Genomic DNA, 44,080 nt, shown 5'->3' on the forward strand with positions numbered 1-44,080 from the left:
GAAGCGGAGGGACGCAGACAGCAGGGTCGCCTTTCTTTTGCCTACGTTTCTTTGGCGAAGCAAAGAAAAGTAGGTCGGCCGCCGGGCCGAGACCCGGCCCCGGAAAGCAAACCCAAAACGGCGTTCACCTAGCAGGAGCAGGTCAATGACCGACAACGCCCTTCCCCCGGAAGACGACCGCACCCGAGTCGTCTCACGCACGCCCACAACCGAAGCTGACACAGGCGGAGCCACCGTCATCACCGCCGGCGGCTTCACCACAGCCTCAGGCACCCCCGTCACCAGCCCAGCAACCGCAACCCACGACGCAGGCCTCCTCCCCGTAGGCAGCCGCCTAGCCGAATTCGAAGTCACCCGAGTCGTAGGCCAAGGCGGCTTCGGCGTCGTCTACGAAGCCTGGGACCACACGCTGGAGCGCGTAGTAGCCATCAAGGAATACCTGCCGACATCGCTCTCCACAAGACAGCAAGACGGCACCGTAGTCCCCTTGTCAGAAAGACACAGAGAAACCTTCGACCTCGGCATGCGCAGCTTCATCAACGAAGCCCGCCTCCTCGCCCAGTTCGACCATCCCTCGCTCCTCAAGGTCTACCGCTTCTGGCAAGAAAAGGGCACCACCTACATGGTCATGCCCTTCTACAAGGGCGACACCCTGCGAGAGGCACTCGTAGCCATCCCCGCAGGCGTCGACGAAGCCTGGCTCACCCGCATCATGGACGGCGTCACCCAAGCCCTTGCGGTGATGCACAACGCCCACTGCTACCACCGCGACATCGCCCCCGACAACATCATCCTGCTCGAAGGCTCCGGCCGCCCCGTGGTGCTCGACTTCGGCGCCGCGCGCCGCGTGATCACCGACAAGACGCAGGCGATCACCGTCATCCTCAAGCCCGGCTACGCGCCCATCGAGCAGTACGCCGAGATGCCCGACATGTCGCAGGGCGCATGGACCGACGTCTACGCGCTCGCCGCCGTGATGCACGTCGCCGTGTGCGGGCGCGCACCGCCGCCCTCGGTGGCGCGGCTGCTGTCCGACAGCTACGTGCCGCTGGCGGGCAACGACATCCTGCGCCAGCGCTACAGCGACCGGCTGCTCGCGGCGATCGATGCGGGCCTGGGTGTGCGGCCCGAGGCGCGGCCGCAGTCGATGGCGGAGCTGCGCGCGGCATTGGGCCTGGAAGTCGGCCACAGCATCGCGCCCACGCCGCGCACCGTGCCGCCGTCGGGTGCGCGAAGCAGCAGTCAATCAGGTGCCGATGCACCGACCGTGATCGGCACGGCCCACATGCCCAAGCCCATCGCCGCCAAGGCACCTGCCGCGAACAACAACAGCAAGGGCAGCGGCAGCAGCAACAAGGCCGTCCTCGGTGCCGTCGCCGCCGCCGTGCTGGTCGCCGCAGCGGGCGGCGGATGGTGGTTCCTTGGCCGCTCGGGCGGCGAAGGCGATGCCGGCAAGACGGCGCAAACCGCCACGCCCGCGCCACCCCCCGACACCCCCACCCAGGTCGCCGAGGCCCCACCGCCACCTCCACCACCGCCGCCTCCGAAACCACGCACCCCCGCCGAATCGCTGCAGTCGCTCGCGGCAGGCGCCGCCCCGGGCTTCGAAGTCACGGCCACGCCGAAGAAGGCCGAGGTCGCCATCGGCAAGGACAAGCTGGCCTTCGAGGTGCGCAGCAAGCGCGACGGTTTCGTCTACGTGTTCCTGCTGTCCAGCGGCGGCGAGATGTTCCTGCTGTTCCCGAACCTGCTCGACAAGTACAACAAGATCACCGCCAACGCCGCGCTGGCGCTGCCGCGCGCCTCCTGGCCGATGGACGCCGGCGGGCCGGCCGGCACCAACCAGTTCGCGGTGCTCGTGAGCGAGCACGAGCGCGACTTCGGCGCCTCGGGCGTGCAGAACGAAGGCGTGTTCCCGCAGTTCCCGCTGCCGGTGCTCGCGGCACTCGAAGCCACGCGCGGCACGGGGCCGTCACCGCTGTTGGGCAAACCGGTCTGCGCGCCGGGCGCCCCGCCGTGCAACGACGTCTATGGCGTCGCGAATTTCAAAATCGTCGAGAAGTAATCGTCTGTAGAGCGTCGGCCGCTTTCGGCCCCCATTCCACGACCACGACCAGGAGACTTTCATGCACACGTCACCGTCGCCGCACTTCGCGCTTCCCCTTTGCCGAACGGCCGCCGTGGTCGCGCTGGTGCTGCTGGCCGCCTGCGCCAACACGCCGCCGTCCGCCACGGGCACGGCCGCCACCACGCTCACCACGACCGACACGGCACCCGCCGCGTCGCGGCCCACCGGCGGCAGCGTGGCCGGGCAGGCGCGCACCTTCTCGACCCAGCTCGCCACCTACACCTCGGTCGGCTTCGATGCCGTGCCGGGCTGGGCGCGCGACGACTTCTCGGAAAGCTGGCCGGCGTTTCTCGGCAGCTGCAAGGTGCTCAACGGCCGCGGCGCCGAGTGGAAGGACGTGTGCGACCGCGCACTGAAGGTCGACGGCAAGAGCACGCAGGCCATTCGCGGCTTCTTCGAGAGCGAGTTCTCGGCGTACCAGATCCGCGACGACGACCGCAAGCCCGACGGCGTGGTCACCGGCTACTTCGAGCCCGAGATCGCCGGCAGCCGCACCTACGTCGCGCCGTTCATCTACCCGGTCTACGGCCAGCCCGAGGACATGCTGTTCGTCGATGCGCGCAAGCTCCCGGCCGGCAGCGGCACGGTGGCCGCGAAGGTCGAAGGCCGCAACGTGATCGTGCAGACCGGCCTGAGCACGCGCGACATGGGCGCGCCGGGCCTGTACGCGCTCGACCTGTCCGCCATCACCCGCGACACGCTCGACCGCAAGGTGCGCCTGCGCATCGACGGCAAGCGCCTGCTGCCGTACTACACGCGCGAAGAGATCGAGACCAAGGGCGCGCCCAACGCCAAGGTGCTGGCCTTCGTGAGCAGCGCCACCGCGCTGTACGAGATGCAGATCCAGGGTTCGGGCCGCATCAAGCTGCCCAGCGGCGAGATCGTGCGCGTGGCCTACGCCGAGCAGAACGGCCAGCCCTTCCGCCCGACCATCGCGCAGGCCGCCAACGGCAAGCCGCGCAGCGCCGTGAAGGTGCGCGGCGGCTCGCTCGAACTGACGCTGGACGACGGCGACGACGAAGACACGGGCGCCGTCGACAACAGCGTGATCCGCACGCGCGGTTTCACGCTGGCGCGGCCCACGGCCAGCGGTGCGGTGGTGGTGCCGGGCCGTCGCACGGCCGGCGCGGTGACCGGCTCCGGCATCAAGGACCCGAGCTACGTGTTCTTCAAGGAATCGACCTCGCCCGCGGGCGGCCCGGTGGGCGCCTTCGGCGTGCCGCTGTCGGCCGGCCGCTCGATCGCGGTCGATCCGCGCAGCACGCCGCTGGGCTACCCGGTGTTCGTGTCGACACGCACGCCCGGCAGCGGCGCACCCATGCAGCGCCTGACCATCGCGCAGGACACCGGCGGCGCCATCCGCGGCGCGGTGCGGGCCGACTACTTTTTCGGCAACGGCCAGCAGGCCGCCACCAATGCACGCCGCATGAAGGAGCGCGGGCAGCTGTGGATTCTTCTGCCGCGCGGCCTGGCCGTGGCGCAGGCGGCGGTGTCGGGGGCGATCCGCACGCGCGGTGGGCCGGCCGGCGCCAATCTGCCGCAGTGCCTCGTGCCGACCGAAGGCGTCTGCGTCGACGACTGACCTCTTTTCTTTCGACCCCTTGGCCCTTCATGCAGGAAACCCTCTCGTCCGCGGAAAGCTCTGAACTCGTCCGCCTCTGGCGGCGCCGGCAGACGCTGTCCTCGGACGACATGGGCACCATGTACCGCATCGTGGGCGAGGCGCTCGTGGCCTGCAACCCGCCCGAGCTGCAAGTGCTGGGCGAGGGGCGGCAGGAGTTGGTGGCGCAGTTCATCTACGTGAAGGTGCTGCGGCTCGATGCCGACCCCGACGAGTCGGAGGAGCGCGCCGGCCACAGCGCGCCGTCTACCGCCTTCGCGCTGTGCGCGTACTTCCGCCGCTACCTCATCGACTGCACGCGCGCCAGTTCGTTTCGCCGCAAGGTCTCCATCGGCGACCAGATCACCGAGGCCCAGCTCGAAGACGAGCTCGGGCCGGGCGAAGACCTCGACGGTTGCCTGGCCGAGCACGGCCTCAGCGCGCAGGCCGTGCAGCTGGCGGCGCGCACCTTCATCGCCGGGCTGCCCGAGCCCGAGCGCATCCTGCTGTGCGAGGGCTTCGGGCAGGAGGCCGAGGGCGGGCTGTCGGGCGTGGCCTCGCGCCATGCCATCGCCTCCTACCACTACCGGGCCGGCCGGCTGGGCCTCGTGCACAAGCGCGAAGGGCTGGGCGCCGGCTATGCGCAAACCCGCATCGGCAGCTGGATCGGCCAGACCCTGGGCATCGCCATCGAGGCCGACAACATGGCGGCGATCCTGCAGGTTTTCAAAATCCTCGGGGCTGAAGCGTCTTATGTCTGAAGACATAGCCATTCAGGAACAGACGCCATGACCACCGACCTCTGGCCCCCGCTCAGCGTGATCCGCCATGCGTTCGAAACCGGCGCGCCGCCCAACGATGCGCCGCCGGACGCCGCACCCGTCGCGATGCCGCACGGCAGCGGCGCGGGCGCGCCCGGGGTGTCGGACCTGCTGCTCCCTTTGACCGAATTGGCCCGGCGCCGCGAGGCTGTCGCCCGGCGCGCCTTCACCGCGCGCTGGGCGCCGGGCCGCCTCGTGAGCGTGGTGCACGACGGGCGCCTGCTCGGCGTGCTGCTCGACCGCTGCATCCACGGCGACCTCTGGCAGGGCTGGATGGCCGCCGGCGAGCCCGACTGGGCCTCCGACTTCGACGTGCTGCTGGAGCCCGACGACGAGCCCTTCGAGCCGATGTTCGGCGTGGTCCAGGCGTGGAACATGCTCACGCTCGAACCCAGCCCGCAGCTGGCCGCGCGCGTGCTCGGCGAGGTGTCGGCCACGCGGCTGGCCGCGATCCGCGCGGTGCACGACGAATGGGCCGCGCACGCGGCGTCCGCCATTGCACCGGAGCCGGGGCGCATTGCGCTGCGCGCCGTGGGCGGTGCGTTCTCGGTGCTGTCGGGCACGCCGCTCGGCCCGCAAGACCCGCGCACCGATTACCAGGCGCTGTACCGCGATGCCGGCCTGCAACTGGGCCGTGCGCTGGCGCAACCACAGGACGAGGCTCCGGCGGCCGCGCCGCCGCCATCGCCCGCCCGGCCGCTACCGCGGCCCGAGGACGGCTGGTGGGGCAGCATCCGCCGCTGGTTCGGTGCCGAGGGCTGGGTGCGCCCGGCCTTCGCGGCGGTGGCGCTGTTCGCGGTGATCCAGAACGTGGGGCTGATCGGCGGGCGCGGCACCGCCGAAGACGACGAGGTGCGTTTCCGCTCGGTGCCCACGGCGCCGGTCGCGGCGCAGGCCAACCTGGTCGTGCGCTGGAACGACGGCGTGCGCATCGACGAGGCCGATCGCCTGCTGCGCACGATGTCGGCCGAAGTGGTCGGCGGGCCGGGGCCCAATGGCGTCTGGCGCCTGCGCGTGGCCGATCCGGTCGGCGGTTTGTCGGTGCTCGCGACGTCGCCGTTGGTTGCGTCGGCTGGACCGGCTTCGGAACAGCCATGACACGTGCCGCGCGGCCCCCGTCTGTCTCCCTCCCCTTCCGGGGGAGGGCAGGGGTGGGGGCAAGCGGCGTATCCATCGGGCGCTCTGCCTGCCCCCATCCCAACCTTCCCCCGGAAGGGGAAGGAGCAATGCAGGGGTACTTTCTGCGAGCGTTGCTGATGGCGTTGCTGCTCATCTGCACCAGCACCGCCTTCGCCACCCCACGCGCCCTGCTCGTCGGCGTCTCCGAACTCGTCAACCAGCCGCAAACCCTGTGGCTGCAAGCGCCGCGCAACGACGTCACGCTGATGCGCGACGCACTCCTCAAGCAGGGCTTCGCCGCCACCGACATCGCCGTGCTGGCCGACGGCGTGCCCGGTGCTGCGCTGCCCGAGGCTCAGGCCATCCACGCCGCGCTCGGCCGCCTGCTCGCGCAATCGAAGAGCGGCGACTTCGTGCTGCTGTACTTCTCGGGCCACGGCACGCGCTGGCGCGACACCACCAAGCGCTACCAGGAGCCCGACGGCCTGGCTGAGAACTTTCTTGCGCGCGACGTGCGCGGCGCCATCGGGGCCGACAGCGCCCTCGCAGGCGGCGTGCGCGATGTCGACTTCGACGCCTGGGTGCAGGCCTTCCTCGCGCGCGACGTGTTCGTGTGGTCGGTGTTCGACACCTGCGCCGCCACCTCGATGACGCGCGGCGCCGCAGCCGCCGCCGTGCCCGCCACCGCCGAAGGCCCGCCCGACGACGAGGTGCGCTGGCGTGGCCTGCGCGCCGCGCAGCTGCGCGCAGGCCCGCCACCGGCCGCCGCATCGCCCGCGACGCCGCCCGCCGTCGCCCGCGTGGCGCGCGCCCGCTACGTCGCTTTCTACGCCTCCGAAAGCCACCAGATCACGCCCGAGCTGCGCCTGCCGCGCCAGAGCCGCGCGGCGCGCCCGCAGGGCCTCCTGACCTGGGCCGTGGCCGGTGCGCTGGAGCGCAAGCCCGCCACCTGGCGCGCGCTGTTCGACGGCGTGCTCGCGCTCTATCCGCCGGTGATCGACGAACTCGCCCAGCGCTTCCCCACACGCGAGCTGCCCTCGCCGGTGGCCGAAGGCAACCTCGATGGCCGACTGTTCGCCAACAGCGTGGCCGCGGCCTCGACCCAGCCGGTCTGGCGCGCGCAGCGCAGCGGCGACATGCTCACCGTGCCCGCCGGCCAGATCGACGGCCTGCAGCCGCGCCAGACGCTGCGCGTGCTGGCCACGCGCGAGGACGGCACCGTGCGCAGCGCGCAGGCCACGCTGGTGCAGGCCGAGTTCGACAGTGCGCGCCTGCCGGTGCCAGAGGCGCTGCGGGCCCTGTCGGGTGCGGCGACCTGGAGCGTCTCGCCGCTGGCGCCGCCGCCCGCGATCGCGCTGCGCGTGCGCAGCGACAGCGGCCAGCCGCCACCGCGCCTGAACCTCGACTACCCGGCCTCGGTGCTCGCGGCCGACGCAGACAGCACCGCCGACGTGCGCTGGACCGATCTGGGCGCCGGCGGCCAGCGCCTCGAGCTGCTCGCGCCGTCGCTCGGTGGCAATGCCGTTGGCCGCGCCGAGCTGCTGCCCGACAGCACCGCCGTGCAGCGGCGCCTCGAGGCGCTGGCCCGGCTCAAGTGGTGGAACCAGCTGCAGGCATTGGGTGCGGGCGCTGACGACACGCCGCTCGACGGCTTCGACGCCGTGCTCGAAATCTGGAACGGCGACCGCTTGGTGCGCAGCGAACCCGCGCGCCGCGCCGCCGGCCCGGCGCTGGCGCTGCGCCCCGGCGAGCGCGCGGCGCTGCAGGTGCGCAACACCAGCGGCCACTCGGTCGACCTCGTGGTGGCCGGGCTCGATGCGCAGGGCGGCCTGCGCGCCGTGTACCCCGACGACCCCGGCGACAGCAACCGCTTCGAGCGCGGCACGCGCGAGGCGCCCGCCGCCAAGCGCTTCGATCTGCCCTGGTTCGCCGGCGCCGGTGCGCGCCTGTATGTGTTTGCCATGCCCGCCACGCCGCAGAGCGCACCGCGCCTGTTCGGCTCGGGCGTGGCCGAATCGCCGATGGCCGAGCTGCGGCTGCGCGGCCAGCCGAATCCTCAGAAGCGGCCGTTGTTCGCCGCCATGGTGTCCTGGTCGGCCGGGGACGCGCCCGTGCGCTGATGACCGGAATTTTTTCTCAAGGAGATTGCAATGAGTCTGTCCGCTGAAGGCATCCTGGACCCCGACGAGCTGCTGCGCATGCTCGACCTGCTCGCGGGCGAGACCGCCAACGACTTCATGATGTCGATCGACAGCCGCGGCACCAAGGTCAAGGGCGAGTCGGAGCGCGGCATCGAGTTCATCGACATCGGCGGCTACTGCCACCAGATGGAAGTGGCCGCGCCGCCCGGTTCCACCAAGGGCAAGGTGCGCATCTTCCCGCTGGTGGTGGTGCGCGAGTGCGACGCCGCCACCGCCTCGATCTCGAGCCTGCTCGCGAGCCAGGAAGACAAGCTCGAGGTGTCGATCTTCGTCTACCGCGCCAGCGGCGACCACATGGTGTCCGACCCCTTCCTCGAGATCGTGCTGACCGATGCGCGCGTGATCAGCCAGGCCATCCTCACCGGCGGGCGTCCGCGCCAGCCGCGCGAGGTCACGGTGTTCGCCGGTCGCAAGGTCGAGATCAAGTCGGCCGCGCAGCAGCACTCCGGCCTGCGCGGCGCGGTGCGCACCGCCACCATCACCGCCACCCAGTGACGACCTTCACGGAGCCCTCACCATGACCACCGCTTCCGCCGCGCTGCTCCAGTCCGCCGACCCGTCCGGCGCCCTCCAGGCCCTGAGCGACGAGGTGCGCGCCAAGCCCGCCGACGCCAAATTGCGCGTCTTCATGGCGCAGCTGCTGTGCGTGCTCGGGCAGTGGGAGCGCGCGCTCAACCAGCTCACCGTCGCGGCCGAGCTCGACGCGCTCGCCGTGCCCATGAAGCAGGTGTACGGCGAGGCCGTGCGCTGCGAAGGCCTGCGCGCCGAGGTGTTTGCCGGCACGCGCACGCCGATGATCTTCGGCCAGCCCGACGAATGGCTGGCACTGCTCATCGAATCGCTGCTGCGACAAGGCCGCGGCGAGAGCGGGCTGGCCGAAGACCTGCGCCAGCGCGCCTTCGACGGCGCACCCGCCATCGCCGGCACGATCGACGGCGCGCCCTTCGAATGGCTGGCCGATGCCGACATGCGCCTGGGCCCCGTGCTCGAGGCCTTCGTCAACGGCAAGTACTACTGGATTCCCTACGCGCGCCTGGCGCACATCAAGATCGAGCCGCCCGAAGACCTGCGCGACTGCGTCTGGATGCCCGCGCACCTGCAGTTCGAGAACGGCGGCGAGACGCTGGCGCTCATTCCCACGCGCTACGAAGGCACCGAGGCGCAGGACGACGGCGCGCTGCGCCTGGCGCGCAAGACCGACTGGCGCGAGCTGCGCCCCGAGGTCTGGGCCGGCTACGGCCAGCGCGTGCTCGGCAGCGATGCCGGCGAGTACGCGCTGATGGACGTGCGCGAGATCCTCTTCACGCCCGCCGCCGCCGAAGGTGGTGAAGAAAGCAGCGGCGGTGGCTGATGCCAACGCGCCGGCCGCGCAGGAGCGGCTGCAGCCCTCGCTGCTCGACCGGCTCGTCGACCACGCGCCCGATGAAAAGCGCGAGGGCGACGACAAGCGCACGCTGACCAAGCAGGCGCTGCGCCAGGCCGTGCTGCGCGACCTGAGCTGGCTGTTCAATGCCACCGGTTTCGGTCTGCAGATGGACGACCGCCAGTACCCCAATGCCGCGCGCTCCGTCATCAATTACGGATTGCCTATGCTGTCTGGCCAGTTCACCTCGTCGGTGCAGCGTGTCAGCATGGAACAGGCTTTGAAGAACGCAATCCTGCAGTTCGAGCCACGCATCCTGTCCCGCACTCTCGAAGTGGAACTCGTCATGGAAGGCTCGGCATTGGACTCCCACAACAGCATCGGCCTGCAGATCCGCGGCATGCTCTGGGCGCAACCCGTGCCGCTGGAGTTCCTGATGCGCAGCCGTGTCGACCTGGAAGAAGGCCGCATCGAGATCGAGGACGTTTCACAAAGCCCGAGATAAGTCCCCCGCATGGACCCCCGGCTGCTCACTCTCTACGAACAGGAACTGCGCTACTTCCGCGAAAGCGCCTCCGAGTTCGCGCGCGCCTTTCCGAAGATCGCGCACCGCCTGGGCATCGAGGGGCAGGAGGTCGCCGACCCGTATGTCGAGCGGCTGATCGAGGCCACGGCCTTCCTGTCGGCGCGCGTCAACCTCAAGCTCGATGCCGAGTACCCGCGCTTCACCGGGCACCTGCTCGACATCGTCTACCCGAACTTCCTGGCGCCCACGCCAGCGATGGCCGTGGTGAGCTTTGCGCCCGACCCCGACGACGCCAACCTGGCCATCGGCCCCACGCTGCCGCGCGGCAGCGGCCTGCGCGCGCGCCAGGCCGTGGGCCAGAACACGCACTGCGAGTTCCGCACCGCGAGCGCGCTGCGCCTGTGGCCCATCGAAGTGCAGCGCGCGCAGTACTTCACCTACGCGCCCGACCTGCCGCTGGGCACGCACCCGCAGGCGCGCAGCATCCGCGGCGGCCTGCGCATCGGCCTGCGCGCCACGGCGGGGCTGAACTTCAGCCAGCTCGCGCTCGACGACCTGATGCTGCACTTCGGCGGCAGCGAAGACGTGGCCTGGCAGCTGCACGAATGCGCGCTCGGCCAGCCCGTGGGCGTGATGGTGCGTCCGCTCGCGCCCTCGGGCGCGCTGCAGGGCGAGGCGCGCAGCCTGCCGCCGTCGGCGATCCAGGCCGTGGGCTTCGAGGACGACGAGGCGCTGCTGCCCGTCACCGCCACCGGCTTCTCGGGCTTCCGGCTGCTGCAGGAGTACTTCGCCTTTGCGCCGCGCTTCCAGTTCGCGCGCATCGCGGGCCTGCAGCCGCTGCTCGCCGCCATGCCCGTCACCGACATCGAGATCGTGCTGCTGTTCTCGCGCGGCGATGCGGCGCTCGAAAAGCTGGTCGGCACCGACAACGTGCAGCTGCACTGCGTGCCGGCCGTCAACCTGTTCAGCCGGCGCCTGGACCGCGTGCCGCTGACCGAAGGCGTGAGCCAGTTCCACCTGCTGCCCGACCGCACGCGACCGCAGGACTTCGAGGTGCACACCGTCACCGAGGTCATCGGCCACGGCGCGCCGGGCACCGACAGCGCGGCGGTCGAGCAGGCGTTCCGCCCGTTCTACTCGGCCTTCCACGGCGCGCGCCACAACCACCCGGCCTACTTCACGACCACGCGCGAGCCGCGCATGCTGTCGGTGCGCCAGCGCACCGAAGGGCATCGCAGCAGCCACATCGGCTCCGAGGTTTACCTGCAGATCGTCGATCCGCAGCAGGCGCCGTACCCGGCCGCGCTGCGCCAGCTCGCGGTGACGGCGCTGTGCACCAACCGCGACCTGCCGCTGCTGCTGCCGATGGGGCGCGACAACGATTTCGACTGCGTCGAGTCCTTCCCCGTGCAGCGCGCGCGCATGGTGCGCGGACCCTCGCGCCCGGTGTCGCCGGTCGTGAGCCAGGGGCTGGGCTGGCGCGTCATCGACCACCTGGCACTCAACTACCTCTCGCTGTCCGACAGCACGCCCGAGCAGGGCGCGGCGGCACTGCGCGAGACGCTCATGCTCTATGCCGTGCATGCCGACGAGATGCGCCAGGGCCAGGTGCGCGGGCTCTTGTCGGTCAAGAGCCAGCCGGTGGCGCGCCGCCTGCCGATGAAAGGGCCGATCGCCTTCGGGCGCGGGCTCGAGGTGACGCTCGAGGTCGACAAGGACGCCTTCCACGGCCACAGCGTGTTCCTGTTCGGCGCCGTGCTCGCGCGCTACCTGTCGCGGCATGTCGAGGTGAACCATTTCGTCGAGACCGTGCTGCGCCTGTCGGGCAAGGGCGAGCTGATGCGCTGGAGGCCGCTGTGCGGGACGCGCCAGATCCTGTAGCGCGCGTCCATCCGGCGGCCCCCGATGTCGGTGCGCGCGCGCGTGTCGATGCCGCGGTGCAGGCCTGGTCGAGCGATCCCTGGGCGTACGACTACTTCGCGGTGATGCGCCGGCTCGAATCGATTGCGAAGACCACGCCGCGCTGGGGCCGCGCGCTGCTGCCCAGTGCCGAGCCGGTGCGCGTGGGGCAGGAGCCGTCGCTGTCGTTCGCGCCCGCCAGCTTCAGCCGCTTCGAGCGCGCGACCGAGGCCTCGCCGCCGCGCCTGCGCCAGCACTTCTTCGGCTACATCGGCCCCAACGGTCCGCTGCCGGTGCACCTGAGCGACTTCATCCGCGAGCGCAGCCTGAACCATGGCGACCCGACCTGGCTGGCTTTTCTCGACAGCTTTTCGCACCGCTTCTCGCTGCATTTCTACCGCGCGTGGGCACAGGCCCGGCCCGCCGTGGCGCTCGACCGGCCGGGCGAAGACCGCTTCCGCCTGCAGGTCGGTGCGCTCGTCGGCATCGGCACGCCGGGGCGCATCGGGCGCGACGAGATCCATGACGACGCGCGGCTGCACTTCTCGGGCTGGCTCGCGCGCCGCGTGCACAACGTGGAGGGCGTGGCGTCGGTGCTGTGCAGCTACTTCGGCGTGCCGGTGACGCTGGAGCGCTGGGTCGGCCACTGGATGCGCGTGCCCACGGACGAGGTCACGCGGCTGGGGCAGGGCGAGAGTTCGCGTTCGATGGGCATGGGCGCGATGCTCGGCACGCGCGCCTGGGACCGCCAGCACCGCGTGCGCCTGCACCTGGGGCCGCTCACGCTCGACCAGTACCGCATGTTCCTGCCCATCGGACCGGCACGCCCCGTGCTGCAGCGCTGGATGCAGCAGCTGCTGGGCGACGAACTCGAATGGGACGCCGAGCTGGTGCTCGAGAAGGCCCAGGTGCCACCCACCCGGCTCGGCCAGCGCGAGGGCAACGCGCCGCGCCTGGGCTGGGCCTCGTGGCTCGGCACGACACCCCGCGCGCGCGACGCGGCCGACGTGCGCATTGCGCGCCGTTCGGCCCCGGCGTTTCAAACCACCTCCTCGCCAATCGTCTAGATGAGATACGGAGTCCTCCATGAGTGAAATCAGCCGCACCGCCCTCTTCGGCAAACTCAACTCGCTGGCCTACAAGGCCATCGAGGGCGCCACCGTCTTCTGCAAGATGCGCGGCAATCCGTACGTGGAGCTGGAGCACTGGTTCGCCCAGCTGCTGCAGGCGCAGGACTCCGACCTGCACCGCGTGATCCAGCACTACGGGCTCGACGTGTCGGTGATCGCCAAGGACATGACGGCCGCGCTCGACCGCCTGCCACGCGGCGCCACCGCCATCAGCGATTTTTCGCCGCACATCGAGAACGCCATCGAGCGCGCCTGGACCTACGCCACGCTGCAGTTCGGCGAGGCGCAGGTGCGCACCGGCTACATCCTGGTCGGCATGCTGAAAACGCAGAGCTTGCGCAACCCGCTGTTCGGCTTGTCGAAGCAGTTCGAGAAGATCAAGGTCGAAGACCTGGCCGACAACTTCCCCAAGATTTGCGACGCCTCGCCTGAAGCGCAGATGCGTGCCCAGGACGGCACCGGCATGGGCAGCGGCGCACCCGGCGAAGACTCGGGCGCCATGGCGCCGGCCGCCATGGGCAAGGGCGATGCCCTCAAGAAATTTGCTGTCGACCTCACGGAGAAAGCCAAGAAGGGAGAGATGGATCCGGTGACCGGGCGGGACGAGGAAATCCGCCAGATCGTCGACATCCTCATGCGCCGCCGCCAGAACAACCCGCTGCTGACGGGTGAGGCGGGTGTGGGCAAGACCGCGGTGGTGGAAGGCTTCGCGCAGCGCCTGGCGCGCGGCGATGTGCCGCCGCAGCTCAAGGACGTGAAGCTGCTCACGCTCGACATCGGCCTCTTGCAGGCGGGTGCGAGCATGAAGGGCGAGTTCGAGCAGCGCCTGCGCCAGGTGATCGACGAGGTGCAGAGTTCGCCCACGCCGATCATCCTGTTCATCGACGAGATCCACACGCTCGTGGGTGCGGGCGGCGCGGCCGGCACCGGCGACGCGGCCAACCTGCTCAAGCCGGCGCTGGCGCGCGGCAACCTGCGCACCATCGGCGCCACCACCTGGGCCGAGTACAAGAAGTACATCGAGAAAGACCCGGCGCTCACGCGGCGCTTCCAGGTCGTGCAGGTGCCCGAGCCCGACGAGACCAAGGCCATCCTGATGCTGCGCGGCGTGGCCAGCGTGCTCGAGAAGCACCACCGCGTGCAGCTGCTCGACGAGGCGATCGAGGCGGCCGTGAAGCTCTCGCACCGCTACATTCCCGCGCGCCAGCTGCCTGACAAGGCCGTGAGCCTGCTCGACACCGCTTGCGCGCGCGTGGCTGTGAGCCAGCACGCCACGCCGCCTGAAGTCGAAGACTGCATGCGCCGCATCGAAGGGCTCACGGTCGAGCAGGAGATCATCGGCCGCGAGGCCACCATCGGCATCGACGTGACCAAGCGCTCGGCGCAGGTGGAAGCACTGTTGGTCGAATCGAAGCTGCAGCTCGAAGGGCTGAATGCGCGCTGGCAGGAAGAGAAGGGGCTGGTCGATCGGCTGCTCGAACTGCGCGCGAAGCTGCGGGCGGGGAACAAGCCGGTGGATGCGGCGCCGGCCGATGGCGATGCGAACGCCGCCGTGCCCCCACCCCAGCCCTCCCCCAGCGGGGGAGGGAGCGAAGACAGGGCCGCGTTGCTGGCCGAGCTGCACGAACTGCAGGCAAAGATCCACGCGGTGCAGGGCGAGTCGCCGCTGATCCTGCCGTCGGTCGACGAGCAGGCCGTGGCCTCGGTGGTCGCCGACTGGACCGGCATTCCCGTCGGCCGCATGGTCAAGAACGAAGTCGAAGCGGTGCTCAAGCTCGCCGACACGCTGAATCAGCGCGTCATCGGCCAGAAGCACGGCCTGGAGATGATCGCGCGCCGCATCCAGACCTCGCGCGCACGGTTGGACAACCCGCAGAAACCCATCGGCGTCTTCATGCTCTGCGGCACCTCGGGCGTCGGCAAGACCGAGACCGCATTGGCGCTGGCCGAGGCCCTGTACGGCGGTGAGCAGAACATCATCACCATCAACATGAGCGAGTTCCAGGAGGCGCACACCGTCTCCACGCTCAAGGGCGCGCCCCCCGGCTACGTGGGCTACGGCGAGGGCGGCATCCTGACCGAGGCCGTGCGCCGCCGGCCCTACAGCGTGGTGCTGCTCGACGAAGTGGAAAAAGCCCACCCCGACGTGCACGAGATCTTCTTCCAGGTCTTCGACAAGGGCTGGATGGAAGACGGCGAGGGCCGCATGATCGATTTCAAGAACACGATCATCCTGCTGACCACCAACGCGGGCAGCGAGTTGGTGATGAGCATGTGCCGCGACCCCGAGCTGCTGCCCGATTCGAACGCGCTGGCCGATGCGCTCAAGGCGCCGCTCATGAAGGTGTTCCCGCCCGCGCTGCTGGGCCGCATCGTCACCATTCCCTACTACCCGCTGTCGCCCGAGATGATGAAGAAGATCGTGCGGCTGCAGCTGGGCCGCATCAAGAAGCGCGTGGAAACGAACCACGGCGTGCCCTTCGAATACACCGAGGCGGTGATCGAGCAGGTGGTCGCGCGCTGCCAGGACCCGGAGTCGGGCGGGCGCGTGATCGACGCGATCCTCACCAACACCGTGCTGCCCACGATTTCCGTCGAGTACCTGCAACGCCTGGCCTCCGGCGGCGAGATCCGCCGCGTGGCGCTGGACGTGAAGGACGCGGACTTCACCTACGCGTTCGACTGAGACGACCGGACGCCCCAACCTCCAGAGACACAAGATGGCCGACCTCGAGTTCCGCATCGACAGCGATTCCCCCGCCAACGACGACCTGAAGTTCTGGCGCATCGTGGGACACGAGGGACTGGCGCGGCCGTCGAGCTACGAGCTCACGGTGCTGTCGGCGCGCGAGGACATCTCGGCCAGCGACATCCTCGGGCGGGCCTTCGACGTGGTGATCGAGTTCTTCGATGCCGACGAGGGCAAGCACGAACGCCATGCCAAGGGCCATGCCGTGCGCTTCACGCGCATGGCGCAGATCGGGCGCTACTTCGAGTACCGCATCAGCCTGCGCTCGTGGTTCTGGCTGCTCACCAAGCGCATCAACTCGCGCATCCTGCAGGACAAGCCGGTGCTCGAGGTGCTCGACGCGGTGTTCGAGGACAGCCCCATCACGAGCATCAAGAAGACCAACGTCGACGGCGTGATCGCCACGCACGACCCGCGCCGCTATTGCGTGCAGTTCCAGGAAAGCGACTTCAGCTTTCTCTCGCGCATCCTGGAAGACGAAGGCATCTACTACTGGTTCGACGCGCACGACACGCCCGGCACCATGTGCCTGTCCGACGCGAGCGACATGGCGCACGCCGCGCTGCCGGTGTCCGGCGTGATGCGCTTCATGCCCAAGGGCGCGGGCGAGGCGCGCTTCAACGAGTTCGAGCAGTGGGTCAGCGCGCGCCAGTTCCAGTCGGGCACCTACGCCTCGCGCGACACCGACTACAAGGCGATCAACCGCGTGCTCAAGCCGACCGCGACGGTGGCCGACGACCACGAGCTGTCCAGCCTCGAGGTCTTCGAGTACCCCGGCGGGTACTTCAAGCCGAAGGAATCCGACGTGGTCGTTCCGCGCCGCGCCGACGAGATGATGGCGCGCCGCCAGCTGCATTGGGCGATCACGCATTGGCCCGACGTCACGGCCGGGCGCAGCTTCACGCTCGAGGGCGACCCCGACGGCACGCGCAACGGCGACTACCTGATCGGCGGCTGCATCTTCGCCGTGACCCACCCGGGCTACGAAGGCCTGGGCCAGGAGGCCGCCTCGCAGCCCGTCGAAGAAGTGCTGCGCGAGGCCATCGCGGCCGACGCGGTGAATGTCGACTGCCTGGCACCGTGGGTCGAGATGATCCGCAGCACGCCGGCGCTGCGCAGCGCCACGCGCGGCACCGGCACCTTCCTGATCACGGCGCTGCCGGCCAAGACCTCGTTCCGCCCGCCGCGGCTCACGCCGCGCGTGACCATGCCGGGCCCGCAGAGTGCCATCGTGGTCGGCGGCAAGGGCAAGGAGCACGACGTGGACGAGATGGGCCGCGTGATGGTGCACTTCCACTGGGACCGCTACGACCAGCGCGACGACAAGTCGACCTGCCGCATCCGCGTCTCGCAGCCCTGGGCCGGCAAGGGCTGGGGCGGCTACTTCGCGCCGCGCATCCACCAGGAGGTGATCGTCGACTTCATGAACGGCGACCCCGACCGGCCGATCATCGTCGGGCGGGTCTACAACGACGACCAGCCGATCCCGTACAAGTCGGCCACGCAAAGCGGCTTCAAGACGCGTTCCACGCCGGGCGGCGGCAACGCGAACTACAACGAGATCATGTTCGAGGACAAGAAGGGCGAGGAGCTGGTCAACATCCACGCCGAGCGCAACATGTCCCGCTCCGTGGAGGTGGACGACTCGACCACCGTGGGCCACGACCAGAGCATCACGGTGGACAACGACCGCACCGTCCACACCATCGGCAACGAGAAGCGCGAGGTCGACAAGGACCAGCGCAACATCATTCACCAGCACCAGCACACCAACGTGACCTGGTGCCAGTACAACCACATCGGCCAGCACCAGCAGAACATCGTCGGCGACAAGGGCCAGTTCAACCAGATCGCCGGCAAGGTCGACATGATCATCGGCCAGACGCTGAACACCAACGTCACGGGCGCCATGACGCAGTACTCGGCTTCGCTGGCGCTCACCTCGGGTCCGGTGACCATGGCGGTGGGCACGCTGGGCATCGGGGCCTCGGGCAACATCAGCGTGGCCTCGGCCGCCGACCGCAAGGACACCAGCGGCGGCAGCCACATGATCGCGGCCACCTCGGGCATCAAGATCGTGAGCGCGGGCGACGTCGACCTGATGTCGTACGCGAACATCAACCAGACCTCGACCGGCTCCAACACGACCGTGCTCGGATCGAACAGCAGCGGCTACCTGGGCATGTCGAACGAAGCCAACATGGGCCTGGCGACCAGCACTTTTCTGGGCCTGCAGATGGGCAACTTCATGGGCGCCTCGATCGACAACGCCCTGGCCATCAGCATGGAGAACTGCGCGGGCCTGCGCATGGGCAACATCGGCGCGCTCGACCTGAGCCTGTCGGCCTTCGACATCGACTCGACCGGCATCAAGGTCGTGAACCCCGGCGCCGGCGGCGGCGCGGCGGCGGGCGCGATGGTGGCGGTGTCGGCACTGGCCGGGCTGGGCGCCGCGGCCATGGGGGTCTCCGGCGTCGCCGCCACGCTGCAGCAATACGCCGACGCGGCCAAGGCGCTGCGCGACACGGCGGCCGAACTCGACGACATGCCGGTGCTGCAAAGCAAGTTGAACGAGATGGCCACGGCGGCCGATCGTCGCCTGGCGCGGGGGCGGGCCGGTGCGGGCGCGGCCATCGGTGCCGTGGTCGGCGGCGCTGCCTTGGGACCGGGCGGCGTGCTGATCGGCGCAGGCATCGGAGCCGCCGCCGGCGATGCCGCGTTGCCGGCCACCGTCGCAACGCCACCGGGCCCGCCGGCCCCGCACGAGGCGCCCCGGGCGGCGCCCACGCAGCCGACGCCGCCGACCGCGCCGCCTGCACCCGGTCCGTCGGGTGGCGGGTCAGGAAGCGGTGGATCGGGAGGTGGATCGGGAGGTGGATCAGGCGGCGGATCGGGAGGCGGCTGATGCAGGTCTACAAGCCGCTGTCGCTGGGGCTGCTCAGTCGCGCGGTCGAGTACCGCAAGCGCTTCGGCCTGTGCCTGAGCGGCTTCCTGCACGTGCCTTTCGAGCAGGGCGACAGCGGGCGCATCTGGGGCGAGCAGTCGCTGTGGAACTTCGTGGCCGGCGAGATGGCGGTGCCGATGCTCGACGAGGGCATTGCCAAGCTCACGCCGGAATTCCTGGTGCACGGCCATGCGTACCCGGGGCCCGAGGCCACGCAGGGCTGCGCCGTGCGCGTGCGCCTGGGCGGCACCGAGAAAACCATCCTCGCCTTTGCCGACCGCTACTGGGACGGCGACGCGCCCAAGGCCGTGCCGCCCGCCGCGGTCGAGCCGATTCCGCTGACCTGGGACAAGGCCTACGGCGGCCCCGACTACCCGCTCAATGCGGTGGGCGCGGGACGCGTGGAGACCCAGGGGCGGCGATGGCTGCCCAACCTGGAGCTGCCGCGCTCGCGCGTGCTCACGCCACGCTCCGAAGTCATTCCCGCCGGCTTCGGCCCGCTCGACACCGTGCACCCGCAGCGCGTGGCCTACCGCGGCACCTACGACGAGACCTACCTCCAGGCGCATTCGCCCGGCTTTGCGCCGGACCTCGACTGGAAGCATTTCAACCTCGCCCCCAGCGACCAGTGGCTGGCCGCGCCGCTGAAGGGCGACGAGCCTTTTGCGCTGGACAACCTGCATCCCACGCAAAGTCGCATCGAAGGCCGGCTGCCTGCGCTGCGCGTGCGGATGTTCGTGAACTACAACCTCGCCGGCGGCAAGGGCGCGCCGCAGCAGCAGAAACTGCGCGAAGTGCCGATGCGCCTCACGACCGTCTGGTTCTTTCCGCATGCGCAGCGCATGGTGCTGGTCTTCCACGGCATGGCCGAGTGCGCGGAGGACGACGGCTCCGACATCGCCGCCGTGCTCGGCGGCGTGGAGCGCCTGGGCGAAGCGAAGGACGACGCCCACTACGTGGACGTGCTCGCGCGCCGCAGCGACCCGGTGGACGGCGGCATCGAGGCCTTGAACGACACCGACCTGCTGCCCGACGGCATCGACATGACCGATCCGTCGAGCGAGCAGGTCCAGGAGGCCTTCCAGATGGACGGCCTGCAAGGCGACGCGCAGCGCCGCCGTGCAGAGATGGAAATCCAGCTCGCCCGCGAAGCCGCCGCCGCGCAGGGCAAGGACCCCGATGCGCTCGGCCTGAAGCTGCCGCCGCCGGAAAAAGCGCCGCCCCTGGCCGAACTGCCGGCCTACATCAAGGCCAAGCGCGAGGAAGCGCGGGTGCAGCAGTGGGCCGGCGTCGAGCGCATCGTCGACGAGCTGAAGCGCGCCATGGACCTGGAAGACGCGGGCAAGGTCGACCTGAAGAAGCTCGCGCACCGCGGACCGCCGCGCTACAACGCCGACCGGCACATGGCCGAGCTGATGGCCCAGCGCAGCCAGGGCGCCGTGTTCGATGCTGCCGTGGTCGAGCGCAAGCTGGGCCAGCGCGAAGCGGCGGAACGCGCCGCCTACTTGCAAAGCGCCCATCTGCAGCCGCCCGTATATCCGCTGCAAGGCCAGGCCGCCATCGACGGCCGCACGCAGCTCAAGTGGATGCTCGACCACGGGCTGCGCAACCTGCCGGGCATCGATCTCACGGGCGCCGACCTGTCGGCTCTCGACCTGCGCGACGTGAACTTCACCGACGCCTGGCTCGAAAGCGCCAACCTGCAAGGCGCCAACGTGTCGGGCGCCTGCTTTGCGCGGGCGGTGCTGGCGCATGCGAAGCTCGACCAGGCCGTGGCCATCGGCACCGACTTCACGGCGGCCAACCTCGGGCGCGCCACCCTGGCCGATGCCGTGCTGGACGATGCCACGCTGGCCGGCACGATGCTCAGCGGCTGCGACCTGGCGCGCACGCAGCTGCGCGGCGCGCGCATCGCGGGGGCGCATCTGCTCGACACCACCTGGGGCGTGGCGGACTGGAGCCGCGTGCAGGGCGCGCAGTCGCTCTTCTACAAGCTGAAGCTGCAGGGGCTGCAGCTCACCGAGGCCGACCTCTCGGGCAGCAACTTCATCGAGTGCGACCTGGGCGGCATCGACCTGCGCGGCGCACGCCTGGGCGCCGCCACGTTCCTGCAATGCAACCTGGCCGGCGCGCGGCTCGAAGGCGCGCAGCTCGACGGCGTCGTGTTCGCCAAGGCCTGCTCGCTCGCGGGCGCCGACCTGTCGCAGGCCAGCCTGAAGAACGCGAACCTGGCCGAGGTCGATCTGCGCGGCGCCAAGCTGGTCAAGGCGCAGCTCATGGGCGCGCACCTGTCGCTGGCCCAGCTGGACGGCTGCGACGCGCGGCTGGCGAACCTCGAAGGCGCGCTGCTGCGCCGCACCGGGCTGTCCCGCGCGCGGCTGGCGGGCGCCAGCTTCAAGGACGCCGTGCTGCAGCATGCCGACCTGCGCAGCGCCGATCTGCGCCAGGCCAACCTGTTCGGCGCCGACCTGTCGCGCACCAGGCTCGACGGCGATGTGCGCTTCGACGGCGCCCTGCTCGAGCGCGTGCGCACCTGGCCGCGCCTGTCGCCGGACCAGCAGGCGCAGTACGCCGCGGAGCGACCGCTGTGAAAGCCGAGACGCTCTCCTTTGCCCTCAGCATGGGCGAACCGGTCGACGGCCTGAACCTGCGCAAGGGCCAGTTCGCGCGCACCTTCCTGGGCGGCGGCGTGTTCACCCAGGCCGACCTGCAGGACGCGGACTTCCGCGAGTCGGACCTGCGCGAGAGCGTGTTCGACCAGTGCACGCTCGACGGCGCGATGTTCAGCGGCGCCAACTTGCGCCGCGCCGTGTTCAACCGTTGCAAGCTCGACCACGCGGACTTTCGCGGCGCGAACCTGCACAACGCCACCTTCAGCGAATGCGCGCTCGCGCATGCCCAGCTGGGGCAGGCCTGGCTCGGCATGGCGACGGTGTCGCGCTGCAAGCTCGACCACGCCAGCCTGGCCGGCGCCGACCTCGAGGCCGCGACGTTCACCGAGACGTCTCTGCTCGACGTGAACGCCGACGACACCCACTGGAAGCACACGACGGTGCTGCAGTGCGACTTCGCGCAGCTGACCTGGGCCCGCGCCCGCATGACGCGCAGTGCCTTCATCCAGAGTGCGATGCCCGGCCGCTCCTTCGTGGGGCTGGTGCTCGACGGCTGCCAGTTCTCCTCGGCGGACCTGAGCGGCGCGGACTTCTCCGGCACATCGATCCAGCAATGCAACTTCCAGGGTGCGCGGGTCGGCGGCGCCAATTTCTCGCGCGCCAGCGGAAGCCACGTGCTGTTCTGCGAGGCGCAGGGCGCGCAGGCGAACTTCACAGGCGCGAAGCTGCGGCAGTCGTTGTTCACGGCGGGCCAGTTCCAGGGTGCGCGCTTCGACGAGGCCGACCTGTACCAGTGCCACTTCGCGAAGGCGCAACTGACGGGCGCGAGCATGACCGGGGCCGAGCTGACCTACGCCGATTTCCGCCACGCCGACCTGAGCGGTGCCGACCTGCGCCAGGCCACCATGCTGCGCGCCTGCCTGCACGGCGCCGCCACCGACAACGCCCGCATGACGGACCGCGCCCGCGCGCTCGAAACCGATCCCGAACTGGCCAAGGCCGAACGCTGGGCCGTGGTCGGCTGAAGGCCACGCCGCACCGCTCGTCCGCACCTCACATGCTCCCAGGAGATCCTCCATGACACACAGCAGCAACAGCACCGCCGCGATGCCCCGCAAGCGCACCGTCGACCTCGGCGGGCCGACGATGGCCCAGCACTGCGTCGGCCTGGTCGTCGCCAGCGACGAGGGCGGCTTCACCATCGCCAGCGGGTCGCAGCGCGTGCGCGGCCGGCGCGCGGCCAGCTGTCTGCTCGAGCCCTGCCGGGGCGACACCGTGGCCGGCCTTCTGGTGGCGCCCGATGAGTTGTGGGTGGTTGCGGTGCTGCAGCGCGAAGACGACGTGGAGAACGTGCTGCGCTGCCAGGGGCCGACGCGGCTGGAGGTCGAGGGCGGCGCGCTCACGCTGGCCGCCGAGCACTTCGCGTTGCGCGCGCAGACGGCCCGGTTCGCCGTGGACGACACGCAATGGGTCGGGAAGAAGCTGCACTTCATCGGCAGCACCATCAAGCTCGTGGGCTCGGTGTTCTCGACGGTCTTCGAACGGGTGGCGCACTTCAGCAAGAGCCATGTGCGCACCACCGAGGGCATCGACCGCGTGCAGGCGACGCACCTCGAATGCGAGGCCCAGCAGCTGGCGCGCATCTCCGGCCAGCACCTGCTGCTGAACGGGCAGGACCTCGTGAAGGCGCGCGGCGGCCAGATTCATTTCGGCTGAGCCGCACACATCCCTCTGCAACGGAGTCCGACATGTTCGCCAACTGCCAGATGATGGGCACCGACATGGGCTTTCCCGATGTCTGCATCACGCCGGCCGCGCCATCGCCCATTCCCGTGCCGTACCCCAACATCGCGATGGGGCCGATGGCGATTCCCAACTGCCCGACCATCCTGCTCATGGGCATGCCGGCGCACAACCTGGGCACCACCATTCCGATGACCAACGGCGACAACGCCGGCGTCATGATGGGCGTGGCCTCGGGCACGGTGATGGGGCCGAGCCGCCACCTCACGGCCGCCTTCACCGTGCTCTTTTGCGGCATGCCGGCCACGCGCCTGACCAGCGTCTCGCTGCAGAACAGCACCAACTGCCCCGGCGTGCGCGTCGTGCCGAGCCAGGCGCTGGTGCTGCTGCTGGCGCCGTAGTGGTGCTTGCCCATCGACGACCTGAACCGGACCGATCGATCCCCTTGAAAGGCATACCTCTTCCGGCGAGATTGCCAACGCGGCACCCGAAATGAATACTCCTTCAGCGTTTCCTTGCTTGCCGCATGCAAGCAGCGTTTGGGCGTCGCCCTGAGGGCCGGTTCATGATTCAAATCACTGTTGTCACCCGGCAAGGCCTCCCGGCGGGGCCGCCGATGGCCGCGGAGTTCGGCCCCCACGGCGGCACCATCGGCCGCGCGGAGACCAACACGCTGGTGCTCGACGATCCCGACCGCACCGTCTCGCGCGTGCATGCGCAGGTGCTGTGCCGCGACGGACAGTACGTCGTCATCGACCGCGGCAGCAACCCGATGCAGTGCAACGGCGTGTCGCTGGGCTCAGGCAAGGAGGCCGTGCTGACCGACGGCGCGCGCCTGGTGGTGGGCAGCTTCGAGCTTGCGGTGCGCGTGATGGCTGCGGCTGCGGCGCCGTCTTCGCCACAGACCATTCCCGACACCCTGTTCGGCGGCGCCTCGGCGGTGCCCGTGGCGGCTGCGTCATCATCGAGCGACGATCCCTTTGCCGATCTGCTGGCGGGCCTTGCACCGGCCACCGCGCCTGCGGCGCCGGCGCCTGCTGCTTCAGCGGCGCCTGCCGATGCCCTGCTGTTCCCCGACCCGATGGCCACCGGCTCGCGCAATGCGCAGGCCGCGCAGATCGATCCCTTCGCCGACCTGCTGGGCGCCGCGCCGTCGGCCGCACCCGCTGCCGGGCTCGGCGCGCTCGACGACTTCTCGGACCTGGGCGCACCACCCGCGCACGGCAAGGCGGCGAGCATCGATTCGCTGTTCGGTGGCACGGCAGGGGCCGGCGGCATCGGTGGCGATCCGCTCGCGCTGTCGCCGCTGGCCGATCCGCTGCTGCAGCCCAACACCGCGTCGGACGCCGACCCGCTGGCCGCGTTCCAACGCGCCGCGCCCGCCACGCCGGTGCCGCGCTCCGATCACCTCCCGATCGACCAGTTCGGCTTTGCGCCGCCGAAGGCCATCACGCCGCCACCGCCGCCACCCCCCCCTGTTGCCGCACCGCTGGCCAACTTCGACGACATGACAGGCCAGCCGATCCGCATCAGCGGACCCGAGAACGCCGGCCGCGTCGCGGAGCCGCCACCGCCGCCGCCACCACCGCCGCCCGTGCATGTCGCGCCGCCGGCAACGCCGGCAGCCACACCATCCGCACGCGCGGCCTCCGACGACGAACTGCTCGCCGCCTTCCTGCGTGGCCTGGCCAGCACGCACCAGCCGCCCGAGATGCTCACACCCGGCCTCATGGAGCGCATCGGTTCGATGCTGCGTTCGGCCACCGAAGGCACGCTGCAGCTGCTGCTCACGCGCCAGGAGTTCAAGCGCGAGGTGCGCGCCGAGGTCACGATGATCGCGGCGCAGGCCAACAACCCGCTGAAGTTCTCGCCCACGGTCGAGGTCGCGCTGGCGCATCTGCTGGGGCCCGGCGTGCGCGGCTTCATGCCGCCCGAGGCCGCGATGCGCGACGCCTTCGACGACCTGCGCGCGCACCAGTTCGGCGTGATGGTGGGCATGCGCGCGGCGCTGGCCCATGTCATCGGGCGCTTCGAGCCGGCCGAGCTCGAGAAGAAGATCAGCGCGAAGACCGCGCTCGACGCGCTCTTTGCCGCCAACCGCAAGGCCAAGCTCTGGGACCAGTTCGTGGCGCTGTACGGCGGCATTGCGAGCGAGGCCGAGGACGACTTCCACAGCCTCTTCGGCAAGGCCTTCCTCGCGGCCTACGAAGAGCAGATGGCGCGCCTGAAGTCCGACACCTGAAGACCACCAGAACCACCCCAGCACTCGCGAGGCACCCCGCTTGGAAATCGAAATCGTCACGCTCTCCCGGCAGGGCGGGCGCACCTACAACGAGGACGTGCACGGCCACTGGCACGACGAGCGCTACGTCGCCTGCCTGGTGGCCGACGGCGCGGGGGGGCACGGCGGCGGCGACGTGGCGGCGGCCACGGTGCGCGCCAGCATGCTCGGCGGTTTCTCCGCCGCGCCCTCGCTGGACGAGGCCGCGCTGCGCGCGCTGGTCGAACGTGCCAACCTCGATGTGGTGGCGCGCCAGGCTGAAGGCGGCAAGCTCGCCGGCATGCGCTCCACGGTGGTGTTCGCGGTGATCGACCTGGAGCGCGAGGTGCTGGCCTGGGTCCACAGCGGCGACAGCCGCGCTTACCTGTTCCGCGGCGGCGCCATCGTGGCGCGCACCACCGACCACAGCCTGGTGCAGCAGATGGTCGCGGGCGGCATGCTCGACGAGGAGGGCGCGCGCCTGCATCCGCAGCGCAACATGCTGCTGTCGGCATTGGGCTCGATCGAGGAGCCGCCCGACATCGCGGTGTCCGACCGCATGCGCCTGATGCCCGGCGACGTGCTGCTCTTGTGCAGCGACGGCGTGTGGGAGCCGCTGGGCGACGAGTGCCTGGTCGACACGCTGCATGCGTCGCGCACGCCGAGCCAGTGGACCGAGCTGCTCGACGCGCAGATCAAGGCCAACGCCAAGCCGGGCCACGACAACTACACGGCGCTCACGCTGTGGGTGATCCGCGATGACGACGACGCGACGCGCTTGCTGGCCATCGACGAGCCGGCCGCGCCGACCCCCTGAAAGAAAAAGCCGCCCGGGTGGGCGGCGCGAGAGGCTTTCTTTCCGTCTGCCGCAGCGGCCCGGTATCCCGGGCCGGCTGCGCACTCACGGATTGAAGGCGGGCTTCTTCTTCGGGGGGTGGTAGGCGTACTGCGCCGGGACCTTCTTGTGCTGGTGCAGCGCATTGCGCAGCGTGATCGGCGCTTCCGGGTTGTTGGGCAGGTCGCGGTACGAATACACCCCGGTGTCGATGTCGCCGAAGTGGCAGTACCGCGACAGCAGGGTCAGCGCATAGGGCTCGTGCTGGATCGGGCTGTACGACGATCCGAAGAACGGGTCCATGCGATGGTCCGGGCGCATGCTCCAGGCGTCCGCCGCGCGCAGCGTGTCTTGGAAGTGGTCGATGTAGCGCTGCGTCAGCGGACCGTAGCGCCCGTCGACCACCAGCGCTGCCGCATCCCCTGGCGGGAAGTAGCGTTGCGAGCGGCTCTCGCCCGGGTTGCCTTCGTGGTCGAAGTACAGGATGTTGAACAGCGTCTGGATCAGCATGACGTCGGCCTGGCCGTTGGTGCCGGTGGCACCCACTGCCCAGTCGATGTTGTAGGCCGACCCACCCAGCTTGGTGATGTACGTGTGTGCCATGTGTGCTCCTTGGGCTGGCGGACGCGGCCGGGCACGGGCCCGGCCCTCGCTGCCGCGCAGCGCCGGAAGGGGGCTTATCGGATTTCGGTGGACGCGGTGTTCCAGCCGAACTTCACGTCACCGGTGGTGGCGCCCTTGTCGTTCTGGGCCTTGTAGGCGAACTCGATGTCCTTGTAGCTCACCGCGACGTTCTCCATCACGTCGCCGCCCTGCGAGCCGGCCGGCGAGACGTGGGAGATGAAGACTTCCTTCATCGTGACCTTCAGGTACTCGCCCTGGCCGTCGCCGGACTTGCGGCAGGTCAGCACGGCGTCCTTGAAATGCTTGCCGCTCACGCAGTTCTTGGCCAGCACCGGCGAGGCCTTGTCGAAGGTGTGCACGAAGCTGAAGCTGCCCGGCGTCGCCTTGCCCTTGCCCGAGCCGCCGCCCGAGGAGGCGCCCGAGGCGTTGCTCACGTCCCACGACCAGGACAGGACTTCGATCTCGTCCTTGTGATCCTTGTGGGTGGATTCACCGGTGACGCCGTCGAACTTGATGTGAAAGTCAGAAGACATGTTCCTACTCCTTGGAGCCCGATTGCATGCGGGCGGTTGATGATCGAAACGAAAAAATTGGCTGCCGGTGGTGGGAGGAAAGTCCCGATGCCCGGCAGTTACTCATAGAACGAAACGGAAGCGGGATTTCAAGAAGATTGCGCAGATTTTTTTCAACCCGCGCCCTTGGCCGTGGGCAGCTTCGACACCAGCCGCAGCGAGACCGTGAGGCCTTCGAGCTGGTAGTGCGGGCGCAGGAAGAACTTGGAGGTGTAGTAGCCCGGGTTGCCCTCGACCTCTTCCACCACCACTTCGGCCGCCGCCAGCGGCTTTTGCGACTTCGTGATCTCCGACGAGTTGGCAGGGTCGCCGTCCACGTAATTCATGATCCACTTGTTGAGCCAGCGCTGCATGTCGTCGCGCTCCTTGAAGCTGCCGACCTTGTCGCGCACGATGCACTTCAGGTAGTGCGCAAAGCGGTTGCAGGCAAAGAGGTAAGGCAGGCGCGCCGCCAGGTTGGCGTTGGCCGTGGCGTCGGGGTCGTCGTACTCGGCCGGCTTGTTCAGCGACTGGGCGCCGATGAAGGCCGCGAAGTCGGAGTTCTTGCGGTGGATCATCGACAGCAGGCCGGCCTTCGAGAGCTCGGCCTCGCGCCGGTCGCTGATGGCGATCTCGGTGGGGCACTTCTGGTCCACGCCGCCGTCGTCGCTGGGGAAGGTGTGCAGCGGCAGGTTTTCCACCGCGCCGCCCGACTCGATGCCGCGGATGCGCGAGCCCCAGCCGTACAGCTTGTAGGAGCGGTTGATGTTGGTCGCCATCGCATAGGCGGCATTGGCCCAGGCGTACTTGCTGTGGTCGGCGCCGGCGGTGTCTTCCTCGAAGTCGAACTCTTCCACCGGGTTGGTGTTGGCGCCGTAGGGCGTGCGCGCCAGGAAGCGCGGCATGCACATGCCCAGGTACTTGGAGTCGTCCGACTCGCGCAGGCTGCGCCAGCCGGCGTACTCGGGCGTGGAGAAGATCTTGGTCAGGTCGCGCGGGTTGGCCAGCTCCTGCCACGACTCCATCTGCATCAGGTTGGGACTGGCGCCGGTGATGAAGGGCGCATGCGCCGAGGCGGCGATCTTGGCCATCTCGCCGAGCAGCTCGACGTCGGGCGGGCTCTGGTCGAAGTGGTAGTCCCCCACCAGCGCGCCGAAGGGTTCGCCGCCGAACTGGCCGTACTCTTCCTCGTAGATCTTCTTGAACATCGGGCTCTGGTCCCAGGCCGCGCCCTTGAATTTCTTGAGGTTCTTGGCCAGCTCCTGCTTGGAGATGTCCATCACGCGGATCTTCAGGTTCTCGTCGGTCTCGGTGTTGTTCACCATGTAGTGCAGGCCGCGCCATGCACTCTCGAGCTTCTGGTAGTCGGGGTGGTGGATGATCTTGTTGACCTGCTCGGTGAGCTTGGCGTCGATCGCGGCGATCATGGCCTGGATCGACTTGGTCACGTCCTTGCCGATGACGGTGCTGTTGCTCAGCGCCTGCTGCGCCAGCGTGAGCACGGCGGCTTCGACGGCGCTCTTGGCTTCGTCGCTGCGCGGCTTGAATTCCTTTTGCAGCAGCGACGAAAAGTCGCTTCCCGCATACGCAACGTCTTTCAGTGCGCTCTGCTCGAGTGCGTCGGCCATGATGGTTTCTCCTCGTGTACCGGTGTGTGTCTGTCAGGAAATTCGGGCGGGCTCAGGCGGCGGCTTCGCCGTCTTCGGGCTTCTTGCTGGCGGCCAGCGTCTGCAGCAGGGCCGGGTCTTCGAGCACCTTGGCCAGCAGGTCTTCGGCGCCGCCCTTGCCGTCCATGTAGGTCACGAGGTTCGACAGCTGCGTGCGCGCCTCGAGCAGCTTGTTGAGCGCGCCCACCTTGCGGGCCACGGCGGCGGGAGAAAAATCGTCCATGTTCTCGAAGGTGAGCTCGACCTTGAGGTCGCCCTCGCCGGTGAGCGAGTTCTCCACCGCGAAGGCGGCGCGCGGCTTCATGGCCTTCATGCGGGCGTCGAAGTTGTCGACGTCGAATTCGAGGAACTTGCGGTCGGCCACGGACGCGAGCGGGTCGGCGGGCTTGCCCGACAGGTCGGCCAGCACGCCCATCACGAAGGGCAGCTGGATCTTTTTCTCGGCGCCGTACAGCTCGACGTCGTATTCGATCTGGACCCGGGGCGCCCGGTTGCGTGCGATGAATTTCTGACTGCTCTTGGCCATGGCGATGCTCCTTGCGGGAATGAAAGGGGACGGGTGGAAACGGGGGCGGTCATTCGGACTGGCGTTTGCCCGTCACGGTCTCGATGGCGTCCATCGCACCGGGCGCGAGGTTGGCCATGATGTCCAGGAAGCTCACGCCGATGAGCTTCTTGGCGCGTTCGATCAGGAGCGGCGCGGGGTTGCCGGGCTCGGCCTGTTCGAGGTAGCGGATGACGCGGTCGAGCATCTGCACCGCGTCCTGACGGTTCTGGATCTCGCCGCGCGCTGCGGCGGGTCGGGCGGCGTTGCCGGAGGGTGCTTCGCCGTCTGCGGTTGTGCCTTCATCGGCAGACGCCTCCGGCGCGCCGGCTGCCGCCGTGCAGGCCTTCGCGACCGCGCGTGCGGTGGTGCGCAGCGTGCCCAGGTCGATGGCGTCGGTGCGGCCGGTGCGCTCGCCCAGCAGCTTCTGCAGGCGGTCGAGCAGCGCGGGAAGGCCGATGGCGGCCTGCAGTTGTTCGGGGTGCGCGGCGTGCAGGGCCTCGAGCCCGCCATGCACCTGCGCCGGCGAATACGAAGCCTCGCCGCCGACGGCGTTCAGCACGCCGTGCGCGATGGCGATGTCGCGCACGCGGATCGGGCCCACGCCGGGCGCGTTGCCGACCGTGGCGTCGTACAGGTCGCGCGGCACCATGCTGTCGTCGCCCAGCGGCGCGAGCGCGTTCAGGCGCATGGTGGGGTCGTTGTCGTCGTCCGCATCCAGCTTTGGATGTATGCCGTCCCAGAAGGTGTCGAGCAGCCCGGTGAGCAATTGCAGGCCGGCGGCGAAGCCGGCCGCGCCTTGCAGGCGTGTGGCGCCGCGCAGCAGCAGCACGGCGGCGCGCACGTCCTTGCTGCGGCGCAGTTGCGCATCGGCGCGTTCGGCCACGTCGCGCCAGTCGGGTTCGACAGCGGGGATCACGGTGTCGCCGAACTGCTGCTCGGCCTTGCCCTGCGCCGCAGCGATGAGCGCCATGAAGTCCGCGTCGTACTCCAGGTCGTCCCCGCAAGGCGAGGCCTCGCCGATGGGCGTGAGCAGTGCGTCGACGAGTTGTGGAGTCAGCATGTTGCCTGTTCGAGTTCGCTGGTGATAATCAAAGATGCGTCAGGACCGGTCAATGCAACGAAGGGAATAGCATGCGCACGCTGGGTACACACCATTCGTCCTATGAGGGCCTCCTTGCAGTCGCATCGCGACGCCGTATCGCGGCCCTTGGCCTTGCTGCAGCGGGTCTTTGGCTGGCGGGCTGTGCGAGCAAACCGGTGGTCACGCCGGTATCGATCACGCTCACCGCCGGCGCCGATGCCAACCCCGATGCGCGCGGGCGCGCTTCGCCGCTCACGGTGCGCGTCTACGCACTCAAGTCGCCAGGGCCCTTCGAAGGTGCCGACTTCTTCTCGCTGTTCGAGAAGGACCAGGCCACGCTCGGCGCCGAGCTGGTGCAGCGCGAAGAGATGCTGCTGCGCCCCGGCGAGAGCCGCAAGCTCGAGCTCACCCTGCCGGCCGATGCCAAGGCGATCGGCGTGATGGCCGCGTTCCGCGACCTCGACCGCGCCCGCTGGCGCGAGGTGCGCGCGGTCGTTCCGGGCCAGGCGCAGGTGCTCAACGTGAGCTTCGGCGCGCGGCAGATCCGCGTGGACGCTGCGGCCAAGTAGCGTCAGCCGCACAAGAGGCTTTCAGCGCAGTTCCGCCGGCACCGTGGGCGCAAAGCGCCCCGGCCGCACCAGCGGTTGGTCCGCCGGCAGGAAGCGGCCGAACAGGTCGCTCACGAACGCGGCGCCCGCACCGCCCTCCGATGCGGTGGCCGTGAGGTAGAGCCCGCGCCAGCGCGGCGCGCGCGCCCCTTTGCCGTGTCCCTCGAACAGCCCCTGCGCCACTTGCCGCAAGGCCGGCTGCAAGGTGCGCACGCTTTCCACGAAGCCATGCAGCGCGAGCCGTCCCGCGGGGCCCGGCTGCTCGCGCAGCAGGGCCATGCGCAGGCCGTGCAACTGGTCCACGAGCGGATCGAACAGCGCATCGAGCCGGTCGGCGGCGCGCGTGGCGTGCGCTGCGAACGGGTGCTCCACGCGGTGGCCGAGCGCCTGCGCGAGCACCTCGGGCGGCAGCGCGGCGCGCAGCGTGGCGTAGCCCTTCAGTCCTTCGAGGCCTGTGACGACGAGGTAGACCGGCAGTTGCAGGCGCAGCGTCTCGCCGGCCTCGTCGAGCAGGCGGCGCATGTTCGCGGTGGCGCGCTTGCGCAGCGCCGGATCGCCGTGCAGCAGGTCGCCGGCCGCCACGCACACCACCACGCCGTGCAGCGGCAGGCGTTCACGCCGCTCGGCGAGCGCCAGCAGCGACTGCAGCCAGAGCCCGCGCGCGGGCGCCGTGCCGGCCTGGTCGCCGATGGCGTCGGGATGCAGTTCGATGGCCGTGAGCGCGCCGGTGGTCCACCAGCGCCACCAGGGGGTGCCCGGCGCCTCGTTCGCGGGCGGCGCCACGCATTCGGCGCGGGCGGCCGAGAGCAGCCCCGGCAGCCCGGTGGCCGGGCCGCCGATGAAGAGGAACCACGGCGCCGTCGCGCGCGTGCGCGGCGCCTGCCGCAGCGAGTTGCGCGCCTGCGCCATGGCCTCTTTCAGCGCATCGACGGCGGCGTGGTCGGCCGGCGCACCGAGCGCGTCGACGCGCCGCAGCAGCCCCCGGCGCCGTGCGCCGCGGCCAGCGTCGCGCACGGCGGCGTACAGCAGCGCCAGGCCAATGAGGCAGGCCGCAAGCAAAGGCCAGAAGAGGTGCGCGGGCGAGAGCGTGTCGAACATGGGGAGGAAGGGCCCGGTCAGCGCGCCATGGTTTCGAGGAAGATGAAATCGGCGATGAGCCGCTCGCTGTTCTTGCTGGCCGCCAGCGCCTCGCGCAGGCGCAGCAGGTAGGCCGAGGCCATCTCGTACGGCGGGCGGTCGGAGGTTTCGCTGAACGGCATCGGCGCCGACAGCACGGTGATCAGCACGTTGCCGAACGGCGGGCTCACGAGCCAGCTCGAGGGGATGTCGCGGCCCAGCTCCAGCGACTCGCCCGCGCGCAGCCGCGTCGGGGCCTGGCCGGTGTTCAGGTGCATCACGGAGCCGTCGGCGGTGTAGTAGTCGACCCAGATGTAGCTCTCGTGGCGCGGCGCGACCACCTGCACGCGCACAGGGTCGCCCTCGCGCAGCCGGCCGTCGTGCGCCGACGGCGCGCTCACGCTCAGCCCGTAGCCCTTCTGGCGGTTGCGCGCCTGCGAGGGCTTGAGGATGGCGAACACCTCGCAGTGCGGCCACACGCGCAGCCCGATGTCGAAGTGGGGCGCGCGCACGCCGGGAATGGCCGCGACGTCGTCCGCCACTTTCAGCAGGTCGTCGCGCTGCGAGACAAAGCCGGTCACGCGCGGGCGGCCGTCGGGGTCGATCGAGGCTTCGAGGTCGGCGCAGGCATAGCTGGCGAGTTGCCGGTCGATGCGCTGCGTGAGCGCCGTGTCGGCGGCCGGCGGCCCGGCCAGCCAGTGCCACAGCAGGAACAGCGCGGGCACGAGCACGGCCAGCGCGGTGCCAGTGCGCAGCACGGTGCGGTCGCGCCGCCGCATGTCGGCCGGGCCGCGCGGGTCGGGCACGCCGTAGGGCTGCGGCGTGATGCGGTCCTGTGCGAGGCTGCCGAGTTCGAGCGGCGGCGGTTGCAGCTGCCGGCCGTGCAGGTCCTTCAGCTTGCCCAGCTCGCCTTCGTCGCCCGACTCGAAGTAGTACTGGCCCTTGAAGCCGTGCGCCAGCGCGTGCCAGTAGACCTCGCGCACTGCGTGGTCCTGCGCGCCGAGCGCCGAGAGGTGGTGGAAGAACTCGCTGTGCGCGTTGTTGGAGTTGAACAGCTGCACCTGCAGCGGTGCGGCGCCGTCCACCGCATCGGGGTGGCGCCCCAGGATCTCGTCGAGCCACGCGACCATCGCGAAGGCGGCCGATTCGATCTGCGCCGCGCTGGCGCCCGCCACCTTGGCGTCGGCACGTGCGATGTCGAGCAAGCGCAGGGCTTCGCGCTGGGCGTCGCCGTGGGGGAGGGTGGGCTGCCCGGCGGCGATCGATGCGTCCAGGCCGAGACCGAAAGCGATGAAGGGCGAGAAGCAGTCGAGCAGGCGGGCCATGAGGGGTGCCCGCTTCTCAAGCGTGCATTGCGAAGCATGCCGTGCACCGGCGTCTGCAGCGATCGCACATGCCCATGTCCCCGGTGGTTCGAGTGGGCGTTCATTTTTTCAAGGGGTCCACCGGGCCGCCATACCGCTTGGGGTCTATGCCGTTGGTAGGGCGCAGCGGCCTTGCTGGACGGGGCAATCGCCGTTATCTTCGCAGTCGCAGAAGAATCCAATGCACATTGACGTTGGGACACTGGGGTATGCCATGAAAATTCTGATCGCCGACGACCACCGGCTCGTCATCGAGGCGGTCAAAGCCAAGTTGTCGGAACTGGGTGCCGGCATCGAGTTCGTCCTGGCGCTGAGCGTCGACGAATTGCTTGCCGGCGCGACCGACGATCTCGACCTGGCCCTGATCGACCTCAACATGCCCGGCGCGGACGGGCAGGCCCACATCGACGAGATCCGGCGACGACACCCGGCCGTGCCCGTGATCGTGCTGTCGGGCTACGAAGACCCGGCCATCATGCGCAGCGCGCTCGAACGCGGCGTGCTCGGTTTCATTCCCAAGGCCTATTCACCCGAAGTCATGCTGTCGGCGGTGCGCCTGGTGCTGGCGGGCGGCGTGTATGTGCCGCCGATGATGCTCACGGCGCTGCCGCCGGGCATCGTGGCCGGCGTGTCGGCATCGTCTGCTGCGGCGGGCGAACCCTTTGCGCGCGGCAATGGCGGCACCCAGACCCTGGAACACCTGCGCAGCGTGCTGACCGAGCGGCAGGTCGAGGTGCTGCAGCTGCTGTCGCAAGGCAAGCCGAACAAGCTGATCGGGCGCAGCCTGGGCATCAGCGAAGGCACGGTGAAGATCCACCTTGCAGCCATCTTCCGTGCGCTCAACGTGCGCAACCGCACCGAGGCGGTGGTGGCGGCGCAGGCGCTGACGGAAGCGCAGCAGGCCTGAAGAGGCTCAGTCGGCGACAGCCGACGCCGGGCGGCGCATGAAGCCGCGCGAGGGCACGATCCATTCGACGGTCTGATCCGTCTCGGGCGCGGGCGTCGTTGCGTCGTCCGTGAACAGCATGCGCTCTTCGACCAGCAGGAGACCTCGCGCGCCCAACACCCGCAGCGTGGCACCGCCAAGGTCCTGGGACTGCGGCGCAGCATCAGCCGATAACACCCATCGCACCGGCCCGGGCGCCGCGGCCCTCAGCGCGGCCTCGTGCGCCGCGTCGCCGGGCACGCGGTTGATCAGCGCCCAGCCCTCGGTACCGCCGATCACGAAACTGTTGAGGCCGCTGTCGTGCACGACGCGCACCACGCGCGCGGACAGCGGCGTGACCAGCCCCGCTTCGAGCGCATAGCGACCGCCGCCCTGGCCGTCGGGGTCGAGGTGACCGATCTCGTCGTAGGCGGGTTCTTCCATGTTCACCGGCCGACGACCTGCGGGGCCATCGGCCAGTCGCGGCATGGTCAATGGAATGCGGCGCAGTGCGCGCGCATGGGCCATGAAGTCGTCGACGCAGGCGAAGGTGGCCAGGTGTTCGAGCACGCGCCGCGTCACGTTCAACAGCTTGAGGCCGCGTGCAGGGCTCACTGCATCGGCAGGCTTCAGCCACAGGTGCTCGACGGTCTCGCGACCGTCGGGGCGCACGGCCTGGCCGACGGGCATCGCCGCCGCAAAGAAGCGCGTGTCGAAACGGCGCGGCATGCCGGGCGGCGTCAGCCAGTGGCTGAAGTACGCGATGCGATCGACGGCGAGACGCCAGCCCCGGTCCGCGCACAGCGCGAGGAGGGCGTCGGTGCTGCGCTCGGCGGCGGCGCGCATCGCGTCGAGTTCGCCCGACGTGAGCGCGAGCAGCTCGACCGGCCGGCCCTGCGCATCGTTCGCGAGCAACAGACCGGCCTCTTCGAAGCATTCGCGGATCGCCGCGGCGTGGAAGTCGAGCCCGCCTTCGGGCAGGCCCAGGCGCGCACTCGCGGCGGCGTCGTCCAGGCCGGTGCACAGCGGGTGCAGCAGGCGGTCGTGCGCATCGACCATGCCGCCCGGAAAGACGCTGGCGCCGCTGTTCTGGTCGTTGGCCTTTTCGGACCGCCTCAGCATCAGCACTTCGAGGCCTTCGGGACCGTCGCGCAGCACGACGAGCGTGGCGGCGGTGCGGATGGGGCGAGGGGCGGAGGGCGGGGGCGTCGTGGGGGTCATGGGCGCCTATTTTGCGGCCGGGGGAGAATGCGTGCCTCGCGCATCCTCCACTTACTTTGCTCTCCGGGAGCCGCCTGTTTTGGACACTCTTCGCACCGATCTCTCCCGCTTCGACGCTGCCATCGTCGACCTCGACGGCACCATGGTCGACACGCTCGGCGACTTTGCCGAGGCCCTGAACCGCATGCTGCGCGACCTCGAGTTGCCGCCGGTGCTGCCCGCCGCCATCGAGCGCATGGTGGGCAAGGGCTCGGAGCATCTGATCCTGTCGGCGCTGGCGCACGTGGGTGCACCGGCCCCGGCGGCGCTGTTCGATCGCGCGTGGGAGCGCTACCAGCACCACTATCTGGAGATCAACGGCCGCCATTCGGCCGCGTACCCCGGCGTGGTCGAAGGTCTGAAGGCGCTGCGTGCGCGCGGGCTGCGGCTGGCCTGCCTCACGAACAAGCCGACGGCGTTCGCCAAGCCGCTGCTGGCCGCGAAGGGGCTCGACGGCTTCTTCGAGCAGGTGTTCGGTGGCGATGCCTTCGAGCGCAAGAAGCCCGACCCGCTGCCGCTGCTGAAGACCTGCGAGGCGCTGGGCACGGTGCCGTCGCGCACGCTGATGGTCGGCGACTCGAGCAACGACGCGCGCGCCGCACGCGCCGCTGGCTGCCCCGTGGTGCTCGTCACCTACGGCTACAACCACGGCGAGCCGGTGCGCGGCGTGGATGCGGACGGCTTCGTGGATTCGCTGGCCGACCTCGCGACGGCCTGACGGGCTGTCCGGCTCTTACTGTTTTCCGAGCAGCGCGTCTTTCAGCTTCCAGTCGGCCGGGTTCGGGCCGAGCCAGATGCGCATCAGCGCATTGAAGAACGCGACTTCCTTCACCGGATCGGGCTGCGGCACGCCGCGCACCGTGATCAGCGTGCCCGTGCCGGGCACCCAGTCGATGGTGAAGGTGTCGCCGGCCTTGAGCTGCTTCTGGTCCGCGAACATCTGGCCCATGCGCAGCAGGCCGGGGATCAGGTTGACCATCTCGCTCTTGGGCGAGTTGTCTTCCACGCCCTTCACGAAGAGCTTGCCGAGCTCGTTGGCGTCGATGTCGCGCAGCATCGTGATCGCCACGCGCTTGGGGCCCGGCACGGCCAGCGCTTCTTCGGTGGTCGAGGCCTTCTTGCCCAGGTACAGGCCGGCCGTGTAGACCTTGATGATGGTCTTGTAGCGGATGCCTGCGCCGTTCAGTACCAACGGGGCGCCGCGCAGATCCATCTGGTCTTCGAGCTTGACGCCGGCCACGTCGACCTGCGCGGCCGAGGCGCCGGTGCAGAGCACACAGGAGAGAAAAGCGAGCGCCGCGAAGCGGGAGAACACGGCCGGAAGCGAGGGTGCGAGCAAGTGAGTCTCCTTGAATTTGCGAACGGTCGTGCGAATGTATCTTTTTGTTTTATGTCGCAGGCTCCGGGGGAACCCTGAAGCCAGCGGTTGCACAAGGCCTCGTTTTCGTGGGCTAAACTCAGCGCTCCATGTTCGTTCATCACATCATTCAAACAGGTGAAGGCAGCCGGGGAGCCTGGCCCTGGCGTCGCCATACATCGCTGACTGTTTGATTGCGCGGCGCACGCCGTGCGCCCGCGGTTCCGAGCCGGCACGCATGCCGACATCGGGCCACTCTCGTGAATGACCTTGCCACCGGCCAAAGGAGCGTCGGCAGGCAACTGGAGAACGATCCGTGATCACCGAACTTGAATTCAAGAGCCTCAGCGCCCAGGGCTACAACCGCATCCCGCTGATGGCCGAGGCCTTTGCCGACCTCGAAACGCCTCTTTCCCTGTACCTCAAACTCGCCCATTCGCAGGGCGGCGGCAAGCACAGCTTCCTGCTCGAATCGGTCGTCGGTGGCGAGCGCTTCGGGCGCTACAGCTTCATCGGTTTGCCCGCTCGTACGTTGCTGCGTGCCTCGGGCTTCGGCGACGAGGCTGTCACCGAAGTGGTGACCGACGGGCAGGTCGTCGAGACCGCCAAGGGCAACCCGCTGGACTTCGTGGCCGACTACCAGAAGCGCTTCAAGGTCGCGTTGCGGCCCGGCCTGCCGCGCTTCTGTGGCGGCCTCGCCGGCTACTTCGGCTACGACACCGTGCGCCACATCGAGCGCAAGCTCGAAAAAAGCTGCCCGCCCGATGCGCTGGGCTGCCCCGACATCCTGCTGCTGCAGTGCGAAGAACTCGCCGTCATCGACAACCTCTCGGGCAAGCTCTACCTCATCGTCTACGCCGACCCGAAGCAGCCCGAGGCCTATGCCGTGGGCAAGCGCCGCCTGCGCGAGCTGAAGGACAAGCTCAAGTACTCGGTGAGCGCACCCGTCGTGAAGCCCACGCAGGCGCACCCGCCCGAGCGCAGCTTTGCCAAGGCCGACTACATCGCGGCCGTGGAGCGCGCGAAAGAGATGATCGCCGCCGGCGACTTCATGCAGGTGCAGGTGGGCCAGCGCATCAGCAAGCGCTACACCGAGTCACCGCTGTCGCTGTACCGCGCGCTGCGTTCGCTGAACCCGTCGCCCTACATGTACTACTACAACCTGGGCGACTTCCACGTGGTGGGCGCTTCGCCCGAGATCCTGGTGCGCCAGGAGAACACGGGCGACGGCGAGCAGAAGATCACCATCCGCCCGCTGGCCGGCACGCGCCCGCGCGGCGCGTCGATCGAGCTCGACAAGGCCGCCGAGGTGGAACTCATCAACGACCCGAAGGAGCGCGCCGAGCACGTGATGCTGATCGACCTGGCGCGCAACGACATCGGCCGCATCGCCAAGACCGGCACCGTGAAGGTGACCGAGGCCTTCGCGGTGGAACGCTACAGCCACGTGATGCACATCGTGAGCAACGTCGAAGGCACGCTGAAGGACGGCATGACCGCCATCGACGTGCTCAAGGCCACCTTCCCCGCCGGCACGCTGACCGGCGCGCCGAAGGTGCATGCGATGGAACTCATCGACCAGCTGGAGCCCACCAAGCGCGGCCTCTACGGCGGCGCCTGCGGCTACATCAGCTATGCCGGAGACATGGACGTGGCCATCGCGATCCGCACCGGCATCGTGAAAGACCAGATGCTGCACGTGCAGGCGGCGGCCGGCGTGGTCGCCGACTCGGTGCCCGAGCTGGAGTGGAAAGAAACAGAAGCCAAGGCGCGCGCACTCCTGCGTGCCGCCGAACTGGTCGAGGAGGGCCTGGAATGAGCAACGCACCCGACATTCAGAACGACTTCTCGCACGAGATCATCGGCGCAGCCGTCGAGGTGCAACGCGTGCTCGGCACGGGGCTCGACGAAGGGGCCTATGCCGCAGCGCTGGCCATCGAACTCGCCGAGCGCGAGATCGGCTTCACGCGCGACGTGGCGCTGTCGGCCAGCTACAAGGGCCGGTCGCTCGGCGAGGTGTACCGCGCGGGCTTCGTGATCGAGCAGTCGGTCATCGTCGAACTCAAGGCGGTCGATGTGCTGACCGACCTGCACCGCGCGCAGGTGCTGGCCGCATTGCGCCTGTCGGGCCTGAAGCTGGGCCTCCTGATCAACTTCAACGTGTTCCCCGTCGTGAAGGGCGTGCACCGGATTGTGAGCAAGCCATGAAACTGCTGATGATCGACAACTACGATTCGTTCACCTACAACATCGTCCAGTACTTCGGCGAGCTGGGAGCGGACGTGCAGGTGCACCGCAACGACGAGATCACCCTCGAGCAGATCGGCGCGCTGATCGCTTCGGGCGTGACGCGGCTGGTGGTGTCGCCGGGTCCGTGCTCGCCGGCCGAGGCGGGCGTGTCGGTGGCGGCCATCGAGGCCTTCGCGGGCAAGCTGCCCATCCTGGGCGTGTGCCTGGGCCACCAGGCCATCGGTGCGGCCTTCGGCGGCAAGATCGTGCGCGCGCAGCAGCTCATGCACGGCAAGACCAGCGAGATCACGACCACGCAAGAGGGCGTGTTCGCGGGGCTGCCGCAGAAGTTCATCGTCAATCGGTACCACTCGCTCTCGATCGAGCGCGAGAGCTGCCCGAAAGAACTGGCTGTCACCGCGTGGACCGACGACGGCGAGATCATGGGCGTGCGGCACACGGGCTTTGCGCATGACGTGCGCATCGAAGGCGTGCAGTTCCATCCCGAATCGATCCTCACAGAACATGGCCACGCCATGCTCAAGAACTTCCTGGACTGATCACCATGACCGACCGCTCCTCCCTCGTCGACCTGCGCAGCGACACCGTCACGCAGCCCACGCCCGCGATGCGCGAGGCCATGGCGGCCGCACCGCTGGGCGACGACGTCTTCAGCGCCGACCCGAGCGTGAACGCGTTGCAGGAAAAGATCGCCGCGCTGCTGGGCTTCGAGGCGGCGCTGTTCGTGCCCACCGGCACGCAGAGCAACCTGTGCGCGATCCTGTCGCACTGCGGCCGTGGCGACGAGTACATCGTCGGCCAGCAGGCGCACGCCTACCGCTGGGAAGGCGGCGGCGCCGCGGTGTTCGGTAGCGTGCAGCCGCAGCCGTTGGACCACGCGCCCGACGGCACGCTGCCGCTCGCGCAGATCGAAGCGGCCATCAAGCCCGACGACGCGCACTTCGCGCGCACCAAGCTGCTGGCGCTGGAGAACACGCTGGGCGGCAAGCTGCTGCCCTTCGACTACGTGCAAGCCGCCACCGACCTGGCGAAAAGCAAGGGACTGCAGCGGCACCTGGATGGCGCGCGGCTCTTCAATGCCGCCACCGCGCAGGCCGCGCTGAACAAGCGAACCGACATTCGCGCCGAAGCCCGCCGCATCGCGCAGTGCTTCGACAGCGTGTCGGTCTGCTTCAGCAAGGGCCTGGGCGCACCCATTGGCTCGGCGCTGGTCGGCTCGCGTGACTTCATTGCTCGCGCGCACCGCATCCGCAAGATGGCGGGCGGCGGCATGCGGCAGGCCGGCCTGCTGGCGGCTGCGGCCTCGCATGCGCTCGACCACCACGTCGACCGCCTGGCCGACGACCATGCGTTGGCGCAGCGCCTCGCACAGGGGCTCGAGGGCATCGAGGGCCTGACCGTCGAGGCGCCGCACACGAACATCGTGTTCGTCGATCTCACGGGGGTGGCGCAGGCGCGTTCTGCGGAGCTGCTCGCCAGCCTCAACCAGCAGGGCATCCTTGCGACCGGGCTGTACCGCCTGCGCTTCGTGACGCACCTGGATGTCGATGCCGCGGGCGTCGACCGCGCAGTCGCGGCGATCCGCGGCTTCTTCAAGGCCTGAAGTCTGGCTACACGCACACACCGAGGAGACATTCCCATGATCACCCCCCAGGAAGCGCTGCAGCGCACCATCGAACACCGCGAAGTCTTCCACGACGAGATGCTGCACATCGTGCGGCTCATCATGAGCGGCGAGTGTTCGCCCGTGATGATGGCCGCGCTGATCACCGGCCTGCGCGTGAAGAAGGAAACCATCGGCGAGATCACCGCTGCGGCAGAGGTGATGCGCGAGGTGTCGACCAAGGTGCCCGTGGCCGACACCACGAACCTTGTCGACATCGTCGGCACCGGCGGCGACGGCTCGCACACCTTCAACATCTCGACCTGCTCGATGTTCGTGGCGGCCGCGGCCGGCGCCAAGGTGAGCAAGCACGGCGGGCGCAGCGTGTCGAGCAAGTCGGGCAGTGCCGACGTGCTGGAGTCGCTGGGCGTCAACATCAACCTCAAGCCCGAGCAGATCGCGCAGTGCATCGCGCAGGTCGGCATCGGCTTCATGTTCGCGCCGAACCACCACCCGGCGATGAAGAACGTCGCGCCGGTGCGCAAGGAACTCGGCATCAAGACGATCTTCAACATCCTCGGCCCGCTGACCAACCCGGCCGGCGCACCGAACATCCTGATGGGCGTGTTCCACCCCGACCTCGTGGGCATCCAGGTGCGCGCGCTGCAACGCCTCGGCGCCGAGCATGCGCTGGTGGTCTACGGCCGTGACGGCATGGACGAGATCTCGCTGGGCGCCGCCACCATGATCGGCGAGCTCAAGGACGGCGAGATCCGCGAGTACGAGCTGCACCCGGAAGACTTCGGCTTCCAGATGGCGAGCAACCGCTCGCTGCGCGTCGAGACGCCCGAGCAGTCGAAGGCGATGCTGATCGGCGTGCTGGACAACCAGGCCGGCCCGGCGCTGGACATCGTGCTGCTGAATGCGGGGGCGGCGCTTTACGCGGCCAACGTGGTCGACTCGGTGCCGGCGGGCGTGGAGCGTGCGCGCCAGGCCATCGCATCCGGTGCGGCGAAGGCCAAGCTCACTGAGCTGGTCAAGGCCTCCACCTCCTTCTGAGAATCAGGCCGTCGTGCCACCGAAAGCAGAGCAAGCCATGTCAGACATTCTCGACAAGATCGTCGCCGTCAAACGCCAAGAAGTCGCTGCCGCGCTGAAGCGCGCCCCGCTCGAGGCCGTGCGCTTCGACGCCGAAAGCCGCGTGCTCACGCGCGACTTCGAAGCCGCCTTGCGCGCCAAGATCGCGGCCGGCCAGGCGGCGGTGATCGCCGAGGTCAAGAAGGCCAGCCCGAGCAAGGGCGTGCTACGCGAAGACTTCATTCCGGCCGACATCGCGCAAAGCTATGCCGAGGGCGACGGCGTGGTCAGCGCGGCCTGCCTCTCGGTGCTGACCGACAAGCAGTTCTTCCAGGGTGGCGTCGACTACCTCAAGCAGGCGCGCGCCTCGTGCGACCTGCCGGTGCTGCGCAAGGATTTCATCGTCGACGCCTACCAGGTGTACGAATCGCGCGCGATGGGCGCCGACGCGATCCTGCTGATCGCCGCCTGCCTCGACGACGCGCAGATGAAGGACTACGAAGCCATCGCGCGCGGACTGGGCATGGCGGTGCTGGTCGAGGTGCACGACGCGGCTGAACTCGAGCGCGCGCTGAAGCTCAAGACGGCGCTCATCGGCGTCAACAACCGCAACCTGCGCAACTTCGAGGTGTCGATCCAGGCGACGATCGATCTGCTGCCCAGGCTGCCGGCGGATCGCCTGCCAGTGACCGAATCGGGCATTGCCACACGCGAGGACGTCGCCACGCTGCGCGCCGCGGGCGTCAACGCCTTCCTGGTCGGCGAAGCCTTCATGCGCGCCAAGGAACCCGGCGAGGCCCTCGCTGCGTTGTTCAAATGACGCGGCCGGATCAGCTGTCGAGCAGCGATCCTGCCGACTGGCCGGTGGCGCCGGGCTGGCAGCCGCTGGTCGACGATTTCTTTGCTGGCGCGGTCGGCCAGAAGCTACAGGGCTTCCTGCGCGAGCGCCTCGACGCCGGCGCGGTGATCTTTCCGCCGCAGCCGCTGCGCGCACTCGAACTCACGCCGCCGGAGGACGTGCGGGTGGTGATCCTGGGCCAGGACCCGTACCACGGGCGCGGGCAGGCCGAGGGCCTGGCCTTCTCGGTGGCGTCGGGCGTGGCCCTGCCGCCGTCGCTGCGCAACATCTTCAAGGAGCTCCAGCGCGACCTGGGTACGCCGCCGCCGGCGTTTCCGAACCCGGGCGGCAGCCTCGTGAAGTGGGCGACGCACGGCGTGCTGTTGCTCAACACCTGTCTCACGGTCGAGGAAGCCCAGCCGGCCAGCCATGCAGGCCGCGGCTGGGAGGTGCTCACCGACGCCGTGATTCGCCATGTGGCACAGGGCGAACGACCTGTTGTTTTTATGCTATGGGGCTCGCACGCGCAAAGTAAGCGCGCGTTGATTGATGTTGAGCGCCATAAGGTGCTGATGTCGAATCATCCGTCGCCGCTCTCTGCGCTCCGGCCGCCGGTTCCGTTCATCGGCTGCGGTCATTTTGGCCAAGCCCGTGCATGGCGTGAGGCGCAGCAGTCGGGAGGCTCCGAACTTCGCTCATAATCAGAGGCTTCACACCTCGAGCAGGTTTCCACGCTTCATCTTTTGCTGGGAATCCTGTGTAGTCACAAAATCGTGCTATATTTCGAGGTTCGCCGGAGAGGTGGCCGAGTGGTTAATGGCAGCAGACTGTAAATCTGCCCTCTTACGAGTACGCTGGTTCGAATCCAGCCCTCTCCACCAGCGATGAATTTGGTTTCTAAGAGCGATTGGATCTAGCGCTTTGGGTGCCTTGAAGTGCCCCCGATGCGGGAGTAGTTCAATGGTAGAACCCCAGCCTTCCAAGCTGATGACGCGGGTTCGATTCCCGTCTCCCGCTCCAGAGACCCGGTTCGGCGCCGGAAGCGATTTGGTTAGAACAAAAGCCCTTTTGGCTCAGTGGTAGAGCACTCCCTTGGTAAGGGAGAGGTCGCGGGTCCGATTCCCGCAAAGGGCACCAGTTTTCTGGGGTTGCAACGACAGGCTTGCGACCCATCTGCATGCGTTGAAATCGTTTTTTTCGGAGTCGAAAAATGGCAAAAGGTAAATTCACCCGCACCAAGCCGCACGTGAACGTGGGCACGATCGGTCACGTTGACCACGGC

Annotated in this window: 37 protein-coding genes, 3 tRNA genes and 1 pseudogene; 32 read left to right on the forward strand and 9 right to left on the reverse strand. The window is 69.1% G+C overall.

Going from position 1 to position 44,080, the window contains the following annotated elements; translation table 11 throughout:
* Nucleotides 1-145 precede the first annotated feature (145 nt).
* The 18 genes from AC3WQM_RS30800 to AC3WQM_RS30885 all read left to right on the forward strand — a co-directional run bounded on the left by AC3WQM_RS30800 (nucleotide 146) and on the right by AC3WQM_RS30885 (nucleotide 25,912).
* Complete coding sequence (locus tag AC3WQM_RS30800) at nucleotides 146-2,065, forward strand: protein kinase domain-containing protein (protein ID WP_492683703.1); 1,920 nt, start codon at nucleotides 146-148, stop codon at nucleotides 2,063-2,065.
* A 61-nt stretch (nucleotides 2,066-2,126) separates the two neighbouring features.
* Nucleotides 2,127-3,710: a murein transglycosylase A gene (gene mltA, locus AC3WQM_RS30805; protein WP_492683704.1), complete on the forward strand. Its 1,584-nt coding sequence runs from the start codon at nucleotides 2,127-2,129 to the stop codon at nucleotides 3,708-3,710.
* Between the two features lie 29 nt (nucleotides 3,711-3,739).
* Nucleotides 3,740-4,489: a hypothetical protein gene (locus AC3WQM_RS30810; RefSeq protein ID WP_492683705.1), complete on the forward strand. Its 750-nt coding sequence runs from the start codon at nucleotides 3,740-3,742 to the stop codon at nucleotides 4,487-4,489.
* Between the two features lie 27 nt (nucleotides 4,490-4,516).
* Complete coding sequence (locus AC3WQM_RS30815; RefSeq protein ID WP_492683706.1) at nucleotides 4,517-5,647, forward strand: hypothetical protein; 1,131 nt, start codon at nucleotides 4,517-4,519, stop codon at nucleotides 5,645-5,647.
* A gap of 158 nt (nucleotides 5,648-5,805) precedes the next feature.
* Nucleotides 5,806-7,788: a caspase family protein gene (locus tag AC3WQM_RS30820; protein ID WP_492683707.1), complete on the forward strand. Its 1,983-nt coding sequence runs from the start codon at nucleotides 5,806-5,808 to the stop codon at nucleotides 7,786-7,788.
* 30 nt (nucleotides 7,789-7,818) lie between these two features.
* Nucleotides 7,819-8,364, forward strand: a complete 546-nt coding sequence (locus AC3WQM_RS30825) for a type VI secretion system tube protein Hcp (RefSeq protein WP_492683708.1) — start codon at nucleotides 7,819-7,821, stop codon at nucleotides 8,362-8,364.
* A gap of 22 nt (nucleotides 8,365-8,386) precedes the next feature.
* Nucleotides 8,387-9,220: a type VI secretion system accessory protein TagJ gene (locus AC3WQM_RS30830; protein WP_492683709.1), complete on the forward strand. Its 834-nt coding sequence runs from the start codon at nucleotides 8,387-8,389 to the stop codon at nucleotides 9,218-9,220.
* Complete coding sequence (gene tssE / locus AC3WQM_RS30835; protein ID WP_492683710.1) at nucleotides 9,213-9,737, forward strand: type VI secretion system baseplate subunit TssE; 525 nt, start codon at nucleotides 9,213-9,215, stop codon at nucleotides 9,735-9,737. The genes AC3WQM_RS30830 and tssE overlap by 8 nt, the downstream gene beginning before the upstream one ends.
* Nucleotides 9,738-9,746: 9 nt before the next feature.
* Nucleotides 9,747-11,639 (forward strand): type VI secretion system baseplate subunit TssF, encoded by a 1,893-nt coding sequence (tssF, locus tag AC3WQM_RS30840; RefSeq protein ID WP_489062719.1) that lies wholly within the window; start codon nucleotides 9,747-9,749, stop codon nucleotides 11,637-11,639.
* Nucleotides 11,615-12,724, forward strand: coding sequence for a type VI secretion system baseplate subunit TssG (tssG, locus tag AC3WQM_RS30845; RefSeq protein ID WP_492683711.1), 1,110 nt, complete (start codon nucleotides 11,615-11,617; stop codon nucleotides 12,722-12,724). Before tssF ends, tssG begins: the two co-directional genes overlap by 25 nt.
* A gap of 19 nt (nucleotides 12,725-12,743) precedes the next feature.
* Nucleotides 12,744-15,473 (forward strand): type VI secretion system ATPase TssH, encoded by a 2,730-nt coding sequence (gene tssH, locus AC3WQM_RS30850; RefSeq protein ID WP_492683712.1) that lies wholly within the window; start codon nucleotides 12,744-12,746, stop codon nucleotides 15,471-15,473.
* A 34-nt stretch (nucleotides 15,474-15,507) separates the two neighbouring features.
* Nucleotides 15,508-18,441: a type VI secretion system Vgr family protein gene (locus AC3WQM_RS30855; RefSeq protein ID WP_492683713.1), complete on the forward strand. Its 2,934-nt coding sequence runs from the start codon at nucleotides 15,508-15,510 to the stop codon at nucleotides 18,439-18,441.
* Nucleotides 18,441-21,071 carry a DUF2169 family type VI secretion system accessory protein gene (locus tag AC3WQM_RS30860; protein ID WP_492683714.1) on the forward strand — a complete coding sequence of 877 codons (2,631 nt, stop codon included), beginning with the start codon at nucleotides 18,441-18,443 and terminating at the stop codon, nucleotides 21,069-21,071. The genes AC3WQM_RS30855 and AC3WQM_RS30860 overlap by 1 nt, the downstream gene beginning before the upstream one ends.
* Entirely contained in the window at nucleotides 21,068-22,117 is a 1,050-nt protein-coding gene (locus AC3WQM_RS30865) for a pentapeptide repeat-containing protein (protein ID WP_492683715.1), read from the forward strand. Before AC3WQM_RS30860 ends, AC3WQM_RS30865 begins: the two co-directional genes overlap by 4 nt.
* Nucleotides 22,118-22,169: 52 nt before the next feature.
* Nucleotides 22,170-22,808: a DUF3540 domain-containing protein gene (locus AC3WQM_RS30870; RefSeq protein ID WP_492683716.1), complete on the forward strand. Its 639-nt coding sequence runs from the start codon at nucleotides 22,170-22,172 to the stop codon at nucleotides 22,806-22,808.
* 32 nt (nucleotides 22,809-22,840) lie between these two features.
* The gene (locus AC3WQM_RS30875) at nucleotides 22,841-23,236 is read left to right on the forward strand and encodes a DUF4150 domain-containing protein (RefSeq protein WP_099794832.1); all 396 of its coding nucleotides are present in this window, start codon (nucleotides 22,841-22,843) and stop codon (nucleotides 23,234-23,236) included.
* A gap of 164 nt (nucleotides 23,237-23,400) precedes the next feature.
* Nucleotides 23,401-25,077 carry a type VI secretion system-associated FHA domain protein TagH gene (gene tagH / locus AC3WQM_RS30880; RefSeq protein ID WP_492683717.1) on the forward strand — a complete coding sequence of 559 codons (1,677 nt, stop codon included), beginning with the start codon at nucleotides 23,401-23,403 and terminating at the stop codon, nucleotides 25,075-25,077.
* Between the two features lie 40 nt (nucleotides 25,078-25,117).
* Complete coding sequence (locus tag AC3WQM_RS30885) at nucleotides 25,118-25,912, forward strand: PP2C family protein-serine/threonine phosphatase (RefSeq protein ID WP_492683718.1); 795 nt, start codon at nucleotides 25,118-25,120, stop codon at nucleotides 25,910-25,912.
* Nucleotides 25,913-25,996: 84 nt separating this feature from the next.
* Here the strand turns inward: AC3WQM_RS30885 and AC3WQM_RS30890 are convergent, their stop codons facing one another.
* The 5 genes from AC3WQM_RS30890 to tssA form a co-directional block, all read right to left on the reverse strand.
* Nucleotides 25,997-26,533 (reverse strand): hypothetical protein, encoded by a 537-nt coding sequence (locus tag AC3WQM_RS30890; RefSeq protein ID WP_492683719.1) that lies wholly within the window; start codon nucleotides 26,531-26,533, stop codon nucleotides 25,997-25,999.
* A 74-nt stretch (nucleotides 26,534-26,607) separates the two neighbouring features.
* A complete protein-coding gene (locus AC3WQM_RS30895) occupies nucleotides 26,608-27,087 on the reverse strand; it encodes an Hcp family type VI secretion system effector (protein WP_489062733.1) in 480 nt (159 codons plus the stop codon).
* Between the two features lie 152 nt (nucleotides 27,088-27,239).
* Nucleotides 27,240-28,733, reverse strand: a complete 1,494-nt coding sequence (gene tssC, locus AC3WQM_RS30900) for a type VI secretion system contractile sheath large subunit (RefSeq protein WP_489062735.1) — start codon at nucleotides 28,731-28,733, stop codon at nucleotides 27,240-27,242.
* A gap of 52 nt (nucleotides 28,734-28,785) precedes the next feature.
* Nucleotides 28,786-29,298, reverse strand: coding sequence for a type VI secretion system contractile sheath small subunit (gene tssB / locus AC3WQM_RS30905; protein WP_489062736.1), 513 nt, complete (start codon nucleotides 29,296-29,298; stop codon nucleotides 28,786-28,788).
* Nucleotides 29,299-29,347: 49 nt separating this feature from the next.
* On the reverse strand, nucleotides 29,348-30,379 hold the full coding sequence (tssA, locus tag AC3WQM_RS30910; protein ID WP_492683720.1) for a type VI secretion system protein TssA: 1,032 nt from the start codon (nucleotides 30,377-30,379) through the stop codon (nucleotides 29,348-29,350).
* A gap of 71 nt (nucleotides 30,380-30,450) precedes the next feature.
* Between tssA and tssJ the strand changes: the two genes are divergently transcribed.
* Nucleotides 30,451-30,969 (forward strand): type VI secretion system lipoprotein TssJ, encoded by a 519-nt coding sequence (tssJ, locus tag AC3WQM_RS30915; RefSeq protein ID WP_489062740.1) that lies wholly within the window; start codon nucleotides 30,451-30,453, stop codon nucleotides 30,967-30,969.
* Nucleotides 30,970-30,990: 21 nt separating this feature from the next.
* Here tssJ and AC3WQM_RS30920 read toward each other — a convergent pair whose 3' ends face one another.
* Together AC3WQM_RS30920 and AC3WQM_RS30925 are read right to left on the reverse strand one after the other, a co-directional pair.
* Entirely contained in the window at nucleotides 30,991-32,106 is a 1,116-nt protein-coding gene (locus AC3WQM_RS30920) for a type VI secretion system protein (protein ID WP_492683721.1), read from the reverse strand.
* A gap of 17 nt (nucleotides 32,107-32,123) precedes the next feature.
* Complete coding sequence (locus tag AC3WQM_RS30925) at nucleotides 32,124-33,449, reverse strand: DotU family type IV/VI secretion system protein (RefSeq protein WP_492683722.1); 1,326 nt, start codon at nucleotides 33,447-33,449, stop codon at nucleotides 32,124-32,126.
* A gap of 253 nt (nucleotides 33,450-33,702) precedes the next feature.
* Here AC3WQM_RS30925 and AC3WQM_RS30930 point away from each other — a divergent pair, with 253 nt between their 5' ends.
* Nucleotides 33,703-34,395, forward strand: coding sequence for a LuxR C-terminal-related transcriptional regulator (locus tag AC3WQM_RS30930; RefSeq protein ID WP_492683723.1), 693 nt, complete (start codon nucleotides 33,703-33,705; stop codon nucleotides 34,393-34,395).
* Nucleotides 34,396-34,401: 6 nt separating this feature from the next.
* Here AC3WQM_RS30930 and AC3WQM_RS30935 read toward each other — a convergent pair whose 3' ends face one another.
* On the reverse strand, nucleotides 34,402-35,634 hold the full coding sequence (locus AC3WQM_RS30935; RefSeq protein ID WP_492683724.1) for an NUDIX hydrolase: 1,233 nt from the start codon (nucleotides 35,632-35,634) through the stop codon (nucleotides 34,402-34,404).
* Nucleotides 35,635-35,713: 79 nt separating this feature from the next.
* Between AC3WQM_RS30935 and AC3WQM_RS30940 the strand changes: the two genes are divergently transcribed.
* Complete coding sequence (locus tag AC3WQM_RS30940; RefSeq protein ID WP_492683726.1) at nucleotides 35,714-36,391, forward strand: phosphoglycolate phosphatase; 678 nt, start codon at nucleotides 35,714-35,716, stop codon at nucleotides 36,389-36,391.
* Between the two features lie 15 nt (nucleotides 36,392-36,406).
* On the opposite strand, the gene AC3WQM_RS30945 is transcribed toward AC3WQM_RS30940, so the two are convergent.
* Nucleotides 36,407-37,012, reverse strand: a complete 606-nt coding sequence (locus tag AC3WQM_RS30945) for a chalcone isomerase family protein (RefSeq protein WP_492683727.1) — start codon at nucleotides 37,010-37,012, stop codon at nucleotides 36,407-36,409.
* Between the two features lie 334 nt (nucleotides 37,013-37,346).
* Here AC3WQM_RS30945 and trpE point away from each other — a divergent pair, with 334 nt between their 5' ends.
* The 11 genes and pseudogenes from trpE to AC3WQM_RS31000 all read left to right on the forward strand — a co-directional run.
* A complete protein-coding gene (trpE, locus tag AC3WQM_RS30950; protein WP_492683728.1) occupies nucleotides 37,347-38,849 on the forward strand; it encodes an anthranilate synthase component I in 1,503 nt (500 codons plus the stop codon).
* Nucleotides 38,846-39,238, forward strand: a complete 393-nt coding sequence (locus tag AC3WQM_RS30955) for a GxxExxY protein (protein ID WP_056514741.1) — start codon at nucleotides 38,846-38,848, stop codon at nucleotides 39,236-39,238. The genes trpE and AC3WQM_RS30955 overlap by 4 nt, the downstream gene beginning before the upstream one ends.
* A complete protein-coding gene (locus tag AC3WQM_RS30960; RefSeq protein ID WP_489062753.1) occupies nucleotides 39,235-39,819 on the forward strand; it encodes an aminodeoxychorismate/anthranilate synthase component II in 585 nt (194 codons plus the stop codon). Before AC3WQM_RS30955 ends, AC3WQM_RS30960 begins: the two co-directional genes overlap by 4 nt.
* A 5-nt stretch (nucleotides 39,820-39,824) precedes the next feature.
* Nucleotides 39,825-40,883, forward strand: coding sequence for a low-specificity L-threonine aldolase (gene ltaE, locus AC3WQM_RS30965; RefSeq protein ID WP_492683729.1), 1,059 nt, complete (start codon nucleotides 39,825-39,827; stop codon nucleotides 40,881-40,883).
* Nucleotides 40,884-40,919: 36 nt separating this feature from the next.
* Nucleotides 40,920-41,942, forward strand: coding sequence for an anthranilate phosphoribosyltransferase (gene trpD, locus AC3WQM_RS30970; RefSeq protein ID WP_062479304.1), 1,023 nt, complete (start codon nucleotides 40,920-40,922; stop codon nucleotides 41,940-41,942).
* 37 nt (nucleotides 41,943-41,979) lie between these two features.
* On the forward strand, nucleotides 41,980-42,780 hold the full coding sequence (gene trpC, locus AC3WQM_RS30975) for an indole-3-glycerol phosphate synthase TrpC (protein ID WP_369631091.1): 801 nt from the start codon (nucleotides 41,980-41,982) through the stop codon (nucleotides 42,778-42,780).
* Nucleotides 42,777-43,499 (forward strand): uracil-DNA glycosylase, encoded by a 723-nt coding sequence (locus AC3WQM_RS30980; protein ID WP_489062761.1) that lies wholly within the window; start codon nucleotides 42,777-42,779, stop codon nucleotides 43,497-43,499. The genes trpC and AC3WQM_RS30980 overlap by 4 nt, the downstream gene beginning before the upstream one ends.
* A 94-nt stretch (nucleotides 43,500-43,593) precedes the next feature.
* Nucleotides 43,594-43,679, forward strand: a tRNA-Tyr gene (locus AC3WQM_RS30985).
* A 65-nt stretch (nucleotides 43,680-43,744) separates the two neighbouring features.
* Nucleotides 43,745-43,818, forward strand: a tRNA-Gly gene (locus tag AC3WQM_RS30990).
* 42 nt (nucleotides 43,819-43,860) lie between these two features.
* A tRNA-Thr gene (locus AC3WQM_RS30995) sits at nucleotides 43,861-43,935 on the forward strand.
* Nucleotides 43,936-44,008: 73 nt separating this feature from the next.
* Nucleotides 44,009-44,080, forward strand: a pseudogene (locus tag AC3WQM_RS31000) (GTP-binding protein); the annotation flags it as partial.

The organism is Variovorax sp. FW301-JW7, from assembly GCF_058788795.1.

Bases quoted from the DNA above. Each gene is read 5' to 3' on its own strand.
- AC3WQM_RS30800 (WP_492683703.1), top strand. From the start codon at position 146: ATGACCGACAACGCCCTTCCCCCGGAAGACGACCGCACCCGAGTCGTC.
- mltA (WP_492683704.1), top strand. From the start codon at position 2,127: ATGCACACGTCACCGTCGCCGCACTTCGCGCTTCCCCTTTGCCGAACG.
- AC3WQM_RS30810 (WP_492683705.1), top strand. From the start codon at position 3,740: ATGCAGGAAACCCTCTCGTCCGCGGAAAGCTCTGAACTCGTCCGCCTC.
- AC3WQM_RS30815 (WP_492683706.1), top strand. From the start codon at position 4,517: ATGACCACCGACCTCTGGCCCCCGCTCAGCGTGATCCGCCATGCGTTC.
- AC3WQM_RS30820 (WP_492683707.1), top strand. From the start codon at position 5,806: ATGGCGTTGCTGCTCATCTGCACCAGCACCGCCTTCGCCACCCCACGC.
- AC3WQM_RS30825 (WP_492683708.1), top strand. From the start codon at position 7,819: ATGAGTCTGTCCGCTGAAGGCATCCTGGACCCCGACGAGCTGCTGCGC.
- AC3WQM_RS30830 (WP_492683709.1), top strand. From the start codon at position 8,387: ATGACCACCGCTTCCGCCGCGCTGCTCCAGTCCGCCGACCCGTCCGGC.
- tssF (WP_489062719.1), top strand. From the start codon at position 9,747: ATGGACCCCCGGCTGCTCACTCTCTACGAACAGGAACTGCGCTACTTC.
- tssH (WP_492683712.1), top strand. From the start codon at position 12,744: ATGAGTGAAATCAGCCGCACCGCCCTCTTCGGCAAACTCAACTCGCTG.
- AC3WQM_RS30855 (WP_492683713.1), top strand. From the start codon at position 15,508: ATGGCCGACCTCGAGTTCCGCATCGACAGCGATTCCCCCGCCAACGAC.
- AC3WQM_RS30860 (WP_492683714.1), top strand. From the start codon at position 18,441: ATGCAGGTCTACAAGCCGCTGTCGCTGGGGCTGCTCAGTCGCGCGGTC.
- AC3WQM_RS30870 (WP_492683716.1), top strand. From the start codon at position 22,170: ATGACACACAGCAGCAACAGCACCGCCGCGATGCCCCGCAAGCGCACC.
- AC3WQM_RS30875 (WP_099794832.1), top strand. From the start codon at position 22,841: ATGTTCGCCAACTGCCAGATGATGGGCACCGACATGGGCTTTCCCGAT.
- tagH (WP_492683717.1), top strand. From the start codon at position 23,401: ATGATTCAAATCACTGTTGTCACCCGGCAAGGCCTCCCGGCGGGGCCG.
- AC3WQM_RS30890 (WP_492683719.1), bottom strand. From the start codon at position 26,533: ATGGCACACACGTACATCACCAAGCTGGGTGGGTCGGCCTACAACATC.
- AC3WQM_RS30895 (WP_489062733.1), bottom strand. From the start codon at position 27,087: ATGTCTTCTGACTTTCACATCAAGTTCGACGGCGTCACCGGTGAATCC.
- tssC (WP_489062735.1), bottom strand. From the start codon at position 28,733: ATGGCCGACGCACTCGAGCAGAGCGCACTGAAAGACGTTGCGTATGCG.
- tssB (WP_489062736.1), bottom strand. From the start codon at position 29,298: ATGGCCAAGAGCAGTCAGAAATTCATCGCACGCAACCGGGCGCCCCGG.
- tssA (WP_492683720.1), bottom strand. From the start codon at position 30,379: ATGCTGACTCCACAACTCGTCGACGCACTGCTCACGCCCATCGGCGAG.
- tssJ (WP_489062740.1), top strand. From the start codon at position 30,451: ATGCGCACGCTGGGTACACACCATTCGTCCTATGAGGGCCTCCTTGCA.
- AC3WQM_RS30920 (WP_492683721.1), bottom strand. From the start codon at position 32,106: ATGTTCGACACGCTCTCGCCCGCGCACCTCTTCTGGCCTTTGCTTGCG.
- AC3WQM_RS30925 (WP_492683722.1), bottom strand. From the start codon at position 33,449: ATGGCCCGCCTGCTCGACTGCTTCTCGCCCTTCATCGCTTTCGGTCTC.
- AC3WQM_RS30930 (WP_492683723.1), top strand. From the start codon at position 33,703: ATGAAAATTCTGATCGCCGACGACCACCGGCTCGTCATCGAGGCGGTC.
- AC3WQM_RS30935 (WP_492683724.1), bottom strand. From the start codon at position 35,634: ATGACCCCCACGACGCCCCCGCCCTCCGCCCCTCGCCCCATCCGCACC.
- AC3WQM_RS30955 (WP_056514741.1), top strand. From the start codon at position 38,846: ATGAGCAACGCACCCGACATTCAGAACGACTTCTCGCACGAGATCATC.
- AC3WQM_RS30960 (WP_489062753.1), top strand. From the start codon at position 39,235: ATGAAACTGCTGATGATCGACAACTACGATTCGTTCACCTACAACATC.
- ltaE (WP_492683729.1), top strand. From the start codon at position 39,825: ATGACCGACCGCTCCTCCCTCGTCGACCTGCGCAGCGACACCGTCACG.
- trpD (WP_062479304.1), top strand. From the start codon at position 40,920: ATGATCACCCCCCAGGAAGCGCTGCAGCGCACCATCGAACACCGCGAA.
- trpC (WP_369631091.1), top strand. From the start codon at position 41,980: ATGTCAGACATTCTCGACAAGATCGTCGCCGTCAAACGCCAAGAAGTC.
- AC3WQM_RS30980 (WP_489062761.1), top strand. From the start codon at position 42,777: ATGACGCGGCCGGATCAGCTGTCGAGCAGCGATCCTGCCGACTGGCCG.